Annotated in this window: 55 protein-coding genes, 1 tRNA gene and 1 pseudogene (1 of these 57 cut by a window edge); 20 read left to right on the forward strand and 37 right to left on the reverse strand. The window is 71.2% G+C overall.

What is annotated here, in order from left to right:
- Positions 1–192, forward strand: a 192-nt coding sequence (locus tag OVA21_RS00650) for a helix-turn-helix domain-containing protein (protein ID WP_268091559.1), incomplete at its 5' end; no start/stop codon positions are given.
- A gap of 48 nt (positions 193–240) precedes the next feature.
- Here OVA21_RS00650 and OVA21_RS00655 read toward each other — a convergent pair.
- From OVA21_RS00655 to OVA21_RS00665, 3 genes are read right to left on the reverse strand one after another with little or no spacing between them, the layout of a single operon-like run.
- Positions 241–957, reverse strand: coding sequence for a transglutaminase-like domain-containing protein (locus OVA21_RS00655; RefSeq protein WP_096906173.1), 717 nt, complete (start codon positions 955–957; stop codon positions 241–243).
- Complete coding sequence (locus tag OVA21_RS00660) at positions 954–1163, reverse strand: hypothetical protein (protein WP_143337713.1); 210 nt, start codon at positions 1161–1163, stop codon at positions 954–956. The genes OVA21_RS00655 and OVA21_RS00660 overlap by 4 nt, the downstream gene beginning before the upstream one ends.
- A gap of 17 nt (positions 1164–1180) precedes the next feature.
- Positions 1181–1852 carry a TetR/AcrR family transcriptional regulator gene (locus OVA21_RS00665; protein WP_216824127.1) on the reverse strand — a complete coding sequence of 224 codons (672 nt, stop codon included), beginning with the start codon at positions 1850–1852 and terminating at the stop codon, positions 1181–1183.
- 96 nt (positions 1853–1948) lie between these two features.
- On the opposite strand from OVA21_RS00665, the gene OVA21_RS00670 reads away from it, so the two are divergent.
- A complete protein-coding gene (locus OVA21_RS00670; protein ID WP_063972188.1) occupies positions 1949–3115 on the forward strand; it encodes an acyl-CoA dehydrogenase family protein in 1167 nt (388 codons plus the stop codon).
- On the opposite strand, the gene OVA21_RS00675 is transcribed toward OVA21_RS00670, so the two are convergent.
- From OVA21_RS00675 to bioB, 6 genes and pseudogenes are all read right to left on the reverse strand, one after another.
- The gene (locus tag OVA21_RS00675) at positions 3102–3542 is read right to left on the reverse strand and encodes a hypothetical protein (protein ID WP_143337712.1); all 441 of its coding nucleotides are present in this window, start codon (positions 3540–3542) and stop codon (positions 3102–3104) included. The two genes, OVA21_RS00670 and OVA21_RS00675, sit on opposite strands and share 14 nt — an antisense overlap.
- A gap of 106 nt (positions 3543–3648) precedes the next feature.
- The gene (gene bioD / locus OVA21_RS19290) at positions 3649–4074 is read right to left on the reverse strand and encodes an ATP-dependent dethiobiotin synthetase BioD (RefSeq protein ID WP_442778912.1); all 426 of its coding nucleotides are present in this window, start codon (positions 4072–4074) and stop codon (positions 3649–3651) included.
- 110 nt (positions 4075–4184) lie between these two features.
- Positions 4185–4385, reverse strand: a pseudogene (gene bioD, locus OVA21_RS19295) (ATP-dependent dethiobiotin synthetase BioD); the annotation flags it as partial.
- On the reverse strand, positions 4382–5566 hold the full coding sequence (locus OVA21_RS00685) for an 8-amino-7-oxononanoate synthase (RefSeq protein WP_096906171.1): 1185 nt from the start codon (positions 5564–5566) through the stop codon (positions 4382–4384). The pseudogene bioD (OVA21_RS19295) and the gene OVA21_RS00685, both read right to left, overlap by 4 nt.
- Entirely contained in the window at positions 5563–6957 is a 1395-nt protein-coding gene (locus OVA21_RS00690; RefSeq protein ID WP_096906170.1) for an adenosylmethionine--8-amino-7-oxononanoate transaminase, read from the reverse strand. The genes OVA21_RS00685 and OVA21_RS00690 overlap by 4 nt, the downstream gene beginning before the upstream one ends.
- A gap of 1 nt (position 6958) precedes the next feature.
- A complete protein-coding gene (gene bioB, locus OVA21_RS00695; RefSeq protein ID WP_096906169.1) occupies positions 6959–8110 on the reverse strand; it encodes a biotin synthase BioB in 1152 nt (383 codons plus the stop codon).
- 106 nt (positions 8111–8216) lie between these two features.
- Here bioB and OVA21_RS00700 point away from each other — a divergent pair, with 106 nt between their 5' ends.
- Positions 8217–8753 (forward strand): TetR family transcriptional regulator, encoded by a 537-nt coding sequence (locus OVA21_RS00700; protein WP_063972193.1) that lies wholly within the window; start codon positions 8217–8219, stop codon positions 8751–8753.
- A 43-nt stretch (positions 8754–8796) separates the two neighbouring features.
- Here OVA21_RS00700 and OVA21_RS00705 read toward each other — a convergent pair whose 3' ends face one another.
- The 3 genes from OVA21_RS00705 to OVA21_RS00715 all read right to left on the reverse strand — a co-directional run bounded on the left by OVA21_RS00705 (position 8797) and on the right by OVA21_RS00715 (position 10984).
- A complete protein-coding gene (locus OVA21_RS00705) occupies positions 8797–9366 on the reverse strand; it encodes a CAP domain-containing protein (protein ID WP_007628333.1) in 570 nt (189 codons plus the stop codon).
- Between the two features lie 162 nt (positions 9367–9528).
- Positions 9529–10179, reverse strand: a complete 651-nt coding sequence (locus tag OVA21_RS00710) for a CAP domain-containing protein (protein ID WP_007628335.1) — start codon at positions 10177–10179, stop codon at positions 9529–9531.
- 253 nt (positions 10180–10432) lie between these two features.
- On the reverse strand, positions 10433–10984 hold the full coding sequence (locus tag OVA21_RS00715; RefSeq protein ID WP_007628337.1) for a CAP domain-containing protein: 552 nt from the start codon (positions 10982–10984) through the stop codon (positions 10433–10435).
- 331 nt (positions 10985–11315) lie between these two features.
- Here OVA21_RS00715 and OVA21_RS00720 point away from each other — a divergent pair, with 331 nt between their 5' ends.
- The gene (locus OVA21_RS00720) at positions 11316–13385 is read left to right on the forward strand and encodes an NADPH-dependent 2,4-dienoyl-CoA reductase (protein ID WP_268091560.1); all 2070 of its coding nucleotides are present in this window, start codon (positions 11316–11318) and stop codon (positions 13383–13385) included.
- Between the two features lie 74 nt (positions 13386–13459).
- Positions 13460–13792 carry a cupin domain-containing protein gene (locus OVA21_RS00725; RefSeq protein ID WP_067716210.1) on the forward strand — a complete coding sequence of 111 codons (333 nt, stop codon included), beginning with the start codon at positions 13460–13462 and terminating at the stop codon, positions 13790–13792.
- 50 nt (positions 13793–13842) lie between these two features.
- Here OVA21_RS00725 and OVA21_RS00730 read toward each other — a convergent pair whose 3' ends face one another.
- A complete protein-coding gene (locus OVA21_RS00730) occupies positions 13843–15492 on the reverse strand; it encodes an MFS transporter (RefSeq protein ID WP_268091561.1) in 1650 nt (549 codons plus the stop codon).
- Positions 15493–15598: 106 nt separating this feature from the next.
- Between OVA21_RS00730 and OVA21_RS00735 the strand changes: the two genes are divergently transcribed.
- Positions 15599–16738: a baeRF3 domain-containing protein gene (locus OVA21_RS00735; protein ID WP_268091562.1), complete on the forward strand. Its 1140-nt coding sequence runs from the start codon at positions 15599–15601 to the stop codon at positions 16736–16738.
- A 149-nt stretch (positions 16739–16887) separates the two neighbouring features.
- Positions 16888–17679, forward strand: a complete 792-nt coding sequence (locus OVA21_RS00740; protein WP_254050525.1) for a SurA N-terminal domain-containing protein — start codon at positions 16888–16890, stop codon at positions 17677–17679.
- A 57-nt stretch (positions 17680–17736) separates the two neighbouring features.
- On the opposite strand, the gene OVA21_RS00745 is transcribed toward OVA21_RS00740, so the two are convergent.
- Complete coding sequence (locus OVA21_RS00745; RefSeq protein WP_007628348.1) at positions 17737–17889, reverse strand: hypothetical protein; 153 nt, start codon at positions 17887–17889, stop codon at positions 17737–17739.
- A 4-nt stretch (positions 17890–17893) separates the two neighbouring features.
- Positions 17894–18880, reverse strand: a complete 987-nt coding sequence (locus OVA21_RS00750) for a class E sortase (protein WP_442778913.1) — start codon at positions 18878–18880, stop codon at positions 17894–17896.
- Positions 18881–18963: 83 nt separating this feature from the next.
- On the opposite strand from OVA21_RS00750, the gene OVA21_RS00755 reads away from it, so the two are divergent.
- Entirely contained in the window at positions 18964–20637 is a 1674-nt protein-coding gene (locus OVA21_RS00755; protein ID WP_227022415.1) for a hypothetical protein, read from the forward strand.
- Between the two features lie 312 nt (positions 20638–20949).
- On the opposite strand, the gene OVA21_RS00760 is transcribed toward OVA21_RS00755, so the two are convergent.
- Positions 20950–21804: a universal stress protein gene (locus OVA21_RS00760; RefSeq protein ID WP_067716215.1), complete on the reverse strand. Its 855-nt coding sequence runs from the start codon at positions 21802–21804 to the stop codon at positions 20950–20952.
- Between the two features lie 211 nt (positions 21805–22015).
- Here OVA21_RS00760 and OVA21_RS00765 point away from each other — a divergent pair, with 211 nt between their 5' ends.
- On the forward strand, positions 22016–22456 hold the full coding sequence (locus tag OVA21_RS00765; RefSeq protein WP_268091563.1) for a Fur family transcriptional regulator: 441 nt from the start codon (positions 22016–22018) through the stop codon (positions 22454–22456).
- A gap of 69 nt (positions 22457–22525) precedes the next feature.
- Positions 22526–24052, forward strand: a complete 1527-nt coding sequence (locus tag OVA21_RS00770; protein WP_082923904.1) for a catalase — start codon at positions 22526–22528, stop codon at positions 24050–24052.
- A gap of 118 nt (positions 24053–24170) precedes the next feature.
- Here OVA21_RS00770 and OVA21_RS00775 read toward each other — a convergent pair whose 3' ends face one another.
- From OVA21_RS00775 to OVA21_RS00820, 10 genes are all read right to left on the reverse strand, one after another.
- Positions 24171–25232: a phosphotransferase family protein gene (locus OVA21_RS00775; RefSeq protein WP_268091564.1), complete on the reverse strand. Its 1062-nt coding sequence runs from the start codon at positions 25230–25232 to the stop codon at positions 24171–24173.
- Entirely contained in the window at positions 25225–26352 is a 1128-nt protein-coding gene (locus tag OVA21_RS00780) for a TIGR03857 family LLM class F420-dependent oxidoreductase (RefSeq protein WP_268091565.1), read from the reverse strand. The genes OVA21_RS00775 and OVA21_RS00780 overlap by 8 nt, the downstream gene beginning before the upstream one ends.
- A 170-nt stretch (positions 26353–26522) precedes the next feature.
- Positions 26523–27908: a magnesium transporter gene (gene mgtE, locus OVA21_RS00785; protein WP_119193381.1), complete on the reverse strand. Its 1386-nt coding sequence runs from the start codon at positions 27906–27908 to the stop codon at positions 26523–26525.
- Positions 27905–28261, reverse strand: a complete 357-nt coding sequence (locus OVA21_RS00790) for a cation:proton antiporter (RefSeq protein ID WP_067716225.1) — start codon at positions 28259–28261, stop codon at positions 27905–27907. The genes mgtE and OVA21_RS00790 overlap by 4 nt, the downstream gene beginning before the upstream one ends.
- A gap of 5 nt (positions 28262–28266) precedes the next feature.
- Complete coding sequence (locus OVA21_RS00795) at positions 28267–28539, reverse strand: monovalent cation/H+ antiporter complex subunit F (protein ID WP_067716228.1); 273 nt, start codon at positions 28537–28539, stop codon at positions 28267–28269.
- Entirely contained in the window at positions 28536–28868 is a 333-nt protein-coding gene (locus OVA21_RS00800) for a Na+/H+ antiporter subunit E (RefSeq protein WP_069390351.1), read from the reverse strand. Before OVA21_RS00800 ends, OVA21_RS00795 begins: the two co-directional genes overlap by 4 nt.
- Positions 28865–30457 carry a proton-conducting transporter transmembrane domain-containing protein gene (locus OVA21_RS00805; RefSeq protein WP_268091566.1) on the reverse strand — a complete coding sequence of 531 codons (1593 nt, stop codon included), beginning with the start codon at positions 30455–30457 and terminating at the stop codon, positions 28865–28867. Before OVA21_RS00805 ends, OVA21_RS00800 begins: the two co-directional genes overlap by 4 nt.
- Positions 30454–30786, reverse strand: coding sequence for a sodium:proton antiporter (locus OVA21_RS00810; protein WP_067716236.1), 333 nt, complete (start codon positions 30784–30786; stop codon positions 30454–30456). Before OVA21_RS00810 ends, OVA21_RS00805 begins: the two co-directional genes overlap by 4 nt.
- A complete protein-coding gene (gene mbhE / locus OVA21_RS00815; RefSeq protein WP_268091567.1) occupies positions 30783–31907 on the reverse strand; it encodes a hydrogen gas-evolving membrane-bound hydrogenase subunit E in 1125 nt (374 codons plus the stop codon). Before mbhE ends, OVA21_RS00810 begins: the two co-directional genes overlap by 4 nt.
- Positions 31908–31999: 92 nt before the next feature.
- Positions 32000–33856 (reverse strand): proton-conducting transporter transmembrane domain-containing protein, encoded by a 1857-nt coding sequence (locus OVA21_RS00820; protein ID WP_268091568.1) that lies wholly within the window; start codon positions 33854–33856, stop codon positions 32000–32002.
- A gap of 137 nt (positions 33857–33993) precedes the next feature.
- Here OVA21_RS00820 and OVA21_RS00825 point away from each other — a divergent pair, with 137 nt between their 5' ends.
- A complete protein-coding gene (locus OVA21_RS00825; protein ID WP_268091569.1) occupies positions 33994–35451 on the forward strand; it encodes a hypothetical protein in 1458 nt (485 codons plus the stop codon).
- Positions 35452–35562: 111 nt separating this feature from the next.
- On the opposite strand, the gene OVA21_RS00830 is transcribed toward OVA21_RS00825, so the two are convergent.
- From OVA21_RS00830 to OVA21_RS00845, 4 genes are all read right to left on the reverse strand, one after another.
- Positions 35563–37656 carry an acyl-CoA dehydrogenase family protein gene (locus tag OVA21_RS00830; RefSeq protein WP_067716244.1) on the reverse strand — a complete coding sequence of 698 codons (2094 nt, stop codon included), beginning with the start codon at positions 37654–37656 and terminating at the stop codon, positions 35563–35565.
- A 160-nt stretch (positions 37657–37816) separates the two neighbouring features.
- Positions 37817–37890 (reverse strand) — tRNA-Pro (locus OVA21_RS00835).
- Positions 37891–37942: 52 nt separating this feature from the next.
- On the reverse strand, positions 37943–38926 hold the full coding sequence (locus OVA21_RS00840) for a metallophosphoesterase (RefSeq protein WP_069389392.1): 984 nt from the start codon (positions 38924–38926) through the stop codon (positions 37943–37945).
- Positions 38927–38954: 28 nt separating this feature from the next.
- On the reverse strand, positions 38955–41333 hold the full coding sequence (locus tag OVA21_RS00845; RefSeq protein ID WP_268093091.1) for a transglycosylase domain-containing protein: 2379 nt from the start codon (positions 41331–41333) through the stop codon (positions 38955–38957).
- 263 nt (positions 41334–41596) lie between these two features.
- Here OVA21_RS00845 and OVA21_RS00850 point away from each other — a divergent pair, with 263 nt between their 5' ends.
- Positions 41597–41974, forward strand: coding sequence for a WhiB family transcriptional regulator (locus tag OVA21_RS00850; RefSeq protein ID WP_082923905.1), 378 nt, complete (start codon positions 41597–41599; stop codon positions 41972–41974).
- A 123-nt stretch (positions 41975–42097) separates the two neighbouring features.
- Here OVA21_RS00850 and OVA21_RS00855 read toward each other — a convergent pair whose 3' ends face one another.
- Both OVA21_RS00855 and OVA21_RS00860 read right to left on the reverse strand, forming a co-directional pair.
- Positions 42098–43207, reverse strand: coding sequence for an ArsA family ATPase (locus OVA21_RS00855; RefSeq protein ID WP_067716252.1), 1110 nt, complete (start codon positions 43205–43207; stop codon positions 42098–42100).
- Between the two features lies 1 nt (position 43208).
- Positions 43209–44264 carry an ArsA-related P-loop ATPase gene (locus OVA21_RS00860; RefSeq protein ID WP_154829133.1) on the reverse strand — a complete coding sequence of 352 codons (1056 nt, stop codon included), beginning with the start codon at positions 44262–44264 and terminating at the stop codon, positions 43209–43211.
- Between the two features lie 66 nt (positions 44265–44330).
- Here OVA21_RS00860 and OVA21_RS00865 point away from each other — a divergent pair, with 66 nt between their 5' ends.
- The 4 genes from OVA21_RS00865 (at position 44331) to OVA21_RS00880 (ending at position 47116) form a co-directional block, all read left to right on the forward strand.
- On the forward strand, positions 44331–44501 hold the full coding sequence (locus OVA21_RS00865; protein ID WP_096906156.1) for a DUF4177 domain-containing protein: 171 nt from the start codon (positions 44331–44333) through the stop codon (positions 44499–44501).
- Positions 44501–44980: a RidA family protein gene (locus OVA21_RS00870; RefSeq protein ID WP_268091570.1), complete on the forward strand. Its 480-nt coding sequence runs from the start codon at positions 44501–44503 to the stop codon at positions 44978–44980. The genes OVA21_RS00865 and OVA21_RS00870 overlap by 1 nt, the downstream gene beginning before the upstream one ends.
- Before the next feature lie 5 nt (positions 44981–44985).
- The gene (locus OVA21_RS00875; protein WP_268091571.1) at positions 44986–45867 is read left to right on the forward strand and encodes an MBL fold metallo-hydrolase; all 882 of its coding nucleotides are present in this window, start codon (positions 44986–44988) and stop codon (positions 45865–45867) included.
- Positions 45868–46114: 247 nt separating this feature from the next.
- A complete protein-coding gene (locus OVA21_RS00880) occupies positions 46115–47116 on the forward strand; it encodes a hypothetical protein (protein ID WP_268091572.1) in 1002 nt (333 codons plus the stop codon).
- 151 nt (positions 47117–47267) lie between these two features.
- Here the strand turns inward: OVA21_RS00880 and OVA21_RS00885 are convergent, their stop codons facing one another.
- Complete coding sequence (locus OVA21_RS00885) at positions 47268–47972, reverse strand: Crp/Fnr family transcriptional regulator (RefSeq protein WP_096906152.1); 705 nt, start codon at positions 47970–47972, stop codon at positions 47268–47270.
- Between the two features lie 324 nt (positions 47973–48296).
- Between OVA21_RS00885 and nth the strand changes: the two genes are divergently transcribed.
- From nth to OVA21_RS00905, 4 genes are read left to right on the forward strand one after another with little or no spacing between them, the layout of a single operon-like run.
- Positions 48297–49088, forward strand: coding sequence for an endonuclease III (gene nth / locus OVA21_RS00890; RefSeq protein WP_256821078.1), 792 nt, complete (start codon positions 48297–48299; stop codon positions 49086–49088).
- A complete protein-coding gene (locus OVA21_RS00895; protein ID WP_268091573.1) occupies positions 49085–49753 on the forward strand; it encodes a TlpA family protein disulfide reductase in 669 nt (222 codons plus the stop codon). Before nth ends, OVA21_RS00895 begins: the two co-directional genes overlap by 4 nt.
- On the forward strand, positions 49750–50721 hold the full coding sequence (locus OVA21_RS00900; RefSeq protein WP_227022182.1) for an NUDIX hydrolase: 972 nt from the start codon (positions 49750–49752) through the stop codon (positions 50719–50721). The genes OVA21_RS00895 and OVA21_RS00900 overlap by 4 nt, the downstream gene beginning before the upstream one ends.
- On the forward strand, positions 50718–51917 hold the full coding sequence (locus OVA21_RS00905) for a MarP family serine protease (protein ID WP_268091574.1): 1200 nt from the start codon (positions 50718–50720) through the stop codon (positions 51915–51917). The genes OVA21_RS00900 and OVA21_RS00905 overlap by 4 nt, the downstream gene beginning before the upstream one ends.
- A gap of 88 nt (positions 51918–52005) precedes the next feature.
- Here the strand turns inward: OVA21_RS00905 and OVA21_RS00910 are convergent, their stop codons facing one another.
- The 4 genes from OVA21_RS00910 to OVA21_RS00925 form a co-directional block, all read right to left on the reverse strand.
- Positions 52006–52977, reverse strand: a complete 972-nt coding sequence (locus tag OVA21_RS00910; RefSeq protein ID WP_326493476.1) for an alpha/beta fold hydrolase — start codon at positions 52975–52977, stop codon at positions 52006–52008.
- Positions 52971–53486 (reverse strand): phage holin family protein, encoded by a 516-nt coding sequence (locus tag OVA21_RS00915; protein WP_067711418.1) that lies wholly within the window; start codon positions 53484–53486, stop codon positions 52971–52973. Before OVA21_RS00915 ends, OVA21_RS00910 begins: the two co-directional genes overlap by 7 nt.
- 80 nt (positions 53487–53566) lie before the next feature.
- Positions 53567–55534, reverse strand: coding sequence for an acetate--CoA ligase (gene acs / locus OVA21_RS00920; RefSeq protein ID WP_067711421.1), 1968 nt, complete (start codon positions 55532–55534; stop codon positions 53567–53569).
- A 155-nt stretch (positions 55535–55689) separates the two neighbouring features.
- Positions 55690–56266, reverse strand: partial view of a PRC-barrel domain-containing protein gene (locus OVA21_RS00925; protein ID WP_268091575.1) — the 3' portion only. 251 nt of this gene lie beyond the right edge of the window; only the last 577 of its 828 coding nucleotides appear in the window; its start codon lies beyond the right edge, outside the window; it ends in the stop codon at positions 55690–55692.

A 56266-nucleotide genomic window follows, 5' to 3' on the forward strand; every position in this document is an offset into this window, starting at 1 on the left:
ACCAGCTTCCGCGAACTCCTCCAGGAGTCACTGCTCGACCGCGCCCGGATACGGCTGCTCGACCGCTCCACGTCTGTCAGTGAGGTCGCCGCCGAACTGGGCTACAGCGACCTCACGAACTTCTCGCACGCCTTCAAAGGGTGGACCGGCAGCTCACCGAGCCACTTCCGACGCGCCCACCAGCACCCTTGAGTACCACTTCCGCAGTTCCTTAGAAGGACCGCGCCCGGTGGGAGTGGCTCATCCGGTGCTCCCGGATGAGTCCACGGATCCTTCCGGAGTGGTCTTACCGGTGGTAGCTGGAGGAGTGAAGGCATGGTCAGGCCCCGCAGCGGCGGTGACCATAGGTCCGTAGGCCTGGTGGAGAGCGGACAGAATGCGGCCCAGGGGGAGGTCGTCGAAGTTGCCGTGGTCTCGTACGTACTCCATGTGCCGAGTCCCGTCGGAGGTGAAGGCGTGCATGAGCGCGTCGCTCTGTCCGTCGAAGTCGACCGGGGGCACGCCGAATCGTTCGCATAACTCGACGTTGAAGGCAGGTGTGGCCTTCAGCCATCGTCGGTCGATGTAGGCGCTGCAATAGCCGTGATAGACGAACAGGTCCGTTCCACCCATGACGGCTCGTAAGGTGTCGGTCTGCAGATGGTTCCGTACATCGGCGAAGCCGAGTCGGGTAGGGATGCCCGCGGCCCGCAGAACCGCGGCCAGTAGCACCGCCTTGGGCACGCAGTAGGCGCGGCCGGCCTGGAGGACGTGGCTCGCCCGGTAATGCTCAGGATCCTCGGAGACCGAGTAGGGGTCGTACCAGATTTGGTCACGCACTGCAGCAAAGAGTAGGGACGCTCTCTCTCGGGGGCTCGACGCGCCGGCGATCACGTGCTGGGTGAAGTCGCGTACCGAAGCGTGGTCGTGATCGAGGAAGAAGGTCGCCTCAAGGTGCGATCCCGGCGCCGGCGTCATCGCCGCACCGCGGTGTTGACCAGACCGTCAGTCTTGAGCGCTACGGCCGTGCGCAGCCAGCCGGCCGGCTGCTCGCCGGGCACTGCCGAGATGCAGACGTCGGGCATCCGCCGCACCAGGTCACCGACCTCTTCCAGCCACCGGTCGCACACGGGGCGTCGCCGTTCCAACGCGGGACCGCTTCGACGGGCTCGGGGTGCGCCCATTCCGGGCGAGAGGTCCCTCATCGCGCGCTCAACAGAAGGTCGTTGTCCACAGCAACCCCTACGCTCTGGGCGAGATCACGCATGATCAGCCAAACTTGATGGGCGATCCGGGTGGTCACCTCTTCCTTCGACTCATCGTGGTGGTCCAGCCACCAGATGATCCCCGCGTCGACCATGCCCATCAACCCCGCCATCACGCCGTCCGGGGGATCGACTTGTACCTCGGATGTGCGCATGTATGCCGAGGCTGCGGCCACCACCTCGCCGAGGAACCGTGTGCGCCCCAACCTGGCCCGGTGTGTTTCCTTGTTCTGCTGGCGCGCCGCCATGAAGCGATACAGGTTGGGATGACCGGCAGCCCATCCGATGGCAGCGCCTATCACGCCTTCGATGATGGCGGGAGCTGTACCGCTCACACGCAAGGCGGGACGAACGGTGTCGATGAGCTGATCAGCCGCGAATCGGAGCACTTCTCGTTCGAGGTCTTCCTTGCTGTCGAAGTGCCGGTAGACGTGAGGCCGCGCAACGCCTGCCCGTTCCGCGATCTGGGCAGTACCGACGCCGGGACCGTACTCCTCGATCGCACGAGCCGCAGCCACCACTATCTGCTCTCGTCGTGCCGACCGGTGCGATTCGTGCGCCGTCGATCGGCGCACCACGGCCGTGTCCACCCACCTCGCAAGATCCACGACCACATTCTAACCCGAAAGGGACTGGCGCGGTACAGGGTGTACCCGTAGCCTTCGGGCACACCCTGTACCCGGCGAATACTCCCTGGAGGACCCATGCCCAGCCGCCGTTCACCCTGGATGAACCAGGACCTCGACGACTTCCGTCAACTCGCCCGGACGTTCTGCGAGAGGGAGATCAAGCCCAACATCGAGCGGTTCATCGAACAGAAGCGCGTCGACCGCGAACTCTGGACCCGCGCCGGCGAGCTCGGCCTGTTGTGCGCCTCCATTCCCGAGGAGTACGGCGGGGGCGGCGGCAACTTCTTCCACGAGGCAATCCTTATCGAGGAGCAGGCCCGCATCGGTGACAGCAGCTGGGGGGCCGCACTCCACAGCGGCATCGTGGCGCACTACCTGCTGCACTACGGCACCGAGGAGCAGAAGCGCGAGTGGCTGCCCAAAATGGCCTCCGGCGAGGTCGTGACCGCCATTGCGATGACCGAGCCGGGGACCGGTTCCGACCTCCAGGGAATCAAGACGAAGGCAGTCAGAGAAGGCGACGACTACGTCATCAACGGAGCCAAGACCTTCATCACCAACGGCTACCACGCAGACATGGTGCTCGTCGCCTGCAAGACCAGCCCCGATCAGGCTGCTGCAGGCGTCTCACTGGTCATCGTGCCGACCAGCTCCGAAGGATTTCGACGCGGCCGTCTCCTCGGCAAGATCGGCCTCAAGGGGCAAGACACCTGCGAGCTCTTCTTCGATGACGTACGTGTGCCTTCCAGCAATCTGCTCGGCACCGAGGAGGGGCAGGGCTTCGTCCAGCTCATGATGCAGCTCCCGCAGGAGCGGCTCATCGTCGCCGTCAGTTGCGCCGCGTCGATGGACTTGATGCTGGACCTGACACACGAGTACACACTCACGCGCGAGGCGTTCGGCAAACCGATCTTCGGATTCCAGAACACCAAGTTCAAGCTCGCCGAGGTCGCCACCGAAGCCCGCGTCACCCGCGCCTTCATCGACGAGTGTCTCGACCTGCATGTCAAGAGCGAACTGGACATCCCCACCGCCGCGATGGCGAAGTACTGGAGCTCCGAACGCGCTCAGCAAGTCGCCGACACCTGCCTGCAACTCCACGGCGGCTACGGCTACATGGAGGAGTATCCGATCGCGCGCGCATGGACCGACCTGCGGATCAGTCAGATCTACGCCGGCACCACCGAGATCATGAAGGAGATCATCGCCCGGTCACTCCCGGCACCTGTCATGGGACAGTAGCGACGGCCCGCTGGCCACATTGACCTCGCCAAATTCCGTGGTGGTGACGGGCGCCGGGGCGTGTGTCGCGTGCCGGGGAACGGCTTGGACCGTCCATCAGAGGCGTGCCTGGGCTCAGACGCAATCCCTGGCCCCGGTTCATTCCCGGCACCCTGGCGTCGGTGGCGGCGAAGAAGTGCCGCAGCCGGGCCGTCGGCGTCTGTCCGCGGGCCGCTGTCGCCGGGGTCGGGCGCGAAAGCCAGTGGTAGAACCCAGAGGTCGACACGGTCAGCCGAGCGCTCATCGTGTCCACCGGGTTGGTCTCGGCGGCGTCGATTCTGCAGGTGTCGAGGTACTCGTACTCCAGCTCCTTGAGCCGTGCCCGCTCATCGAGCGTCACCTCGGTCTCGGTGCCACCGCCACCGTGGGTCTCGCGGTACTTGTTCAACCCACAGCTCGTCGTGGAATTCCTGGCTGAACGGTCTGCGAGATGCACTCACTGCTGGGTGTCATCTCGGTGGGCCCCTCACTCTGGAAGGGCCCCCTGTCCGAGCTCACCGCAGCAGGCCACACCTTTGAAGAAGTCTTGACGCTTGAAACCACCCCGGCGCGCGACTGGTGAACTCGACCGGGGCGAGCTGACCGGCACCCGCGGGGACCCGACCGAGCACCGGGACTCCGGTCAGGCGGGGCAGATCCTCGAGGTTGCAGCGCTCGGCGAGACTCGGGACGGACGGCCAGGAGCCGATGACGATCCCCGCGCAGCGTAGACCCGCGGCCCCGATGGCGCGGATGGTGAGCTCGGTGTCCGACAGCGTGCCCAGTCCCGCGCGGGCGACCACGACCACCGGGGCGTCGAGCGACCGGGCGAGGTCGAGGACGGTGAGGTCCGGGCCGAGTCGCACGAGCACACCGCCGGCGCCCTCGACGAGGTCGAGTCGCGACCCGGCGGACGCCACACCGGGGGCTCGCCGAGCCACTCGCGGATCGGGTCGAGCAATCCGGGCAGCGTGGACTGCGGCAGGCCGGCGACGCGGGCGGCGGTCTCGGGTGCCAGCGGATCGGGCAGCCGACGGACCTCCAGCACCCGCCGCACCCCGGACAGGCGCGCGGCCTCGTGGGCGTCGCCCGGCTCGCCCGGGCCCAGTCCCGTCTGGATCGGCTTGCAGATCCCCACGTCCAGGCCCAGCGACAGGCCGTGGGCGGCCAGCGCCGCGGTGGCGACGGTCTTGCCCACGTCCGTGCCGGTGCCGGTGATGACGATCGGCGCCGGGCCGGGCGAGGTGGTCATGCGCGGGCCCCCTCGAGCCGCGCGGCCGCGCCAACTGGGTGACCGTGCTCGCCCAACACCTGCGCCAGCACGTCGCTCGCCCGCGCGAGATCGGCGCCGGAGAGGTCCGCCCGGGCGGTGAGGCGCAGCCGTGCGGTGCCCTCGGGAACCGACGGCGGGCGGAAGCACCCCACCCGGACGCCCAGCTCGAGGCACCTGCCGGCGGCGGAGACCGCGCGGGCGGGGTCGCCGAGGATCACCGACACCACCGCTGACCGCGGCTGCTCGGCGCCGGTGACCGCGGCCAGGTGCTCGGCCACCTCCACCACGCGCGAGGCGAGCGCGGGGTCGCGGCACAGGACGCCGAGGGCTGCGCGGGCCGCGCCCACCGCGGCGGGGGCGAGGCCGGTGTCGAAGATGAAGGTGCGCGCGCTGCTGATGAGGTGCTCGCGCACCCGCTCGGACGCCAGGACCACCCCGCCCTGCGACCCGAGGGCCTTGGACAGCGTCGCCGTGACCACCACGTCCTCGTGCCTGCTCAAGCCGTGTTCGTCCACGAGCCCCCGCCCGCCGCTGCCGCGCACGCCGAGGCCGTGGGCCTCGTCGACCAGCAGGACCGCGCCGTGCGCGCGGCTCGCCCCGTGCAGCGCGAGCAGGGGGGCCAGCTCACCGTCCGCGCTGTACACCGAGTCGGTGACGACCAGCGTGCGCTTCTCGGTGCGCTCGGCCAGGGCCCGGGCCACCGCGCCGACGTCACCCCGGTCGACGACGACGACGCGGGCCCTCGCGAGCCGGCACGCGTCCACGAGCGAGGCGTGCGAGCCGCCATCGGAGACGATGAGCGATCCCCGCCCGGACAGCGCCACCACGGCTCCGAGGTTGGCGGTGTACCCGGAGGAGAAGACCAGCGCCGCGGGCTTGCCGCAGAACTCGGCGAGCTCGTCCTCGAGCGCCAGATGCTCCTGCGTCGTTCCGGTGACCAGGCGTGATCCCGTCGCCCCCGCACCCCAGCGGCGCGTCGCTGCCACGGCGGCGTCCACGACCTCGGGGTGCCGACCCAGTCCGAGGTAGTCGTTGGAGGCGAGGTCGATCACGCCGTCCTCGGCCGCGCGTGGGGACAGCACCCGCCGCACATGCCGGGAGGCCCGGTCGGCGGCGGCGTCGTCGAGCCAGTCCAGGGCTGGGGATGTCTGCATGGTCATCGGCCCGCCCCTGGCGCTGCAGCCCCTGCAACCGCCGCCGCACAGATCCGGTCGATCTCCTCGTCTGTAGAGGTGTACGGCGGCATCGTGTAGATGAGATCCCGGAAGGGGCGTAGCCACACGCCGTGCGAGGTGATCGCTGTTGTCGTCGTCGTCATCTCCACCGGCTCGGCCAGCTGGATCACGCCGATCGCCCCGAGCACCCGCACGTCGACCACACCGGGCACGTCGAGCGCGGGCGCCAGCCCGTGGCGCAGGCGCGCCTCGATGCGCGGCACATCGCGCCGCCACCCGCCGCCGGCCACCAGATCCAGCGACGCGCACGCCACCGCGCACGCCAGCGGATTGCCCATGAACGTCGGCCCGTGCGCCAGGCCCCCCGCCTCGCCGGCGCTGATGACATCGGCCACCCGGTCGGTGGTGAGCGTCGCGGCGAGGGTGAGGTACCCGCCGGTCAGGGCCTTGCCCACGCACATCACGTCCGGTGCGACGCCCGCGTGGTCGGCAGCCCACAGCTCGCCGGTGCGGCCGAAGCCGGTGGCGATCTCGTCGAAGATGAGCAGCGTGCCCGTCTCGTCGGCCAACCGGCGCAGGTCACGCAGGTACCCGGGGTGGTGGAAGCGCATCCCGCCCGCGCCCTGGACCACCGGCTCGACGATGATCCCCGCCAGTTCGTCGGCGCTCCCACGGATCACCCGCTCGAGCTCGGCGACGTAGTCAGCGCAGTAGTCGGCGGGCGGGGCGGACGCGAAGACCTGCTCGGCCACCACCCCGCGCCACATCGAGTGCATGCCGCCGTCGGGGTCGCACACACTCATCGGGGAGAGGGTGTCGCCGTGGTACCCGCCGCGCCACGTCGCCAGCCGGGTGCGTTCGGGGCGGCCGAGCGAGCGCTGGTACTGGATCGCCATTTTCGCGGCCACCTCTACGGATACAGAGCCCGAATCCGCGAGGAACACCTTGTTCAGCTCGCCCGGCGCCATGCGGGCGAGTCGGGTCGCCAGTTCGACGGCCGGTGCGTGCGTGAGCCCGCCGAACATCACGTGGCTCATCGTGTCGACCTGCCGGTGCGCGGCCGCGTCGAGGTGCTGGTGCCGGTAGCCGTGGATGGCCGCCCACCACGAGCTCATGCCGTCGATGAGCTCGCGCCCGTCCGCCAGCCGTAGCCGGACCCCCGAGGCGGAGACGACCGGCAGCGGCGGCGTGCTCGCCGGGAACCCACCGTAGGGGTGCCAGACGTGCTCGGCGTCGGCGGCGAGCAGCGCGGTGGTGGCGGCCTGTTCGGCGTCGGTGGCCAGCATCGCCGCGGCGTCGTCCGGGGTGGAGGGGGAGGAGGGAGTGTCGACGACGACGAGGTCCCGGGCACCGGGAGAGTGGACCGAGGCGGACATGTCAGGCGTTCGCGGGCTCGCTGGTGCCGGCCCCGCGGGTGCGGATGGCCACCTTCTGGTCCCGCCCGGTGGCGACGGCGGGCGTGGCCGGCCCGGCGGCATTCGCGGGCGCGTCCGCGGTGGCGGCCTCCACCGTCCCGTCCCCGGTGTCCCCGGCCGGGTGGTCCATCTGGAGGACCTCGAGGCCGGCGTCGGCGATCATCTGCAGGTCCTCGCCGCCGGGCTGGCCCTCGCTGGTGAGGTAGTCGCCCAGGAACAGGGAGTTGGCGACGTAGAGGCCCATGCCCTGGAGGTAGCCGAGGTGGCGTTCGCGGCCGGCGGCCATCCGGATCTCGGTGTCGGGGGCGACGAAGCGGACCATCGCGAGGATGCGCAGGCAGTCGCGCGGGTTGAGGGTGTCCACGCCCTCGAGCGGGGTGCCGTCGAAGGGCAGCAGGAAGTTGACCGGGATCGAGTCGACGTCCTTGGCGCGCAGGTCGAAGGCGAGCTCGACGAGCTGGTCGTGCGTCTCACCCATGCCCGCGATGAAGCCCGAGCACGCCGAGAGTCCGGCTCCGTGGGCCTGGGCGACCGTGTGCTCCCGGTCGGCGTAGGTGTGGGTGGTGCAGATGTCCTCGTAATGGCTCTCGGCCGTGTTGAGGTTGTGGTTGTAGGCGTCGGCGCCGCTGGAGCACAGCTTCTCCGCCTGGCCATCCTTCAGTGCACCCAGGCAGGCGCACACCTCGACGCCCGGGGTGTCGGACTTGATGGCCTCGATGATGTCGGAGACCTTGCCGACCTCGCGATTGCTGGGGCCGGTGCCGCTGGCGACCAGGCACACTCGGGAGGCGCCGGCCGCGATGCCCGCCTTGGCCGCGGTGACGGCCTCCTCGGTGTTGAGCCAGGTGTAGCGCAGGATGCCGGCGGTGGAGTTGAGCCGCTGCGAGCAGTAGAAGCAGTCCTCCGGGCACAGGCCGCTCTTGAGGTTGACCAGGTAGTTGACCTTGACCTTGTTGCCGAAGTGCTGGAACCGCAGCCGGGACGCGGCCGCGACCACCTCCATGAGCTCGGAGTCCGGGGACCGGAGCACGGCGAGGGCGTCCGCCGCGGTGACGACTCCGCCGTCGAGTACGTGATCCGCGAGCTCGTGCCAGCGGGGGGTCGTGATGGCCATTGTTCCTCCTGAACGCCGTTCATTGAACGCCGTTCAAGCTAGCGCACGGTCGTCGACTTGTACAGCGTTCAGGAGAGGGTTGTGGCGGCCGGTAGGATCGGCGCCCGTGGCCCTGACAAAGACGGCGGTCGTCGACACCGCCCTGGAACTGCTCCGCGAGTCGGGGCTACCCGGCATGTCGATGCGCACGTTGGCGACCCGGCTGGGGGTCCAACCGAGCGCGCTGTACTGGCACGTTCCGTCCAAGCAGGCGCTGCTCACGGTCGTCGCGGAGCGCATCCTGGCGACGATGGGTCCCGTCGGGGAGGGGAACTCGGCCGCCGACGAACTACGGGCGGTGGGGCAGGCGCTGCGCGCGGCCGTCACGGGCGTTCCGGACGGCGCCGAGGTCGTGGCGCTGGGTCTGGCGGCGGGTGCGGTGAATCCGGTCGCCGAGGTGGTCGAGGCGGCGTGCTCCCGCCACGGACTCGAGGGCCGCGCGCCGGGGTTGACCACGGCCCTGACGGGCTACGTGGTGGGCCTGAGCCTGGAGGAGCAGACCCACCACAACCTCACGGTCGCCGACCCCGCGACGCCGACGGTCGAGTTCGATCCGCGCTTCCGGGAGGGTCTCGACGCGATGCTCGCGGGTGTCCAGGCCTGACGACTCCCATCGAGAAGAGCGTCCGGGGCGGGGGGTGGGCGCTTCAGTAGCGGGCGAAGACCTGGGTGGCGTAGAGCTTGCCGTCCGCGGCCACCGCGGCGCCGACGCCCATCGAGGTGTGGCCCGGGTTGAGCAGGTTCACGCGGTGGCCGGGGGAGGCCATCCACTGGTCCACCAGCTGCTGCGGGGTGGCGTGCGCGTAGTTCTGCAGCACGTTCTCGCCGTAGTGGCCCCACCCGGCGGGGATCTGCGCGCCCACATCCGGGTTGTGGAACATGCGGTTCTGCGCGGCCTGCGTGCCGCTCCAGTTGGTGGCCACCGCGGTGAGGCCGCCGTTGACGGCGAGAGGGGCGAGGCCGTGTGCGGTGCGGGCGGCGTTGGTGGCGCCCTCGAGCTGGGCCCGGTACTCGGCGGAGGCGGGGTCGATCGTCGGCGCGGTGCCGGCGGGGGCGGGGTTGGCGAAACCGATCGTCAGGCCCGGGAGGTGGATCTGGGGCAGCTGGATCTGCGGCGCCTGGGCCGAGGCCTGCGGGGCCGCGTTCAGGGCGAGGGTGGCGGAAGCCGCGGCGGCCAGGATCAGGCCACGACGCAGGTGCTGGAGGGCTCGGGTCACGAGTGTCGGTACCTTTCGGGTGCTGGGGGCCCGACTGTCGGGTCGCCGAGCGCAACGGTAGGAACCGGCTCCAGCCCTAAGCCAGCCGTCATCACCCCGTAACCACCGTGAGCAGGGGAGGGGCGTTATCCACCCCACCCCCGCTGGACGATCGTCCGGCAGTCAGTCGCGGGCGAAGTCCTGCACCACGTGCACGGTGCCGTCCTCGGCGGTGGCCACGCCCACGCCCACCCGGACGAACCGGCCGTCGAGCATCCGATCGCGCATGCCGGTGTCGGAGAGCAGGGCCGAGAGCGCCTTCTGCGGGGTCGCGCCGGCGGGCAGCGCGAGAACGGTGCGGTCGCCGGCCGGGTCCACGTCCGAGTCCGCGCCGGGGGCAGCGGCGTCAGGGGTGTCGGTGTCAGCGTCGACCCGTGCATCGGCGGGGACGGTCACCTCGCCGGTCGTGGGGTCGCCCGCGGCGAGCTGGGCGGCCCGCTCGCGGGCTGACGCTTCGAGTCGGGGGTCGGTGATGAGCCGGTCGGCGCCCACCACGAGGCGGGCCTCGTTGACGGCGGCCACCACGCTGCCCTCGAACGCCATCAGCCTGATCTCCTCGGGCAGCAGATCGTCCGCGGCCGCGGCGGCCGGGTCGGCCACCGGGGCGGAGGGTGCCCCGGGAGCGTCCGGGGCGAGGGAGGCCAAGCCGGGGATGGTGGCGAAGAACGGCAACGCGAGCTCCAGTGAGCCCTGCGCGGCGGCCGTGCCCGTGCCGGAGGCGAGCAGGAGGGCGGCCGCGCCGGTGGCGACGGCGGAACGAAGGGGATGACGCACGCGATGGTCCTTTCCTCGGGCTGCGGCTCGCGCCGCGGCCTGCGTGTGGAGCGTGTGCCGGATCGGACGGTGTCGCCCGAGCCAGTTCACTCCTGCCTCTGTCGTCACTCTAGTCACATGCGTTACACCGACGCGATTCCCATTCGTATGCCCGCGCGCGAGTGGGCGCCGAGACGACGGCGCCCCCGCCGCCGGTGTGGACCGGGGGTGGGGGCGCCGTAGGAGGGGGCGACGACCGAGGGGGCCGCGGGGGTCAGGTCAGTCGGGCGAAGTTCTGGGTGGAGTACAGCTTCCGGCTGTCGGCGACCTCCACGCCCACACCGAGGTGGGTGTGCACCGGGTTGAGTAGGTTGAGGCGGTGCGGAAGCGAGTTCATCCACTGCTGGACGAGCGCCTCGCCCGAGGCGCCGCACCAGTTCTGCAGCACGTTCTCGCCGTAACTGGTCCACTTGCCGTCGCTGAGCGGCGTTCCGTCGTAGGTTGCCGCCATCAGGGCCTTGATCTGCGGATTGTGCGTCATGGCGTCCACGCTGGCCATCTGTTCGCTCCAGTCCTGGGCGATCCGGTCCAGGCTGGCGAGGCGCGTGACGGGGTTGAGGCCGCGGGAGACGCGCTCGCGGTTGGTGTACTCGTGGATGTCCGCGATCACCTGCTCGGTCTCCGCCGGGGTCGCCTGCTCACAGGGGGCGGGCGCGCCCACGGTGAACTGGAGCGACTGGGCGGCGGTGACGGGGGCGGCCAGGGCGAGGAAGGTGGCGGCAGCGGCGGCGACGGCGCCGATGCGCCGCCTGACGATGGTTCGCATTGAGGGGATTCCTGAGGGGTTGGGGGAACGTCGGGGGAGGACATGTGACCGAGGGAAGCCACGAATCTGAGGATAAGGTCAGTTCTTCGAGATCGCCGCATTATCGACCCCCGCGACACAATTTTGTGCACCCTCAAAACTGCAGGTCAGGCGCCCAGGTTGCTGACTCGTCACACAGACATTCGTCCAGTAAGGCGTGCGACGCCTCCGGATCGATGTTCGGGCGTGCCCCTGATCGGCCCGCATCGCCACGCCGGTCCGGACGCCCCGGTGAGCGAAAATTCCTCTACCGCGGGGTCGGGCGACCGGATACCGGGCAGAATCAGCCCCCATGGGCCACAGTCACTCTCACCTCCTCAGTCCCCTCGCCGTCGGGCATCTCACCCTGCGCAACCGCGTGGTCATGGGGTCCATGCACACCGGGTTGGAGGACCGCTCGAAGCACCTGCCCGAGCTCACCGCCTACTTCGCCGAGAGGGCGCGCGGCGGGGCCGCCCTCATGGTCACCGGCGGGTACTCGCCCAACGTGGAGGGGTGGCTGCTGCCGGCCGGGTCGATGATGGCCTCGCGCCGGATGGCCGACAAGCACCGCGGCCTCACTGACGCCGTCCATGCCGAGGGCGCCCACATCCTCCTGCAGGTCCTCCACGCCGGCCGCTACGGATACCAGCCGTTCGTCCGCTCGGCCGCGTCGACCAAGTCGCCGATCAGCATGTTCAGAGCGCGCGCCCTGGGCGCCCGGGGTGTCGAGCGGACGATCGACGACTGGGTCCGGGCCGCCCGCCTGGCCCGGCGCGCGGGGTATGACGGCATCGAGATCATGGGCTCGGAGGGCTACCTCATCAACCAGTTCCTCGCCGCCCGGACCAACGACCGCACCGACTCGTGGGGCGGCACCGCGAGCAGGCGGATGCGGCTGCCAGAGGAGATCGTGCGCCGCATCCGCGCCGAGGTGGGCCGCGACTTCCTGCTGCAGTACCGGATCAGCCTGCTCGACCTGGTCGACGGCGGCCAGTCGTGGGAGGAGACCGCCGAACTCGCGCAGCGCCTCGAGGCCGTTGGTGTCGACGTGTTCAACACCGGCATCGGCTGGCACGAGTCCCGCATCCCCACCATCGTCACCTCCGTGCCGCGGGCCGCGTTCGTCGACCTCACGGCCCGGCTCAAGCAGACCGTCGGTGTCCCGGTGATCGCGTCCAACCGCATCAACACCCCGGACATCGCGGAGCAGATCATCGCCCGCGGTCAGGCGGACCTGGTGTCCATGGCGCGGCCGCTGCTGGCGGACCCGGCGTTCGCCGCCAAGGTCGCCGAGGGGCGGGCCGACGAGATCAACATCTGCATCGCCTGCAACCAGGCCTGCCTCGACCACACCTTCGCCAACAAACGTGCCTCCTGCCTGGTCAATCCGCGCGCCGGCCGCGAAACCGAGCTCCTGCTCACCGTGGCCCCCACCCGGCGTCGGGTGGCGGTGGTCGGCGCGGGACCCGCGGGGCTGGCGTGCGCCGAGGCCGCCGCGTCCCGCGGGCTCGCGGTGGAGGTCTTCGAGGCGGAGGACGAGCTCGGCGGGCAGTTCCGCTACGCGATGCGCGTGCCGGGCAAGGAGGAGTTCGCGGCGTCGATCGCCTACTTCAGCCGGCGCCTGGACGTCCTCGGCGTGCCGGTGCACCTCGGCCGCCGCGCCCACCCGGACGATCTCGCGGGCTTCGACCACGTGGTGATCGCCACCGGGGTGCGGCCGCGCGAGATCACGATCCCCGGCGCCGATCACCCCATGGTCATGACCTATCCCGAGCTGCTCACCGGCGCGCGTACCCCCGGCCGCCGGGTCGCGGTGATCGGCGCCGGCGGCATCGGCGTGGACGTCTCGCAGTTCCTGCTGGCGGGCGGGCCCGGGATCGCCGTCGACGGCCGCGAACCGAGCGGCCACTCCACGGATGTGGAGGCGTGGCGGCGCCACTGGGGCGTGACCGATCCGGCGCTCGAGCGCGCGGGACTGGGCACTGCCGTGCACGCCGAGCCGGCCCACGAGGTGCACCTGCTCCAGCGCAAGACCTCCCGCATCGGCCGGGGCCTGGGCAAGACCACCGGCTGGGTGCACCGCGCCGAGCTCGAGGCCGGCGGCGTGCGGAAGCACACAGGGGTGACCTACGTGAAGGTCGACGACGACGGGCTGCACATCCGCGATGCGCAGGGACTCTCGAGGGTCGTGCAGGTCGACTCGGTCGTCGTGTGTGCAGGGCAGGAGTCGGTCCGCGATCTCGTCGCCGGGCTGGAGGCGCAGCGTGGCCCGCACGGGCGGAGCTCGCGTGTCCACGTGATCGGTGGGGCGGACGTGGCCGCCGAACTCGACGCGAAGCGCGCCATCAAGCAGGGCGTGGAGCTGGCAGCAACCTTGTGATCCGAGTGGGCCATTCCGTCAACGGACCCTGCGCCCTCTTGGCACAGTGGGTCGTAGGAGACAGGAGAACCCACATGAAGAAGAACTCCCTGACCGCGCTCGGGCGGAATCTGTTGGCAACCGCGCAACAGTCGACGAGTGGCCGCAGTGCGGACACGGTGTTCGGCGGCCATGAGCACGTCATGCGCCAGACGCTCATCGCGCTGACCGCCGGAACGGCCCTGACCGAGCACAACAACCCCGGGGAGGCCACCGTCTACGTCCTCCAGGGCAGGGTGTCGCTCACTGTCGAGAATGACGCGTGGAACGGCTCACCGGGGGACCTGCTCCGGATCCCCGACAGTCGGCACGGACTCGAGGCTGAAGAGGACTCGGTCGTCCTCCTGACAGTGGCAAAAATCGGGTAGCACCCATACCGGCCGGGCACACGGCGGTCAGCGGTGAGGGCCGAGGCCGGTCAGCCGCAGCGCACTTCGCGGCGGCGGTCGACGATGCTGAACGCCAACGCGCCCGCGGCCAACACCGCGATCACGCCGAGCGCCACCCGGAACGCGAGCAGCCAGTCGTCCCGTTCTTCGACGATCCAGAACAGCACGCCCGGCACCATCGCCGTGCCCACCGCGGTACCCATGCGCTGGCCCAGCGAGATGATGCTGCCGGCGACCCCACCGTATTCGGGATCCACCGCGCGCAGGGTGAGCGTCTGGTTGGGGGAGATGGTCATGCCCTGCGCGGTGCCCATCATCGCGGCGGGAACCATGAAAATCAGATAGCTCACCGCCCCGGAGTCCACCACGCCCGCGAGCAGGATGAACGTGAGCAGGGCGGTGATCGTCAGGCAGAAGCCGCCGATGACCATCCGCCGCCCGAGCTGGAGCACGAACCGCCCCGCCACCTGTGCCGAGATGGCCGCGAGCACAGAAGCGGGCAGGCTGACGAACGCGGAATCGATGGGCGCGTAACCCAGGTGGAACTGCAGGTACATCGGCATGACGATCCACAGGCTCGTGCCGCCCACGAAGTAGATCGACACGATGACCATGCCGTTGCGGAACGCGGGATCCCGGAAGATGTCCGGGTTGACCAGCGGAGGCCGCCCGATCCGCTCGTACCGCCGCTCCCACCAGACGAACGCGGCCATGAGGCCCAGCCCCACCGGCACCAGGGCCCAGTAGGCGAGGTTCCCGCCACGGGTCAGGAACGGCAGCATCAGCGACAGCACGGCCACGCCGAGCAGAACGATGCCGACCGGGTCGAGGTCCAGGCGATCCCGCCGGCCCCGGTGCCGAGGCCTCGGCAGGCCTGCGTTCACGGCGGCCGCGATCCTGGATGCGCGGCTGGCCTCGTCGTCGTATCCACTCTCACCCCCACGTGCCGCTTCACCCCTACGTGCGGCCTCATCACCCCGCGCTCCACCGTCACCCTGCGCGGCGAGCCGCGCCATGTCGCCGGCACGCGCGGCGGACCCACCCACGTCGGGCCCCGCCTCGCCCGGCGGGAGGCGGCGGTCGTCGGGCAACCAGCGCCAGCCCAGCACCAGCGCCAACGCGCCGAGCGGCACGTTGACCAGGAACATCGCGCGCCACCCGAGGTCATCGCCGAGGACCTCGATGAGCAACCCGCCGACCAGCGGCCCCGACGCGGTGGCGATGGAGACCGTCGTGGCCAGTGTGGCGAACGCGCGCGCCCGCGCCCCACCCCGGAAGTACTTCTGGATGAGGCCGAACGTCTGCGGGTTGAGCATCCCCGACCCCACGCCCTGGATGAGGCGCGCCAGGTTGAGCATCTCGATCGACTGGGCGAACCCGGCGACCACCGCACCGCCCACGAACACCGCCACGCCCGCCAGGAACAGGCGCTTGCGTCCGGTGGCGTCGCCCAGCCGCCCCGACGGCACGAGCAGCAGCCCGAACGCCAGCGCGTACCCGGACACCACCCACTGCAGTCCCCGCGAGTCCGAGTCCAGGGCGGTGCCGATCACCGGCAGCGCCACGTTGATCACCGACAGCGCGAGCAGCGCCATGAACATGGGGACCATCAGGGTGGTGAGGACCCGGGCGGTGCTGACCGGCCGGGTCGTCGCGGGGGTCACGGGCGCATCGGTCACTTCCGCGATGGTATCCACGGCGGACGCCCCGGGCCCGAAGGTCACGGGCGAGCAACAACCCTGTCACGACCTACCCGTGCGCCGCTGCGGTCAGTAGCGTCGGGTCATGGCTGATGTCACCCGCACCGCAGAAGTCGATCCGATCCCCTTGACCGACCTCGCCGAGCTGGGCACCGCCAGCGGCCGGGCCGTGTCGATCTTCCTGCCCACGGCCCGGGCCGGGGCAGAGGTCCGCGAGAACCCCATCCGCGCCAAGTCGCTCATCAAGGACGCCGAGACCCAACTCAAGGCGCACGGCGTGGCCCAGGAGGAGTCCGACGAGATCCTCGGCCCGCTGGTCGCCCTGTTGGAGGACGACGCGTACTGGCAGCGCCTGTCCGACGGTCTCGCGCTGTTCGCGTCGAAGGGGTTCTGGCGCGCGTACCGCCTGTCCACGGACGTCGCCGAGGCGGTCCACGTGAGCGACCGGTTCGCCGTCCGGCCGATCGTGCCGGCCGCGGTCGGTGACGGCGAGTTCCTGGTCCTCGCCGGCAGTCAGAACAAGGTCCGCCTGCTCGAGGGCACCGCCTCGACTATCCGCGAGCTCGACCTGGGCTCGATCCCGTCCTCGATCGACGACATGGCCGGCGATATCCAGCCGCCCTCGCACCAGCAGCAGCGGTTCAGCGGGGCCGCCGGCGCCGGCCCCGGGGCGAACAGGGCCGGCGGGGGGATGGTGCACAGTCACGGCACGGGCGCCGAGGTCGGGGACGTGCAGCGGGAGAAGTTCCTGCGGCAGATCGCGAAGGGACTGCAGGAGGCGCTGCGCCCCAACGATCGGCGGCCCGTCGTCCTGGCGGCGGTGACCGAGCATCTCCCGCAGTTCCGCGGGTACCTGAACTACGAACACCTGGTGGACGAGGTGGCCGCCGGCAACCCGGACGCCCTGTCGCCCGCCGAATTGCACGAGCGCGCGTGGGCGGTGGTCCGGCCGGCGATGCAACGGCAGTCCGACGCGGTCGCGGAACGCTTCGGTGACGCGATCGGCGCCGGTCGCGCACTGGCAGGCGGCGGGTCGGACATCCTGCACGCCGCCCGCGAGGGACGCGTCGAGACGCTGCTGCTCACCCGTCGTCGCTGCACCGCCGAGCACGGCCCCGACGATCTGGACACCGCGGTCGGTCAGGTCCTGGCCACGTCCGGATCGGTGGTCGTGGTGGACTCCCTGCCGAAGGACGTGGCGGAGGGCGCGATCCTCCGATTCTGACCCCCGACGCCGGCCCCCGACGCCGACGTGGGTGCGGGCGGCGCGTGACGGCGCGCTGCCCGCACCCGCTGGCGTCTCGTGCACAGCTCCCGCTCAACTCGGATGTGTAGCGTCGCGGCTTCACGCACACGTCAACGTCAGGAGATCGAGTGCGCACACGAACGTGGAGGTCGGCGGTCGCCGCCGCAGGACTCGTACTGGTGGTCGCGGGGTGCGGCGCCGGGGGCGACGACGACGAGGGCGGCGCCGCCCAGACGCAGGCAGCAGCCGAGCAGTCCGAACAGGCAGCTGAGCCCGGGCAGGAGGGCGAGCAGTCCGCGGACGGGCCCGACACCTCCGACATCCCCGACCCGGTGGCCGAGGTGAACGGCACCGAGATCTCACGCGACGAGTTCCTGTCGGTGTTCGAGAACCAGTACCAGCAGATGAGCATGCAGGCCCAGATGTCCGGCCAGCCCGTCGACGAGGCCCAGCTCAAGGAGCTGACCACCGACGGGTTGATCGGCACCGAACTGCTCACGCAGGAGGCCGGCACTCGGGGGATCGAGGTTTCCGATGAGGAGATCCAGGCCGAGTTGGCCGTGTTCGCCGAGCGCAACCAGGTCAGCACCGACGAGTTCGTCGAGGCGATGGGCGGGCAGGGCCTGGACCGCGCGGCCGTGCTGGACCAGATCGACAAGCAGTTGCGCGTCCAGAAGCTGATCACCGACGAGTACGGGGAGTTCGAGGTGACCGAGGCCGAGGTGCAGGCCGCCTACGAGCAGGTCGCGCAGCAGCAGGCGATGTCCGGCGGCGGTGAGGCCGGCGGTGGCGGGCTGCCGCCGCTGGAGCAGGTCCGCGGTCAGGTCGAGGAGCAGGTGCGGGCCGAGCAGGAGGCCGGCGCGATGGAGGAGCTGTCGCAGAAGCTCCGCGCGGATGCGGACGTGACCGTCCACATCTAGGGGGCCCGCCGCGGTGACGTCGCCGCCACGGTCACGGCGACTGCGCGGCGGTTCTGTCTATACGGTGACGTCGGTGTGCGGCAGCTGCTGCGCCACCCACGGGAATACGACCTCCATGAGCAGCAGGAACACGGCCGCCAGCAGGATGAGGACGAGCGCGACCCTGACCGGCCGCGGGCCGGGCAGGGATCGCCACAGGTAGGCGTACATCGGCTCACTCCTCCAGGGCGGCCGGGCGGCCGTCGGTCTTCGCGGTGGTCTCCACGAGGGCGGCGTGCACGATGAGCCGCTCGGCGTTGGAGTACATCGGGTGGCAGGTGGTCAGGGTGAGCAGGCGCTCGGGGGCCTCGGTCGCGTCGTCCGCGCCCGCCGCGCCCGCTGCGCCCGCTGCGCCCGCTGCGCCCGCTGCGCCCGCTGCGCCCGCCTCGCCCTCTGCGCCTGCCGCACCGGGCACCGGGGCGATCACCTCGACCGCGTCGGGGGTCGTGATGTGCCGGCCCGCGACGTGGGCGTAGTCGCCGACGGCGACGCGGTCGGTCTGCCGCGGGGTGAGGCACTCGCGGGCGGCCGCGAGCCGATCCGCGCCCCCGGGCTGCACCGGCAGGAGCCGGTAGGTCTGCCACTGCGTCTCGGTCTCGATGACGATCGCGTCGCACGAGTCCAGCCGGTCGAGGTGCTCGAAGACGGCGCCGGAGCCGTTGCGGTGGCCCGCGAGCGCGGCGTTGCCCGGTTCGCCGGGCAGCTGGGTCCCGGGGTAGTGGCCCGGCCCGGTGCGCAGGTCCTCGGCGCGCGTCCCCTCCACCACCGCGTAGACCGCGTCTGGGCCGAGCGTCGGCAGGTGGATCCGGGCGAAGGGGTCGCCGAGCGTCGGCACGGGCGGCGGGACCGGATCGCGGGCGGGCCGACCGGCGGCGTCGGGGCCACTCGCGTCGGGGACGGGGCCGTCGCTCCACTTCTCCTCGAGCCCGGCGGCGGCCTCCGCCTGCAGTCGCCCGGAGGCGAGGTTCGTCCAGAACGCCTCGTAGAACACGTACAGCAGCAGTACCACGCCCACGGTGAGCAGCAGTTCGCCGAGGATCTGGCCGACGCCCGGCGCGCGGCGGGGCTTGCCGGGCTCGCGGCGGGAGTCGCCGGCTGCGCTGCGGGCCGGTGTGCGCGACGGGGCGGGGGTCGGCTCATCCGCTCGACCACCCCGGTGCAAGCCCGTGCCTCGGCGCCACGATGGAATGGTCTCACGACGGGATCCGGGGACACCGCAGCGCCGGCGGTGATGGAATCAACCCCATGCGCTCGATGAGACGGAAGCACCCGGCGGCCGCGGTCCGGGTTGCCCGGAGGGTCTCGGCCGCCCGGGCGGTCACGGCTGCGGCGTTGGTCGTCGGCCTCGGCACCGGCGCGGCCCTGCTGCCCGCCCCTGCCACCGCGCAAGCACCGTCGACGCTTGCCGTCGCCGCGCCGCAGGCGGCCTCCCCGCCCGGGCTCGGCCCCGCGGGCACGGCCACCGTCCACGGTGACGCGGCCTCGACCGACACCCTGCCCGGCCGCGGTCCCGGCACGAACCCGGCAGTCGCGTCAGCACTCACCGGAGCCACCTGCTCGACCGTCTTCGTCGGCACCGACGGCTTCCCGGTCGCCCTGTGCACCTCGTACGTCGGACTCGCCCCGCCCACCCCGCTCGCGCCGACGGTCAAGTTGTTCCATCCCGACACCGCGGCAGTGCTGGCGGAGGTGCAGTTGGCCAAGGGGGCGCTGCTCGGCGGGGTCTACGGATACCTCGACGAGCAGGACCGGGTGGTGGTCGCGGACGGCAACCGCAGGCTGTTGGCCGTCGGGCACGAACGCACCGACGCCGGCCCGTGGCGCATGACGGTCGACGTCCTGGCCGATCTCTCCCGGGCCGTCCCGGCCGGTGACGCGGTCACCGGCCTCATGCCCGCCTTCGACGGGCGGGTGTGGTTCGCCACCTCCGGCGGGGTGGTGGGGACCGTGCGGCCCGGGGGCGACGACGACGAGCTCCGCAGTCTCGCCCTGCCGGCAGGGGAGAAGATCACCAACGGGCTGACGGTCCGGCCCGGCGGCGCGTCGGTGATCACCACCCGCGCCCTCTACGAGATCGACAGCTCCGAGGACGGGACCCCCAGCGTGCGCTGGCGGCGCGGCTACGCGGTGGGGCAGGCGCGGAAACCGGGCCTGCTCGCGCACGGGTCGGGGACCACGCCCACCTACTTCGGGCCCGGTGACTCGCTCGTGGCGATCACCGACGACGCCGAGCACCCCGAGCTGATCGTCCTGCGTCGCGACGACGGGTCGCAGGTGTGCCGGATGCCCGCGTTCGCCACGACCCTGCGGCCCGACTCGGCCGCCGCCGACGGGGTCCTCATCGACGGGCCCGCGGGCACCGAGAACTCGATCATCGCGACCGGAAACGCGCTGGTGCTGGTCAACACGTACGGGTTCGAATACCCGCCGTTCGCCGTCGACGGTCCCGCGGTGCCCTCGTCGGCTCCGTACACGGGTGGGATGACCCGAATCGACGTGCGGGCCGACGGGGCCGGGGGACCGGACGGCGTCAGCGTCGGCGTCGGCGCCGGAGACGACGCGTGCTCGCGTGCGTGGACCTCGCTGGCCCGGACGGCGTCCCTGCCCAAGCTCACCACCGGCGACGGGCAGATCCACGCGCTGGCCTACGGCCCGCCCCGCGTGCTGTCCGCGCCCGGCTCCGCGACCGACCCGGGGCTCGCCTCGGCGCTCGATCAGGGGCTCGCGCAGAAGTTCGGGCCCGTCGACGTGACCTCGACCGACGTGGAGACCGGCCGCGAGGTGGCCCGCAGCTTCCTCGGCCACGCCCCGCTGGACGAACCGATGGAGCTCACCGGCACCATCGCCTCCCGCGGCGACGCGCCCGGCGTGAAGTGGCAACCCACCCTCACGCGCATGCTCCGCATCGGCCCCGCCTGACGCCGATCGCGCGACCGCTGCAACGCACGCCCGCCCACCCGCGCCGAACTGTCTTCCCGCCCACCCGCGCACCCGCGCACCCGCCGACAAGCCGACCCTGCCGCCGACAAGCCGACCCTGCCGCCGACAAGAGGAAAACGCGCGGCCGCTCTCGGGCGATACACGCGAAATCCTCTTGTCGGCGGGTGGGGGCAGGCGGTGCGCGGGTCAGGCGCGCGGGTCAGGCGGTGCGTGGGTCAGGTGGTGGGTGGGGTCAGCCGGTGCGTGGGTCAGGCGCGCGAATCAGGCGGTGGGTGGGTCAGGCGGCGGGGGTCAGTCGGCGGGGCGGACGACCGCGACCGCGCACGGCGCTGTCTGGAGCAGGCGGCGGCTGACCGACCCGAGCAGCAATCCGGCGAATCCGCCGTGGCCACGCGAGCCGGTGACCAGCAGTGACGCCCCCGTGGCCTCGTCAGCGACCGTGACGGCGGGCTCGCCGACGACGAGGATGAGCTCGACGCTGACCTCCGGGTGGCGGGCCTCGTGCGGGGCGAGGGAGTCGAGGATGTCCTTCTCGTCCTCGGCGAGCACGCTCTCGGCCAGCTGATCGAGGTCGAACAGTGACGTGCCCGGCAATCTGGGCACCTCCACCGAGTGCACGGCGCGCAGGGTGACACCCCGGCGCTCGGCCTCGGCGAACGCGAACGCCACGGCGGGGTCACTCGCCGCCGAACCGTCGGCGGCCAGGACGACCGGGCCCCCGGTGGGGCTCTCGGGCGTCCGCGGGGTGATGACGAGGACCGGGCAGGTCGCGTGCTCGACGACGCCGGCGGAGGTCGACCCCATCGCGAAGTCCTCGCGCGCGGTGAGGCCGCGGCTGCCCACGACGATCGCCGAGGCGTCGCGGCCGACCCCGACCAGCGCGCTGACGGGACTGTCCGCGATCACCCGGTGGGTGGTCGGCACGTCGGCGGTGAGGTCGGCGAGCTGGTCGCGCATCGCGCCCTCGACGTTCGCGCGGGCGGTCTCGTCGAACGCCACGACGCGGCCCACCGCCCGGTCGGCGGAGATCACCTCGAGTGACGTGCCGTGGTCGCGGGCCCAGGCGGCCGCCCAGGCCACGGCTCTGCGGGCGTCACGCGAACCGTCGTACCCGCACACGACCGGTCCGGTGGTGGTCTCCGACATGGGTTCCTCCTGCAGGTTCGGGGGCACGCGGTCAGGGCCGCCGCGGTGCGGTGACGGCGATCCGGGGTCCGGGTCCAGCCTAGTCGCAGCCCGTTGGCGGTCGCCCGTGCCCCGCGGACCCCGGACGCGTGCCGGGTCGGCCGATGGGATTCCTAGAACAGAGCCCCTCGTTTTCTGGACCTATTCCAGAAAGTGGGCTAGGGTGATGCCCATGACGACAGCAACCGAGGACCAGGGGGCAGTGCTCCGCGATGCCGGGCTGAGGGTCACTTCGCCGCGGCTGGCGGTCCTCGCCGTCGTCGCCGGTCGTCCCCACATCGCGGCGGAGGACGTCGCGACTCTCGTCAGGGAACGGCTGGGCGCGGTGTCCACGCAGACCGTCTACGACGCGCTGCGCGTGTGCACCGACGTCGGCCTCATGCGCCGCATCGAACCCGCCGGCTCCCCGGCGCTGTACGAGCGACGGACGGGGGACAACCACCACCACCTCGTGTGCCGGACGTGCGGGCGCATCGAGGACGTCGAATGCGCGGTCGGACACGCCCGCTGCCTCACCGCCGACCGGGACCACGGCTTCGAGATCGACGAAGCAGAGGTCAACTACTGGGGAACTTGCCCCGAATGCCAGGCAGGGCAGGCCTCGCTTGTCTGATACTGAGGTCTGGACCACACCACTACTCCGCACCTTCTACTCCACACCCCATCTCGAGGAGCAACTGACGTGACCATTCATCCCGCAGACCGCGGCGTGCGCGACTTCCAGCCGAACTCCCACACCACCACCGACAGTGGCCAGCCCGTCCCGCACGACGAGTTCAGCGCCCAGGTCGGCCCGCAGGGTCCGCAGCCGATCCACGACTTCCACCTCATCGAGAAGCTCGCCCACTTCAACCGCGAGAACGTCCCGGAGCGCCTGCCCCACGCCAAGGGCTCGGGCGCGTTCGGCGAGTTCGAGACCACCGAGGACATCTCGGACATCACCTGCGCCGGCCTGTTCCAGAAGGGCGTCAAGACCCCGATGCTCGCCCGCTTCTCCACCGTCGCCGGTGAGAAGGGCAGCCCGGACACCTGGCGCGACCCGCGTGGCTTCGCCCTGAAGTTCTACACCGAAGAGGGCAACTACGACATGGTCGGCAACAACACGCCGATCTTCTTCATCCGCGATGCGATGAAGTTCCCGGACTTCATCCACTCGCAGCGCCGCAAGAACGCCTCCGGCCTGCGCAACCACGCCATGCAGTGGGACTTCTGGACCCTGAGCCCCGAGTCCACCCACCAGGTGACCTGGCTCATGGGCGACCGCGGCATCCCCAAGACCTGGCGCCACATGGACGGGTTCGGCTCGCACACCTACCAGTTCATCAACGCCGCCGGCGTCCGCCACTGGGTCAAGTTCCACTTCAAGACCAACCAGGGCATCGACTTCCTCACGCAGGCCGAGGCCGACAAGTTGGCCGGCGAGAACGCCGACTACCACCGTCAGGACCTGTTCGAGTCCATCAAGAACGGTGACTTCCCGTCCTGGGACCTTCACGTCCAGGTCATGCCGGTCGACGAGGCGGACGGGTACAAGTACAACCCCTTCGACCTCACCAAGACGTGGTCGCAGAAGGACTACCCGCTGCGCAAGGTCGGCACCATGACGCTGAACCGCAACCCGCAGAACCACCACGCGCAGATCGAGCAGGCCGCGTTCGCGCCGACCAACATCGTCAAGGGCATCGGCTTCTCGCCCGACAAGATGCTGCTCGGCCGCGTCTTCGCCTACCCGGACATCCAGCGCTACCGCATCGGCGCCAACTACCAGCAGGTGCCGGTCAACCGTCCGCTGTCTCCGGTGAACTCCTACTCCAAGGAGGGCGCCATGCAGTACGAGTACCCGCACCCCGCGCAGGCCGAGTACCACCCCAACTCACTGGGTGGTCCGACCGCCGACGCGTCCAAGGCGTTCGACATCGGCGCCTGGGACACCAAGGGCTCGGACATCCACCGCGGCGACGTGAGCCCGCACGCCGAGGACACCGACTCGGTCCAGGCCTCCATCCTGTACCGCGAGGTCCTCGACGACGCCGCCCGCGAGCGGCTGGCGGCCAACATCGCCGGTCACGTCTCGGCGATCGACCCGTCGGAGACCGAGCTGCTCGACCGCGTCTACGCCTACTGGGCCGCCGTCGACCAGGGCCTCTGCGAGGCCGTCAAGGCCGGCGTCGAGGCGAGCCCCCGCGGCAACCACACGCTGCAGGAGTGACACCCCGGTAGCCGGCCAGTAGCCGGCCGACATCCGCTACTCCCCCTACGGATTCGCTACTCCGATTGGACTAGCGAATCCGGGGGCGGGGTAGCGGATTTCGTTGTGTCGTCGTCGGTCAACCGGCCCGGGCCACCGCCAGCGCGTCGTGATCCGCGATGGCGCGGCACGCCCGCCGCATCAGCAGGGCGAACATCTCGTCACCCCGATCCGTCCGGGTGCCGTACATCCAGCCGAAGATCCCCAGCACCGGCGTCTGCAGCAGGCCGTAGGCGTAGTCGTCCCAACAGGCGTCGGCGGAATAGTCGGTGACACCGTGACCCAGCAGGGCCCGGTGGTAGTCCGCCACGATGTCGCGCTCGGCGGCCCGCCGGTCGTCCACGGTGAGGCTCGAACCGAGGAATCCGCCCAGGTCACGCCCGGGCAGGCCCACCGCGAGCGTCTGCCAGTCGCAGGCCAGCGAGGGACGGTTCCCGGCCGGGTCCACCAGCATGTTGTCGGCCCGGTAGTCGGCGTGCAGGAGCGCGAACCGCTCGGCCCGCCCGTTGGCCCACCGGGCGATCAGCGGGGCGATCTCCGCCATGATGCGGCGCTCGTCGTCGTCGAGTCTTCCCCCGAGTTCGGAGAGGAACGCCTCCAGCGCCGGCCCGCCGAGCTCCTGGAGAGTGACGTTGTCCTCGACCGTCGGCGCCGCGAGGCCCTTGATGCTCCGGAGCGTGGGGTCGCACCAGCGCGGGCCGTGGAGTCCCGCGAGGTTGACGGCGCAGTCGCGGGCCTGGTCGATCGTCAGCCCGGCGAGCTGGTCGCCCTGGACGAGCGGGGTGACGTCGTCGAGGATGAGCGTGAACTCGCCCTCCCGCTCGCCGAGTGCGGCGAACCGGACCCGCGGGACCCGCACGGCCACGGTCGGCGCGAGGTCACGATAGAACAGCACCTCGGTCCGGTACACGCCGTGCAACAGCGGCCGCATGCCCTCGTCGGGGTTCGGCAGTTTCACGAACAGCGTCGGCGGGAGCCCGTCGCCGTCGACGTGGGCGAGCAGGCCGCATCCGATCTGACCGGTGCCGACCAGCTCCGTCCGCACCGACCGGACCTCGGTGCCCAGGGCCTGCGACAGCCACGGCGCGGTGACCTCCTCCGGCGTACAGACCACCTGCGGGTTCGACGCGACACTAGTCATGACGGGAGATCCTTCCGGGATTGGGCTCGAGGTGGGCGAAGCGGTCGGGGTCCCGGCGCCCGCGCCACTCGGTGAGCACCGGGGCGAGCTCGTCGGGAGTGGCACCGTGCAGGACCACCGAGTCGGCGCCGAGCGCGAGCTGGCCCTCGATCCGGTCGGCGCACTGCGCGGCGCTGCCGACGGCGGCCGTGGCGAGCCACGCGTCGGGCAGGACCTCGCGGGCGTGGCGCAGGAGGTCGAGATCGTCGGTGGCGTCGAGCGCGCCGGAATGGGAGGACAGTCGCTCGTCCGCGCGGAACGCCTCGAGCTCCGCCCGGTCCCACCCGTTCACCCGCACCAGGACATCGCCGTAGCCGGTGAGGTAGGTGGCCAATCGCCCGACGAGCTTGCGCAACCGGGCCGTCTCGTCGAGCGAGTCCTCGATGGTCGCCATCACCGACCAGATCCGCACGCCCGCGGGGTCGCGGCCGGCCTGCTCCGCGGACTCCCGGACCAGGCGGACGCAGCGCTGCACCGCCGCATCCGACATGAAGGTGTGGAGCACGACGCCGTCGGCGATCCGCCCGGCCAACCGCAGCTGGTTGTCGCCCATCGCCATCATCAGCACCGGGATGTCCTCGTCGAACGACGCGTCCTGCATCAGGTACGGGTAGCTGCCGGCCGGGCCGTCGTGACCGACCACCGCCCCGCCGCCCCACAGCGTGCGATAGATGCCGATCGCGTCCTCGAGCTGCGCCGACGTCACGTGTGGCAGGCCCATGATGTCGAAGAGCAGGGGGATGCCCCGGCCCAGTCCGAAGGCGTAGCGCCCGCCGGACATCCGGTGCAGGGTCGTCGCCATGGTCGCGGTCACCAGCGGGTGGCGGGTGTTGTGGTTGGTCGCGGCGGTGCCCACTCCGATCCGGGAGGTCGCCGCCACCGCCGCGCCCGCCATCACCGCGGCGTCCTTGAGCGCGAACCTCTCGGACAGCAGGATGGACCCCAGGCCCAGCTCCTCGGCCCGCGCGGCTTCGGCGATGAGATCCGCCGGGGAGGCGCTGTGTCCGGCCAGCCCGTAGCAGGCGAGCTCGGGCATGAGGGCGGGGGGAGCGGCAGGCGGTCGGGCGGCGTCGTCGGCCATGGGCACCTTCGGGGCGAGGGACTCCGGACGAACCGGATGTGACATGTGTCACCGTAACGCCACGTGGTGTCCGGCAGCGGCGGTTCCCGCGCTCCGTCGGCACGGTCGCCCTACGGTGTCGCGGGTCGGCGTCGCACCGCAGCGCACCGCAGCACACCGGGGAGTTCGGCCTACAGGCCCAGGACCGCCCGCGCGATGAGGAAGTAGACGATCAACCCGGTGGCGTCGACGAACGTCGTGATGAACGGGTTGGAGAAGACGGCCGGGTCGGCGCGGACGGCCTGCGCGAGGAGCGGCATCAGACCGCCCACGGTCGCCGCGACGGTGCACAACACCAGCAGCGTCAACCCGATCACGAGTCCCAGATCGGTGCCGTAGATCAGTCCCGCGGCCAGCGCCCCGACCCCGCCGAGGACCAGACCCAGCGTGAACCCCGTCCGCACCTCCTGGGCCAGTACGCGCAGCCCATCCCGGGGACGCACGTCCCCCAGCGCGAGCGCGCGGGTCACCGTGGTGGCCGCCTGGTTTCCGGTGTTGCCGCCGGTGCCGATGATGAGCGGCACGAACAGTGACAGTGCCACCACCTGCTCGATCGTCCCCTCGAACACCTCGAGCACCTGGACGGTGAGCGCGGCGCCGAGGGCGAGGACCAGCAGCCACACCACGCGCGACCGCACCAGCGATCGCACCGGGGTCGCGAGGTAGGGCGCGCGCAGCGGTTCCGCACCACCGGCGCGCGCGGTGTCCTCGGTCTCGGCGTCCTCGAGGACCCGCAGGGCGTCGTCGAACGTGAGGATCCCGACCAGCCGGCCCTCGTCGTCGACGACCGGCATCACGATGAGGCGCTCCTCCGCTGACCTTCGCGCGGCGGTCTCGGCGGATTCGCGTGCCCGCGCGGTGATCGCGTCGTTCATCAGGTCGCGGACCGGTGTCCCCGGCTCGGCGCGCATGATCGCGCGCAGGCCCACGATCCCCACCAGGCGACGCTGGTCGTCGGTCACCGGGATGCCGTAGATCGTCTCGGCCTCGTCGATCCGCTGGCGCACACGGTCGAGGGTCTCGCCGGCGGTGACGTCGGGGTGGGTGGAGATGAACTCCGGGCTCATCCGCCGACCGACCGAGCCGACCGGGTAGTCGAGCACCGCTGCGGTGAGGGCCTGCTCGTCGTGGTCGAGTTCCCGCATGAGCCGGGTGGCCACGCGCGCCGGGAGTTCGTCGATCAGCCCGGCCCGGTCGTCGGGGTCGAGGTCGGTGAAGATCTGGCTGACGCGGTCCGTGTGCAGCGCGCGGATCAGCTCGGACTGCAGCGGCGGGTCGAGGGCCTCGAAGACCACCAGCGCGGTGCCCTTGGACAGCAACCGGAACAGCACGGCCCGGTCCTTGGCGCCGCTGCGCTCGAGGACGTCGACGATCAGCCAGGGCGGCATCTCCTCGACCATGTCGGAGGCCGTGCGCAGGTCACCGCTGTCGATCAGGGAATCGATCCGTCGGGCGGCGTCGGCCGGATCACGCAGGGTCTGGTCCCGGCCGTCGCGCGCGTCACCCGGCCCGGTCATGTCCCGGTCTCCTCGGCGATGTCGTCATACGCGGTCAACGGGTCGAGTCTGCCGTCTGCCCGGTAGGCGGCGCGGGCGAGCGTCATGGAGGCGACCGTCGTCACCACCACCGTCGCTCCCAGGGCCACCAACGCCATGAGCAGCTGCGCCCAGGAGAACCCGGATCTCAGCTCGTGCCCGTAGGCCGAGAAGATGAACAGCATCATCCCCAGGCCGGTCGCCACGGACAGGATGTTGATCCGGGTCAGCGCGTCGCCGGCCCGGGACATGGTCACAGCGGCCACCAGGAAGCACAGCGACCCGAGCAGCGCCAGTACACCGATCACCAGGTCCGCGATCATCGAGCCCTCCATCCCCGTCACCGCTGTCCTCGGGAGAGCAACCGCGCGAGGGCGACGGTCGAGAGCACACCGATGAGCGATCCGAGCATCACCACGTCCAGTGCCACCGCAGATCCCTGACGGATCACGAACAGCACGAACAGTGCCACCGCGCAGAAGTAACTCAGATCGGCCATGACGGCACGGTTGGCATCGCCCGGTCCGCGTACCGCGCGGACCGCCGCCACCACCATGCTCGCGACGACGATCACGGTCGACACGGCCAGCAGCACCGTCAGCAGCGGGCTCATTCGTCTTCACCTCGCAGAACGGACAGCACCCGGTCCTCGGTCCGACCGAGCAACTCGATCATCTCCTGACGGGGCCCGCCGAGCACGACGTGGACCCACATCTCGTCATCACCGATGACCGTCACCAGTGTCCCCGGCGTGACGGTGATCGCCCAGGCCAGGGCCGTGATCTCCACGTCGGTGCGGCAGCGCATGGGATAGCGCACCAGCACCGGGGTGCCGATCGGACCGGGTGTGACGGCCTCCTTGGCCAGGGCCACCGACGACAGCACGACGTTCCACAGCAACCATCCCAGGACGACCGGGGCGCGGAGTACCCGGCGGATCACGAGCGTCCCCCGATCGTCGAGTCGGTCATCGCATCGGGGCCGTCGAGCACGGCCGAGACGTACGCGTCGGTGTCGACGAGGCCGGCCACCGCCCGGTCCACCTCCGGGGCGATCGCCCCGAACCCCAGGAAGATGGCCACCGACAGGGCCGCGAGTACGCCCCCGGGCACGAGCAGGCGCGCCGGCACGCGCGGAGACGGGCGAACGTCGTTGTCGTCGTCGTCATCGTCGTCGCCGTGCTCGTCAACCCACTGCTGGCGCTCGTCGCTGTCACCGTCGTCATCGCCGGGACGGGGCGCGGGTCCGCCCCACATGATGCCGCGCCACAACCGGAGCATGGCCACGAGCCCGATGAGGGAGGAGACCAGGACGACGACGACGGTGGCGACTCCCCATGCGCCACCCGTCCCCAGGGCGGCGGTCACGACCTCGAGTTTGCCGGTCAGCCCCGAGGTGGGCGGCAGTCCGACGAGGGCCGCGATGGCGAGCACCAGCAGCACCCCTAGCGGACGTTCGCGGTACCAGAGGCCCGACAGCCCAGCCAGCTGTCCGCTGCGGTAGACGTGCTCGGCGGCACCGATCAGCATCACGAGCGCCCCGATGGTGACCATGTGGTGGATCATGTAGACGATCGCACCGCCGGGGGCCTGCGCGACCGCCAGCGCGGCGAGGATGACGCCGACCCCGGAGACCATCTGCCAGGCGAGGATCTCGCGGGCGCCGACGGGGGACGCCGAGGCGACGGCACCCCACAGCGCGGTCACCAGCGCCACGACCAACAGGACGCGGCCCCATGCCGGATCGAGGTCGAAGGCGGTGGCCCAGATCCGGATGACCGCGTAGAGAGCCACCTTGGTGTGCAGCGCGGAGAACAGCGCCATGACCCCGGCGGAGGTGCCGGGGTAGGCGCGGGGCAGCCACCCGTGGACGGGTACGGCGCCGGCCTTGATGCACAGGGCCATGAGCACCACACCCAGGGCGGCGGCGACCCGGCCGTCCTCCTGTGCCGCTCCCGCGAGCACGGCGAGGTTGACGCTTCCGGCGGTGCCGTACACGAAGCCGACGCCCGCGAGCAGCAGCGTGGAGGTGAGGAGGTTGATCACGACGAACAACCGGCCCACGCCGAGGCGGCGCCACGTGCCCGTCATGGCGATGAGCGCGTACGAGGGCAGCAGCATGACCTCGACGAAGACGAAGAGGTTGAACAGGTCGCCGGTGAGCAGGGCGCCGTTGGCGCCGGCGAGCAGCAGCAGGGCCAGCGGGGCGAAGTAGCGGCTCCGGCCGAACTCGCCGGTCTGGTCACAGAACACCAGGGACATCAACGCCACCACACCGGTGGTGACCAGCATGAGCGCGGCGAACGAGTCGGAGACGAAGGGGATCGCGACGCCCGGCACGAAGCCGCCCACCGAGGCGGCGATCACCGGTTCGGACCGGTGCAGTACGAGGAGCACGAGCCCGGCGACCGCCGTGGCCGCCGGGACCGCCAGCGCCACGAGACGGCCGGCCTGCCGGGACGGCAGGATCGCCGTGACGGCGGCGGCCATCACGGGAATGGCTGCCAGCAGGGGCAGGAGCAGGGCGGTCACGACGCGTACTCCTCACCGGTGGGCGGGACGTTGTGGGTGTCGTCGTCGCGGCTCACCACGGCGAGCGAGAGCATGAACACGGTCACCGCGAGCGTGATGACGATCGCGGTGAGGACGAACGCCTGGGGGAGCGGGTCGGCGGACACGTCGACTGCGTTGACGTCGGCGAGTGGCTCGGCCCGCCAGGCCGCCACGCCGGCGCTGAGCAACGTGAGGTTGACCGCGTGGCTGATGAGCGCGAGACCGAACACGACACGGACCATGCCGCGCTGCATCATCAGGTAGACGCCGCCCGCGGTGAGGACGCCGATCATGATCGCGATGGTCACCGGGCGACCTCCTCGTCGGTTCCGCGACGAGTCCCCGGGGTGCCCCCGGTTACGCCGGTGTCGGCCCCACCACCGGTCTTCCGCGGGCCCGACCTGCGGCGGCCGGTGTCCGGCGCGTCGGGGCCGGAGACGACCTCTGCGGGGGCGCGGCCCGCGCCGAGCGTGTTGAACGCGGTCATGACCAGTCCGAGGACGCCGGCGTAGACCCCGAGGTCGAAGATGAGGGCACTGGAGAGGCGCTGGCCCAGGAAGTACCCTTGGGCGGGCTGGAGGAACTGCCCGAGCGCGTAGCCGCCGATCCCGGTGAGTCCGGCGACAACCAGCCCCCCGCCGATGAGCGCGACCGGGGTGGAGGGTCGGCTCACGGGGCGATCCGACTCGCGGGCCAGGTAGACCAGCGCGAATGCGCACGCCGCGACCAGGGCGGCGATGAAACCGCCGCCGGGCTCGTTGTGGCCACGCCACAGCAGCATCACGGAGACCACGGCGAGGACCGGCGTCACGCCCCGTGCGAGCAGCTTCAACGGCACGGTGTTGCGGGCGGCGTCCTCCAACGCCTCCGCGGCCGTGCCGGTGCTCTTCGCGGAACCGGGCAGGGTCTCGCGGACGGACTCGGGATCCATGGTCTGGGCGGTGGCCCGGACCGAGCCGAGGACGCCGAGGATCGCGATGCCGGCCACGCCGAGCACGGCCACCTCGCCGAAGGTGTCGAGAGCGCGGAACTCCACGAGGATCGTGTTGACGATGTTGCTCCCGCCGGTGATCTCGGGGCCGTTCTCCAGCAGGTACACGCCGATCGGGGAGCGTTCCCGGCGCCCGGTGAAGACCAGCACACCGATGGTGGTTGTGATGCCGGTGAGGACGGCTAGCACGATGGCGGCGGTGTTCCTCGGGCGGGAGGCGGTGATGAAGTCGCGGGGCAACCGCCTCAGGACGAGCACGAACATGATGATCGTGAGCGCCTCGACCAGCAGCTGGGTCAGTCCGACGTCGGGCGCGCCGAGGCCGAAGATCTGGATGGTCACGGCGATCCCGACGGCCGACAGCAGCACCGCGGCCGACAGGCGCGAGCGCGTGACGCACAGCCCCAGCACGCCCACCACGACCACGAGGAGCAACACGACGTCGATCGCGTTCTCGAGCCCGCCGACGCGCGGGGGGATCTCACTGCCCGTCGCCAGTGCCCAGCCGCCGATCCCGACCGCGTAGACGCTCAGGACCGCCAGCAGGGCGCCGGCGTGCCGGGCGGGGAGTCCGACGCGGTGGGACGGACCAGCGCGCGGCCGGCGCGCGTGGCCGCCGACGTCAGGCCCTCGAGGACGGAGGCGCCCGTGAAGGGCAGCAGCTCCCGGTCGAGTGCGCGGTCGATCGGCGTGCGCTTCCAGGCCAGCAGGGCACCGACGACGAGGATCAGGGCGGTGAGCCCGACCTCGAGGGTCAGCCCGTGCCACAGGACGAAGTGGGCCTCGTAGGTCAGGTCGTCGATCGTCCCGGCGGGAGCGGTGCCGTAGACGACGGCGGTGCCCGGTTCGTTCGGGGGCCAGCCGAACGAACCGGCCGCGGCCTCGGCGACCGCGGACATCGGCACGTCGAAGACCCAGACCACGAGCGCCAGCGGCAACCCGATCGCGGCGGGCAGGGCCGCGGGCAGCCAGAGCCGGACCGGTGCCTCGTGGACCTCGTCCGGGTCGGCCGCCGTCCGGGCCGGGTCGCGGTAGACGCCGAGGAAGCCGCCCAGCACGATCCGGGCGCAGTAGAGGAAGGTGAGGATCGCCCCGATCACGGCGGCGGTCAGCAGGGCGGTCACCGCCACCGTGTTCCCGCCGGCGACGTCGCCGAACGCGATGAGCATGGACTCCTTGGACACGAAGCCCAGGGTGGGCGGCACGGCGGCCATGGCGCCCGCGCCGAGCACGGTGGCGCCGAACGTCCACGGCATGCGGCGCCACAGCGGGCCGAGGTCGCGGATGTCGCGGGCCCCCGCCTCGTGGTCGACCACGCCGACCAGCATGAACAGCCCAGACTTGAACAGGGCGTGGGCGACGGTGTGCAGTGCGGCGGCGGCGAGCGCCTCCTGCGTCCCCACGCCGATCGCCGCGGTGATCCACCCCAGCTGGCTCACGGTGGAATAGGCCATGAGCTGCTTGAGGTCGGTCTTCTGCAGGGCGAACACGGCCGCCATCACGGCGGTTCCCATGCCCACGGACACGAGCAGTGCGTTCCACACCGGCACGTCGTGGAAGGCCGGGGAGAACCGCATGAACAGGAAGATCCCGGCCTTGACCACGGCCGCGGCGTGCAGGTACGCGCTCACCGGGGTCGCCGCCGCCATCGCGTCCGGCAGCCAGAAGTGGAACGGGAACTGGGCGGACTTGGTGAACGCGGCCACCGCCACGGCGACCGCGATCGCTGCGGTGAAGCCGGGGTCGGTGGACCACACGTCGTGCGCGAGGGCCTCCGAGATGGAGGTGGTGTCGGTGCGCAACCACATGGCCACGAGCGCGCCCAGCAGCACGAGGCCACCGACGACGGTCACCGTGAGGGTGCGCAGCGCGGCGGCGTAGGCGGGGCGGCCCGAGTTGGCGATCAACGCGAACGACGCCAGGGACGTGAGCTCCCAGCACACGTAGAGCAGCACCATCGAGTCCGTGAGGACGAGCCCCAGCATGGAGACCGTGAACAGGGTCATGAGCTGGTAGAAGCCGTAGTGCTGTGGGCGCCGCCCGCGGGCGTGCCGACGCCCGTGCCCGTGGTCACCGCCGCCGGAGAGATACGACGACGAATAGATCAACACGATCGCGCCGATCACCAACGCGAGCATCGCGAAGAGCAGGCCCGTGGGGTCCGCGAACAGGTCCAGGGTCCAGTCGCGGGCGGGCACCCAGGGGATGCGTACGACCTCGGTGGGCCTCCCCGACAGGGCCAGCGAGAGCGGCCACAGGAGCGCGGACGCCCCCAGTAGGTAGAGCGCCGCGAGCGGCCATCCCGCGCCCCGGCCCAACCACCGTGTGAGCGGCCATGCGAGCAGGGTGGCCAGACCTGCAGCAGCGATCGCGAGGACGGGGCTCATGGCTCCTTCCTGCGCGGCAGCGGGTGGCGAGGGGTGCGAAGGTTTCCACGGAAGTTTATCAACAGCCACGGACACCGATGCGGGGGCATGCCGAGTGACCTGCGGGAACACCGGTTCCAGGGGGCTACGATCCGGCCATGACCTCCTCGGACGCCCCCTCTGAGACCTCGCCGCACACCGACATCCTGCCCGTCACCGACCCCGGCACCTCCCCTCGATCAGACCCCCCGGACGCGCCGGACGCCCCGGGCCACGAGGTCGGCGCCGCCCGCGGGGGACCCGCGCGGCGGCTGCTGGGCCTGGCGCTGATCGTCCTGCCCCTCGTCCTGGCCGCACTGTGGGCGGTGGTCGGGCCGACCCCCCAGCAGGAGGACGCCGCCCCCGGCGCCGGCGGGCCCCTGCGTTCGGCGCTGGCGGAGGCGTCGGCCAACTCGTCGTTCACGGTCGCCGGAGCGGAGCAGTTGCGCTCCGGGACAACCGAACTCGCCGACGGCGCCGGGCAGCTGCGCGACGGCTCCGTGGAGCTGGCCACGGGCATGGAGCAGTTGCAGGCGGGGATGGGGCAGGCCGGATCCGGGGCCGAGGAGGTCGCGGGCGGCGTCCGTCAGGTCGTGGGTGCGGTCCGCGGGGTCGCCGTGATCCAGGGGCAGGTCTCCACCGCGATCGAGGACGCCCTGTCGCGGCTGCAGGGCGACGCCCCGGAGGTCGTCCAGGCGCGCAACGCCCTGACCGGGCTCCGCGACCAGCTGGCCACCCAGGGCCTCGACCAGAACACGCTGAGCAACCTCGACCAGCTCGACTCCGGCGCGGCGGAACTCGCCCGCCAACTCTCCGCCCCGGGCGCCGAGCTGCGCGACGGCGTCTACTCCGCCACCCGTGGCGCCCGCGAACTCGCCGGCGGCGCGGGCGAGCTCGCCACGGGAGCCGACACGCTCCGCGACGGTGCGGCCAGCGTCGCCGACTCCGCCGGCCGCACCCAGGAGTCCATCGGCAAGACCGGGCGGGCCCTGGCCGTCGAGCAGGGCGACGCCGGGCTGGAGGCCGCCGCGGCCGCCGACGACTCCGAGCGCCGCACCTCCGCCGGGATCCTCGGCGTCGCCGCCGCAGCGATGCTCGGAGCACTGCTCGTCCAGCTCGTCCGCCGGCCCGGCTCGTCGATCGCGGAGTCGGTTCTCGCGCTGACCCTGCTCACCGCGGGCCTGTCCGCGTGGGCGCTGGCCACCGCCGACGGCCCCACCGCGGGCGGGGCTACTGCCGCCGTGGCTCTCGTCGCCCTCGTCGTCGTCGCCTCCTCCGCCCTGTGGCGCGCACTCGTCGCGGTGCTCGGCCCGTGGCCCGGTCGGATCACGGCGGTGATCCTCGCCGCCGCGTCGGCCGGCGCGGCGTGGTGGGTGTGGGTCGCCGGCGGTGCGCCCTCGGCGATCGTCACCGTCACCTCGGCGACCACGACCAGGCAGGCCACCGCGGCGCTCGACGCCGTGCTCCTGTCCGGGCCCGCCTCCGTCGCCTGGACCGGCGCGGCGGTCCTGCTGGCGGTCGCGGTGTTCTCGCTTCTGGCGGTGATCGTCGCCGGGCGGCCCCGCGCCCGCCGGTAGACGTCGCGCCGAGGCGGACCCGCTCCCGCGCCGACGAGAAGAGCGTTCCGCACGCCTCCCTCTCGGGAAACGTGTGCGGAACGCTCTTCGGGATGAAGGGGTCGCGCGAGGTCAGTCGGCCAGGCCGACGACCTCGTGTTCGTCGGAGGGCTCGTCGGTGATCGCGTCCACGCCGCCGTCGGTGAGCATGGGGACGCTGAAGACGAACTCGGGGATCGCGAAGGCGTCGACCAGCGTGCGCGCCCGGCCGGCCAACTTGGTGCAGAGACGGTTGCGGGCCGCGGTGGCCGCCTTCGTCCGCTCGGTCGTCAGACGGTTGTGCTCGAGGAACCAGCCCTTGTCGCCGTCCACGATGTCGAGCACGTACAGGTCGCACAACATCCCGAGGACCTCCCTGGCCTCCGGGTCCTCGCAGGCCTCCACGGCCTCGGCGAAGCGGGCGAACACCCAGCTGTCCATGTGGGCGCGACCGGCCTGCAGGAGATGATCCTGCGCCGAGTTGAAGACCTTGAACGCCGCCGAACCGTCCTGGCCCTGCGCCTTGCGCAGCCGTCGCGCGACCGTCTCCAGCAGGTGCTCCTCGCGGTCGACGAGGAGCTGGAGCTGGTTGCCGCGATCGAGCAGGTCGGTGTGCTCGCGGTCCGTCACGGCGTCGACGAGCTTCTGCCACAGGGTGGAGGCGCGGGCCTTCTCCTGCACCACGTCGACGGCCGTGCTCAGCGCGAACGCGACGGTCTCGCGCTGGTCCATGTCGCCGAAGTCCGCGGCGTAGGAGCTCAGGAGCTCCTTGCCCACCAACTGGGTGAGCACCACGTTGTCGCCCTCGAAGGTCGAGAAGACGTCGCAGTCCTTGCGCATCTCCGTGAGCAGGTTCTCCGCCATGTAGCCGGCGCCGCCGCAGGCCAGGCGGGCCTCGATGATCGTGTCGTTGGCGAACGCCGTGACCGAGGCCTTGATGCCCGCGGCGTGGGTCTCCATCTCGCGGCGACGGACCTCGTCGAAGGCCTCCGGGTTCTTCTCGAACTCGTCCAGTTCGAGGATGATGGCGTTCTGGGCGCACGCGAACGCGTACGCGCGGGCGACCCGTGGCATGAGCCGACGCTGGTGCTCGCGGTACTCCAGCAGCGGGATGCCCTTGCCGGTCTCCGGGTGGTCGAACTGCCGGCGGACCAGCGAGTACCGCACGGCCAGCGCCAGCGCGGTGCGCGCGGACGCGCCCGCCGCCGCTCCCACCGACACCCGACCGCGGATGAGCGTGCCGAGCATGGTGAAGAATCGGGCGCCCACCGAATCGATGGGGGAGGAGTACTCCCCGTCGGCGTCGACGGCGCCGAAGCGGTCGAGCAGCGCCTCCCGCGGGACCCGCACGTCGTCGAACCAGATCTTGCCGTTGTCCACGCCCGCGAGGCCGCCCTTGGGGCCGTGGTCGGAGGTGCGCACCCCCGGCAGGTCGTTACCGGCCTCGTCGCGGATCGGCACGAGCAGGCAGTGGACACCGTGGCGGAGTTCCCCGCCGTCGTCCGCGGTCGTGATCAGCTGGGCGAACACGGCGGCCATCCGGCCGTCGCGGGCGGCGTTGCCGATGTAGGCCTTCTCCGCACTGGGCGTGGGGGTGTTGACGACGAACTCGCCGGTCTCACGATCGAACGTCGCCGTCGTCTCCAGGTTCTGCACGTCCGAGCCGCCGCCGACCTCGGTCATGGCGAAGCAGCCGAGCAGGTCCAGGGACATGACGTCCGGCAGGTACTTCTTACGGGTCTCGGAGTCGCCGAGGTTGGCGATCGCGCCGCCGAACAGGCCCCACTGGACGCCGGCCTTGACCATGAGGGACAGGTCGAGGTGGCCGAGCATCTCGAAGGACGTCAACGCCCCGCCGGTGTCACCGGTCCCACCGTCCTCCTCGCGGAACCCCAGCTTGGGCATCCCGGAGTCGGCCAGGCGCTGGAGCTGCGCCAGTACATGGTCGCGATGCTCCTCCATGCCCAGCCCGATCGGGTTGAGCATGTCCGGGGTCATGGCCTCGCGCGTGAACTCGCGGGCATCGGCCCAGGTCCCGTCGAGGACCTTCTGCAGCGAGGCCGCGAGGACCGCGTCCCCCGCCCCGGTGGTGGTGATGCGGCCGTAGTTCGGGTGCACGGCCGGGCCGGTCCCGGGTGCACTGTCCCCTGCGGCGGCGGCGTTCTGGACGTCGGTCTCGGAGGTCATGACACGACTCTACGGAGAGTCCGCGCCGCTGTGCACCGGAAGAGCGGCCCCACGTCGGCGGCACCACGGCAGGGGGAACCCGAGGGCACGGCACGAACTGGCCGAGGGCACGAAAAGACCGAGGGCCCGGATCACCGACGTGATCCGGGCCCTCGCATTGTCGGGGTGGCGGGATTTGAACCCACGGCCTCTTCGTCCCGAACGAAGCGCGCTACCAAGCTGCGCCACACCCCGGTCGACAACGAGGGATACTCTAGCGCCCCGCCGCCGGAATCGCGAAACCGGGTCAGGCCGGCAGGGGCACCTTCACCCGTTGCGGGGTCACCGGGACCTCGGATCCCTCGCCGCCACCACCGGGGGCGGCGACCAGTTCCAGCAGGGTCGCCTCCGGGCGGCAGAACGTCCGAACCGGCACGTACGGGGAGGTGCCCAGGCCGGCGGAGACGTGCAACACCAGGTTCCGGCCCCACGCGGACAGACCCTGGGCCCGCGAGCGGTCGATGCCGCAGTTGGTGACGATCGCGCCGGTGGGGAGGCAGAGTTGACCACCGTGGGTGTGCCCCGCGAGCGCGAGATCGTACCCGTCGGCGTCGAACCGGTCCAGCACGCGTGGCTCCGGCGAGTGCAGCAACCCGATCCGCAGGTCGAAGGCGGGCCCGGCGGGTCCGGCGATCTCGTTGTAGTGGTCCCGTCCGATGTGGGGGTCGTCGACACCGGCGACGAGCACGCTACGGCCGTCGACCGCGATCTCCGCGCGCTGGTGGGTGGCGTCGACCCAGCCCCGCTCGGTGAAGGCGGCCCTGAGATCCCGCCACGGCAACGGGACGGCCGAGTGCTTCTGGCGGCCTATCCCGATGTACGGCAGCGGGCTCTTGGGGACCGGGGCGTAGTAGTCGTTGGAGCCGAACACGAACGCCCCGGGCCGGTCGAGCAGTGGCCCGAGGGCCTGGACCACGGAGGGCACCGCCCGGGCGTCGGAGAGGTTGTCACCGGTGTTGACGACCAGGTCGGGCTCCAACTCCGCCAGCGAGTTGACGAACTGCTGCTTGCGCTTCTGACCGGGCATCATGTGCAGGTCCGAGACGTGGAGGATCGTCAGGGGCCGCGAGCCGGGCGCGAGCAGCGGCAGGGAGTGGCGGCGCAGCGTGAAGGCGTTGCGCTCCCAGCCCGTGGCGTACACGGTTCCCGCCACGACCGCCCCGGCGAGGACGGCCGCCGCGCGGGCGGGGGAGGTCGTCGAAACCCGGGTCTTGCGTGAAGGGCGTGACATCAGTCCAGACTACCGACGCCGGGCGGGGTCACCGCGGCGGCGAGATGGTGATGGGGGCCAGGCCCGGCACGTTGAGCACGATGGGTTCGTCCCCGACCGGCGCCCCCGGGCCGGAGGCGCCCTGCCCCTGCGCGCCGGTGCCCCCGCCGCCGCCGCCCGATCCGTCGGAGACGCGGAGGGTGAGCTGGGACCCGGGGATGCCGGTGCTGCCGTCGACGCCGATGACGGTGCCGTACGGGCGGCCCGTGCCGGAGACGAACTGCGTGTTGACGACGAACCCGGCGTTGGTGAGCAGCGACGTCGCGGCGGACTGGCTCATGCCGGCGACGTCCGGGGCGGCGGCCCCGCTGGTCCCGGCCTGGTAGGCGGGATCGGGTGCGGGCAGTCGGAGCGGGCCGTAGATGTCGGCGATCGGGGAGAAGGCCGAGAACCAGGTCTGTGCCGGCTCGAGGCCACCGAAGAGGTTGCCGTACGAGCACTGGCGCAGGGGGCTGGTACACAGCTCGGTGGTGGTGGTGCCGTCGTTGAACGCGTAGACGGCCGCCGCGTAGTTGTTGGTGAAGCCCAGGAAGGCGGAGGACCGGTTGGCCTCGGATGTGCCCGTCTTGCCGGACATCGGCAGGCTCCACCCGGCGCCCGATGCGGCGCCGGCCGCCGTGCCGGCGCCCACGTGGTCCTTGGACATGGCGACGGCGAGGGTGTCGGCGAGCCCTTCCTCGACGACCTGCTCGCACTCCGGCTCGTTCAGCTCGACGGGTGCGCCGGTGCGGTCGGTGATCGACTCGATGGGACTGGGGGGACACCAGACGCCGCCGGAGGCGATGGTGGCGCCGACGTTGGACAGTTCCAGCGCGTTGACGGCGGTGGGCCCGAGGGTGAACGAGCCGAGGTTGTTCTTCTTGACGAACTCGCTGATCGAGTCGCCTCCGGGCGCGGTGCCCTTGCGGTCGTAGGAACGCATGCCGAGGCGGACCGCCATGTCGACGGTGGGCGAGACGCCCACGTCCTTGATGAGATTCACGAACGTCGTGTTGGGCGACTGCGCGAGGGCGTCGGTCACGGACAAGGAAGAGGGGTACGAGCCGGCGTTCTCCACGCAGTACTGAGCGGGCGGGCACCCGGCGGCGCCACCGGCGCCGAGTCCGGAGACCTGGACGCGACGCGGCACCGGGAGGCTCGTGTTGGTGCCCATGCCCTTCTCCATGGCGGCGGCGACGGTGAAGACCTTGAAGACCGAGCCACCGCCGTCACCGACCAGCGAGAACGGCTGCGGTTGCACGGTCTGGCTGTCGCCCAGTTCGAGTCCGTACTGGCGGCTGGAGGCCATCGCGACGACCTTGTGGGCGTCCTTGCCGGGCCGGACGACGCTCATCACCTCGGCCACGCCCTGGGCGGTCGGGTTGCCGTACGTGTCGACCGAGCGCTGGACGTTCGACTGCACGGTCTCGTCAAGGGTGGTGCGGATCGTGTACCCGCCCTGCTCCACCATGTCCCGACTCAGGCCGTTCTCCTCGAGGTACTGGAGGACGTAGTCGCAGAAGAATCCGCTGTCACCGGCGGTGATGCATCCCCGGGGCAGCGGGTTCGGTCGCTCGAGCACGCCCAGCGGTTCGGCCGCGTAGGCCTCGCCCTCGGCCGGGGTGATGGCGCCGGTCTGCACCATCGTGTCGATGACGGTGTTGCGGCGCTGCGTGGTGCCCTCGGGGTTGGTGTACGGGTCGAACCGACTGGTGGACTGCACCATGCCCGCCAGCATCGCCGCCTGGGAGACGCTGAGGTCGCGGGCGTCGACGCCGAAGTAGGTCTGTGCCGCGGTCTGGACGCCGAACGTACCGTTGCCGAACGAGATCAGGTTGAGGTACTTGGTGAGGATCTCGTCCTTGCTCAACTCCCCGTCGAGGGTGAGCGCCATCCGGATCTCTTTGATCTTGCGCGCGGGCGTGGTCTCGACCGCGGCGCGACGCTCCGCGTCGTTCTCGGCGGAGACGAGGAACTGGTAGTTCTTGACCAGCTGCTGGTCGATCGTCGACGCGCCCTGCTCGACCTCGCCGGAGGTGGCGTTGGTCAGGGCCGCGCGGACGGTGCCTCGCCAGTCGACGCCGTTGTGGTCCGCGAACCGGCGGTCCTCGATGGCGATGATCGCCAGCTTCATCTGCTGCGAGATCTCCTCGCTGGGCACCGGCACGCGCTGCTGGTCGTACAGCCACGCGATGGGGGCGCCGGCCGAGTCGGTCACCGTGGAGATCGACGGCAGGTCACCCTTGATGAGGTCCGCGGACGTCCCGGCCAACGTGTCGGCCATCTTGTTGGAGGCCAGCCCCGCTGCCCCCGCGATCGGGAACAGGGACCCCGCCGTGACCACCCCGGCGGCGACGCACGTCGCGACCAGCTTTCCCAGCGAACTCATAGCCGACACACGCACAGGGTACGTGACCACCCCTCCGGGACCACCCGTCGCGCGGCGATCATGTGTCGACTCTTTACTTCTGTTGTGTGACTGCGGTAACAATATGGGGGAACGCGGGACGGATCGGAATAGGATCGCGATACACGAATCCCAGGTGCGACCGCCCACGGACACAGTGAGTCCGCCGCGCCGGGCGGGCTCAGAAGGCCGGAGACGTGCGCGGTCAACCCGTCCACGACTCCACTCACGCAAGGGGTATTTCGATGACGGCCACCCTCCCCGGGACCACCCGCACCTCCGACCACGGGGTCCGCCCCGGTGCCGGCAACCCCCTCGGCTCCGAGGAGATCATCATCGGGGAGGGCCGCCAGGAATGGGTGGCCCAGGCCCGGTGCAAGGACATCGATCCGGACGAGCTGTTCGTCCGCGGCGCGGCGCAGCGCAAGGCCGCGTCCATCTGCCGGCACTGCCCGGTCCTCCTGCAGTGCCGGGCCGACGCACTCGACAACCGCGTCGAGTTCGGTGTCTGGGGCGGTATGACCGAGCGTCAGCGCCGCGCCCTGCTCAAGCAGCACCCCGAGGTCCGTTCCTGGGCAGACTTCTTCGCGCAGCAGATCGAGCGGCACACCGCGGTCTACTGAGTCCAGAGGTCTACTGAGTCCAGAGGTCTACTGAGTCCTGAGGTCCACCGAGTCCTGGCGAGTCGAGGCCCGGACACCTCGAGCGCGGCCCGCGGCACCCGCCGCGGGCCGCGCTCGTATCCGTCAGCCGCAGAGTTGGTCGCCCACCGACCGCAGTGCCTCCAGGTTGGAGATCTCGAACGGCAGTGAGGGCACGCCGACGATCCGCACGTCCGGGTGGGTGTCGGTGAACGACTCGAGCAGTCGGACCTCCTGCTTGGCGGTGCCCGCCCGGTCGGCGTGGATGCGCAGCACCGCCTCGGCCTCCGGGTTCTCCCCGGCCAGGCGGTCGGCGGCCGCGCAGGCCTGTTCGGCGCTCAGGTCGGTCAGTCGCGGATGGGTGCGGTTGACCACGACCCCCGCCAGCGGCATCTTCTCCTCGGACAGGCGCTCGGCGAAGAACGCGGCCTCGCGCAGGGCGGGCCGCTCCGCGGAGGAGACCACGAGGAACTCGGTGCCCTTGCGTCGCAGGATCGCCTGGGTCCGGGACGCGCGGGTGGAGAACCCGCCGAACGTGGAGTCCAGCGCCACCACCATCTCGGAGGCGTCCTTGAGCATCGAGGACCCCACCACCGTGGACACCCCGCGCATCGCGGTGCTCATCGCGCCGGTCACCAGGCGTCCGACCCCGCGGCCGGGCGTGGAGAGCAACCGCATGAGCCGACTGTCGAGGAACGCGCCGAGGCGGCGCGGTGCGTCGAGGAAGTCCAGTGCGTTGCGCGATGGGGGAGTGTCGACGACGACGAGGTCCCACGCGGAGTCGTCGAGGAGTTGCCCCAACTTCTCCATGGCCATGTACTCCTGGGTCCCCGCGAAGGAGGTGACCATCGTCTTGTAGAAGCGGTTGTCCAGGATGTCCCGGGCCTTGGCCTCCGTGGTGTTGGCCACCACCAGTTCGTCGAACGTGCGGCGCATGTCCAGCATCATCGCGTGCAGTGACCCGCCGGCGGCGGATTTCTCCTGCCCGAGGTCCACGGGGGAGGGTTCGTTGGACAACTCGTCGATGCCGAGGGCCTGCGCGAGGCGACGGGCCGGGTCGATGGTCAACACGACCGTGTCGCGGCCGAGTTCGGCGGCCCGCAGGGCGACCGCCGCGGCGGTGGTCGTCTTGCCCACGCCGCCGGCGCCGGTGCACACCACCACCCGGGTGGCGGGGTCGGTGAGCATGGCGGTGATGTCGAGGCGGCGTGTCATGTCAGTGGACTCCCTGGTCGACGAGGGCGGAGGCGAGGTCGTAGAGGTCCGCGACCTCCACCCCGTTGGGCAGCGCCGGCAGCACGAGGGTGGGGCAGGCGGCGGAGGTGAGCGTCTCGCCGGCGCGGAGTTGGCCGCGGGCCACGCGGGCGTGCTCGATCGCCTGCACCAGCAGGCCCTGCAGTCCCTCGTCGTCGACCTCCACGCCGGTCGCGTCGAGGCCGTCCGCGACCGCCTCGGCGTCGATGTCCTCCTCGGCGATCCGCCGCAGCGCATCGTCGTCGAGGTGACGGGTCTCGGCGCGGTTGATGATCACCTGGCCGACCCGCAGTCCGTGGCTCTTGAGTTCGGCGATCGCCTCGATGGTCTCCTGCACCGGCAGTGACTCCAACAGCGTCACCAGGTGCACGACCGTGCGGGTGGAGTGGACCAGCTCGGCCACGGCCTCCGCCTGGCGACGGATGGGCCCGCCCCCGCCGGCGAGGTCGGCCATCGCGGTGGTGACGTCGAGGAACTTGCCGATCCGGCCCGTGGGCGGGGCGTCGACCACCACGGCGTCGTAGACGACCTCACGCTTGGCGTGCTCGCGCGCGACGACCTCATAGATCTTGCCGGTGAGCAGGACGTCCTTGAGCCCGGGCGCGATCGTGGTCGCGAATTCGATCGCACCGACCGACTTCATCACCTTGCCCACCACCCCGAGGCGGTAGAAGGTGTCGAGGTAGTCGAGCATCGCGGCCTCGATGTCGATCGCCAGCGCGAACACCTTGCCGCCGCCGTCGACCCTGGCCACGAGTTCCTCGCGGTAGGGCAGGGGGGCGCGGTCGAAGATCCGGGCGATGCCCTGACGTTCCTCCACCTCCACCAGCAGGACCCGCTTGCCGGTGGAGGCCAGCGCCAGTGCGAGGGAGGTGGCGACGGTCGTCTTGCCGGTGCCGCCCTTCCCCGAGACGTAGTGCAACTCCGCCCGTTCGGAGCTGTCGGACCACCCGGTGGACAGCTCGTCGGCGATGGTCGATCGTGTCGACCGCGTACCTGGACTCATCGTGGACGGCATGCGTTCCACACTAAGCGCTCACACCACCGCGCGCGGGGCGCTCGTGACTTACCTAGAGTGGGGCACATGAGCGAATCCACTGGAGCAGCCCGGTTCGAGTACGTGACGGTCCCGCTGCTGACGCACGCCACCAAGCAGATCCTCGACCAGTGGGGAGGCGACGGCTGGGAGCTGGTCTCCGTTCTGCCCGGTCCCACGGGTGAGCAGCACGTCGCCTACATGAAGCGACAGCTCTGATGCCCGAGACCGAGACCGCCGGCTACTGGACCCGCAAGCTCGACCAGCTGGGTCTGGAGCTGCCGACGGTCGTCCCGCCGGTCGCCAACTACGTCCCGGCAGTACGTACCGGCGCGTTCGTGTACACCTCCGGGCAGTTGCCCATGGTCGACGGCGCCCTGGCGGCCACGGGCAAGGTGGGGGCCGAGGTCACCGCCGAGCAGGCCGCCGAGCTGGCCCGCACCTGCGCCCTCAACGCGCTGGCGGCCGTCGACGGGCTCGTTGGGATCGATTCGGTGGTGAAGGTCGTCAAGGTGGTCGGGTTCGTCGCCTCCGCGCCCGGCTTCAGCGGACAGCCGGGCGTGCTCAACGGCGCCTCGGACGTCCTCGGGGAGATCTTCGGCGACGCCGGCGTCCACGCCCGATCGGCGGTCGGCGTGTCCGAGTTGCCGCTGAACTCGCCCGTCGAGGTCGAGCTCGTGGTCGAGGTCGAGGGATAGACGCGATGTCCGCAGGCCTGGCCCCGATCAGTTTCCCGGCGTACGAAACCCTCCGGCCGGTCACGGAGCTGTCCGGGGTCATCCTCTGCGACAACCCCTCCGAGATGACCTTCGAGGGGACCAACACCGTCATCCTGCGGGCCCCGGGGTCGCCTACCTGCGTGGTGGTGGACCCCGGGCCCGATGACCGCGCGCACGCCGAGCGCATCGCGGCGATCGTGGGGGAGATCGAGCTCGTCTTCGTCACCCATCGTCACGGCGACCACACCGACGGCATCGATCACCTGCGCGGATTCACCTCCGCCCCCGTCAGGGCCGTGGAGGAACGGTTCTGCCGGGACGCCGCGCCGTTGGTGACGGGCGGTGACGACGACGAGGTGATCCACGCCGCCGGCCTGGACATCATCGTACTGGGCACCCCGGGGCACACGGCCGACTCGATCAGTCTCGAGGTGCGGGCCGCGGGCACCGGGTTCACTGCTCCGCCGGACTGCGTGGTCCTCGGGGACACGATCCTCGGCCGGGATTCGACGGTGCTGGACTCGACCGACGGTGATCTCGGTGACTACCTGGGCAGCATGGATCTCCTCGCGGCGCGGGCCGACGGGGTGATCGGCATCCCGGGGCACGGGCCCGACGTGGAGAACACCGGCCGCGCGGCCCAGGTACTCGGTCGGCACCGGCGCGATCGACTCGACCAGATCATCGCCGCCCGGGCCGAGTTGGGGCGCGACGCCTCGGCCGAGGCGATCACGCAGCACATCTACCGCGACGTGACGCCGTTCCTGCTCAAGGTGGCCGAGCAGTCCACCAAGGTCGCGCTGCGCTACCTCGACCGCCTGGATACAGGGGGCACGGAGGGCACGGGTAGCGCGGCCAACGCCTGACCCGCCCGCGACCTGACCCGCCCGCCCCGCCCCGCCCGCGACGCCTGACCCGCCCGCAACGCCCGCCGGGTCCGACCATTCGCGAAAATCGGCTAGTCCGAATAGGGATCGGCTAGTCCAATTGGAGTCGCCGATCCGGATTCCGGCTAGCGGATTTGGGTGGGGCGCGGGGACGCGGGGGAGATTGTCCACAGGGAGGATTTCTCCACAGGCGGCCTGCATATCGCGGGTTACAGCGGGAGTGCGCGTGTCGGCGTGGGCGAGACTGCCGAACATGGGTGCATCAAAGACAGACGACCACGACAGTCCCTTTCTCTCGACGTTCGCGCAGCTCGCCCGCAGCGGCCTGCACCACGATGAGATCAACAGGCGGATCGGCGCCGGAACGCTACGGCGGGTGCGGTCCGGCGTCTACGCCCACGAGCCGGAGGAGGCGCCCGCCGGGAGCGGGCCCGATTACGTCCGCAGGGAGCGGGAGTTCCTCGAACGAACTCGGGCGGCCGCGCTCGCGGTGGAACCCGGGACGGTGATGTCGCACGGTTCCGCCCTCGCGCTCTACGGGCTGCCGCTCCACGGGATCTCCTTGGACCGGCCCACCGCCACCCGGCCACGCGAGGGCGGCGGAACGCGGCGCAGTTCGGCGCTCGTGTGCTTCACCCTGCCCGTGGAGGGGGCGACCAGACTCGTCGACGGCATCCAGTTGACCTCTCCCGCCAGGACGATCATCGACGTCGCACGGACGGTGAGCCTGGAGAGCGGCGTGGCTGCTGCCGATCAGGCCATCCGCCGAGGCATGCTGTCGCGCCCAGAACTCCAGGACGAGGCGGGTCTGGCGAAGGGGCGCACGGGTGTCGGGCGCGCGCGGGCGCTGCCGGAGCTGACATGCGGGTTGGCGGAATCGGTTCTGGAATCGTTGATACGGCTGATCCTGGTGTTCGCGGGTCTCCCGCAGCCCGAGATGCAGGTGTGGCTGTCGGGCCGGAGCGGCAAGCGGTTCCGCGTGGACTTCTACTGGCGAGAATGGAGGCTCATCGGCGAGGCGGACGGCTTCGGCAAATACGGGAACAGCCCGCAGGAGATACGGGAAGCACTGAGCCGCGAACGCCACAGGCAGCGCGATCTGGAAGATGCCGGCTACGTGGTGATTCGCTGGGTATGGGATGACCTGCGGCGTCCGGACGTGATCGTCCGGCGGGTGAAGGACGCGATGCGTCGGCAGGAGCAACTCGGACTTGGCCGCGCGGCGTAAGAGCGTCGCCCGCCGGCAACCAAGAATCCGCTACTCGGAATAGGGATCGGCTGGTCGGATTGGACTAGCGGATCCCTATTACGGGTAGCGGATTTCGGGGCGGGGGCTGGGGCTGGGTCTGCAGCCGGGGCCGGGGGCGGGGGCTGGGGCGTCAGCGGGCGCGGCGGGCCAGCCGCTCGGTGTCGGAGATGATGACGCTCTTGCCCTCGAGCCGCAGCCAGCCGCGGTGCGCGAACTCGGCCAGCGCCTTGTTCACCGTCTCGCGGGAGGCGCCGACGAGCTGGGCGATCTCCTCCTGCGTGAGGTCGTGCGTCACGCGGATGTTGCCGCCCTCCTGCGTGCCGAAGCGCTGCGCGAGCTGCAGCAGGGCCTTGGCCACGCGGCCGGGCACGTCGGTGAAGATGAGGTCGGCGAGGTTGTTGTTGGTGCGGCGCAGGCGGCGGGCCAGCACGCGCAGCAGCTGGTCGGAGATCTCCGGACGCTCGGCGATCCAGCGCTTGAGGGCCGAGCGGTCCATGGCCTGCACGGACACGTCGGTGACACACACGGCCGACGAGGTACGCGGGCCGGGGTCGAAGATGGAGAGCTCGCCGAACATGTCGGACGGCCCGAGGATGGAGAGCAGGTTCTCGCGACCGTCGGGGGCCTTCCGGGAGAGCTTCACCTTGCCGGAGGTGACGATGTACAGGCTGTCGCCCTGCTCGCCCTCGCGGATGATCACGTCACCCTTCGAGTACTCCTCGCTGGTCAGGTCGGAACGCAGGGCGGAGACCGCTGCCGGCTCCACACCCTGGAAGATTCCGGCTCTGGTGAGGACGTCGTCGGCAGACTGGTCCGTGCGGCGATCAATCGTCACAGTCTGTGACCCTCCGTTCGGGCGCGGACATGCGTGTCCGTGCCATGGCGTGCGTGTGGCGAAAACCACTGTAGTCGTAAGCGCGTCGGAGGTGGTGGCGACGCGCGATCAGCGGGATGGTTCAGACGTCGATCTGTTCGGGTTCGTCGAGGATCGCGTTCTCGAAACGGTCCATGAGTAGTGCGAACCCGGCGAGGAGGACCGGCACCAGGACGACGAGGATTCCCTGCATCTGTCCGATTATCCACCCCCGGACCGCGGGACGCACACGCACCCGGGGCGGCGGTTCCGCGCCGCGGGGGCGCCGAGCCGTAATGTGGACTCATGCCCGACCCAGCTCCTGCCGTGAAGCGCCGCAGCCGAGGGGTGGCCGCGAGGGGGGTGGAGACCGACCTCGGGCGCACCCGGCGCGCGAGACGCATGCTCCGTCGCCTCGAGGAGGCGTTCCCGAACGTCTACTGCGAGCTCGACTTCACCGATCCGCTCGAGCTGAGCGTGGCGACGATCCTGTCCGCACAGTGCACGGACAAGCGGGTCAACGAGGTCACGCCGGCACTGTTCGCGCGCTACCGGACCGCCGCCGACTACGCGGGGGCGGACCGTGAGGAGCTGGAGGAGTTCATCCGGCCGACGGGTTTCTACCGCAACAAGGCGCGGAGCATCCAGGGCCTGGGCGCGGCGCTCGTGGAGAGGTACGACGGCGAGGTGCCGCAGCGGCTCGAGGACCTGGTCACCCTCCCGGGATTCGGACGGAAGACGGCCAACGTGGTGTTGGGCAACGCATTCGGGATCCCGGGCCTGCCGGTCGACACCCACTTCATCCGGTTGGTGAACCGCTGGAAGTGGACTGAGGCCACGGACGCCGTCCGCATCGAGCGCGAGGTGTCGCGCATGCTGCCGCGGGCCTCCTGGACCGACGCGAGCCACCGGATCATCTTCCACGGTCGCCGGGTGTGCCACGCCCGGACCGCGGCCTGTGGGGCGTGTGTGCTGGCCGACGACTGCCCGTCCGCGGGAGAGGCCGGCCCGCTCGACCCGGTCGCCGCCGCCCGCCTCGTGGCGGGACCCGAGCGCGACCACCTGCTGGAACTGGTCGGACTGGGGGACCACGCGTGAGCGCCTCAGCCCGGTGGTCGCTGGTCGCTCTCGTGGCGATGATCGGCGTCGTCGTCGCACTTCTCTCCACGTTCGGTGATACCGCCGACGGGTCCGGCGACCCGACCGCCGCCCCCGGCGCGCCCCCCGTGGGCGGCCCGGCCGCCGACGAGCCGCACACGGTCGTGGACGCCGACACCCGCGCCGGCGCCGACCTGCCCGCCTGCCGCGACAGCGCCGCACCCGCCACCACCTCCGGGCCCGTCGCCGGCCTCATGGTGCGGTGCATGGACGACGGCTCCACCACCACGCTCGGCAAGATCCAGGCCGGCAAGCCCATGGTCGTCAACATGTGGGCCTACTGGTGCGAACCGTGCCGCCGTGAGCTGCCCGCCATCCGTGACGCCCAGGCCACCCTCGGTGACGAGGTGCGGGTGGTGCTCTCGCACACGGACCCGTCCGAGACCAAGGGTTTCGACACCCTCGCCGCGCTGGGCATCGAGGAACTGATCTCGGTCTCCGACCAGGAGGAGGAGCTGCCGGCCGTGCTCGGCGCGCCACCCGTCCTGCCGCTGACGCTCTTCGTCCGCGCCGACGGGACGATCGCGCACGTGCTGGTCGAGCCCATGGACAGCGAGCAGGACGTGCTGGACGCCGTCGCCGAACACCTGGGAGTGACCGCGTGAGCAACCCCGCGAACGGGCCCGCGCCCCGGCCCGGCGACGTCACCGGCGTCCCGCACCCCGCTTGGATGGACCCCCTCATGACGGCGTGCACCGACGGCAGCTTCGACGGGTTGCTGCCGAGACGGCGCCCGCCCGAGGACCGCGGTCCCAACGAGGTCGGCCGGCCGCACCGCGACGCCGCCGTCCTGGTGCTGTTCTCCGGCTCGGAGGACGCGCCCGGCCCCCAGCCACCCAGCGATGCCCGCGTCCTGCTCACCCACCGGGCCACCACGCTGCGCAACCACTCGGGTCAGATCTCGTTCCCCGGCGGCGGCGTCGACGACACGGACAGCGGCCCGGTGGAGGCCGCGCTGCGTGAGGCGTGGGAGGAGACCGGCCTCGACCCCCACGGGGTGGACGTGCTCGCGGTGCTCCCCGAGCTGTACATCCCGGTCTCGAACTACTCCGTCGCACCGGTGCTCGGATACTGGCGGGAGCCGATGGAGGTCGACGTCGTGGACCCGGGGGAGACCGCGCGCGTGATGACCGTGCCGGTCGACGAGCTGCTCGATCCCGCCAACCGATTCCTGCTCCGGCACACCACCGGGTGGACCGGCCCGGCGTTCCAGCACGACGACCTCGTCGTGTGGGGCTTCACCGCCGGCATCCTCGCCGCGATGTTCCACTCCGCCGGATGGGACCTGGACTGGGACACGTCCGACATCCGGGACCTCGAGAAGACCCTGGCCGCGTCCGCGAACGGGGAGCAGCACCGCATGTCGGCGGAGGAGGCCCGCCGCGAATCCGCGGACCCACTGGCCGATCGCACCGTCGCCGGCGTCCCCGGGCTGAGCGCGCGCGCCGCCGACGGCACCGTCGCCGGTGGCACGGCCCCCGACGGCGGGCTGGCCGGGGACGGCGAGCAGCCCGCCGACGGCGAGGAGTCGCTCGACCTGCCCGCGGACAATCCTCGGAGGGGGTACCGGTGACGGGCTCGCAATGGCTCGACCTGGCACTGTTCGCACTCGCCGCGGCCGCGGCGATCTCGGGCTGGATCAACGGGGCCGCCGCGTCGGGCTTCGCGTTGCTCGGAGTGGGCATCGGCGCGACCTCCGGACTGCTGGTGGCCCCGCACCTCGTACGGGAGATCGACTCGCCGTTCGGCAGGCTGTCCGCGGGGCTGGCGATCATCGCGGTGATGGTGATCATCGGGCAGGTCGCCGGCGTCACGATCGGCCGCGCCGCCAGGCGCTACATCGCCGGATCCGGTGCACGACTCCTCGACAGCACGGTGGGCGCCGTCCTCCAGTCCGCTGCCATGCTGCTCGTGGCCTGGCTGGTCGCGGTGCCCATCGCCGCGCAGGAGGGACCCGGGCTGGGCAAGGCGGTGCGAGGGTCGTCCGTGCTGGCCAAGATCGACGACGTCGCCCCCGAACAGCTGCAACGGATCCCCGCGACGTTCACCTCGGTCCTCGGCACCACCGGTTTCCCGGACATCCTCGGCCCCTTCGGGACCACCCCGATGCAGGAGGTCCCACCGCCCGATCCGGTCCTCGCCGGCACCGAGGTGGTGACCCGCGTACAGCCGTCCGTGCTGAAGATCCGCGGCCGGGCCGAGTCCTGCAGCCGCGCGCTGGAGGGGTCGGGGTTCGTGGCCGCACCGGGGCTCGTGATGACCAACGCGCACGTCGTGGCGGGCACCGGGTCGGTGACCGTGGTGTCCGGTGATGACGAGCTGGACGCCGAGGTGATGGTCTACGACCCCCGCGTGGATATCGCGGTCCTGCGCGTGGACGGGCTGGACGCGCCGGTACTGCCCTTCGCCGAGAACCGCGCCCGCACCGGCGATGACGCGATCGTCGTGGGCTACCCGGGCAACGGGCCCTACCGTCCGGACGCGGCGCGGATCCGTGAGCGTGTGACCCTGCGCGGCCCGGACATCTACCGCGAGCAGACCGTCGAGCGCGAGGTGTACATCCTGCGGGGCTCCGTGCGCGAGGGCAATTCCGGCGGACCGCTGGTCACCCCGGAGGGGCAGGTCGCCGGCGTGGTGTTCGGCGCCGCGATGGACGCCGCGGACACCGGGTACGCGCTGACCGTGGAGCAGGTGCTGCCGCAGCTCCAGCTCGCGGTCGCTGCGCAGGAGTCGGTCTCGACGGGGCGGTGCGTGGGGCTGCCCGGTTGATCACCGCGGGGCCCGGCCGGCGGGAGCGCGGTGGGCCGACCCGGCCGAGCCGGCGGGAGCCCGGTCGGAGGGGCGGAGTGCAGCCGGCTCAGAGCGGGGTGACGCGCCGCGCGAAGTCCACGATCAGCCGGGATGTGGCGTCCGGGGCTTCCATCGCGGGATAGTGCCCGGCCTCGGGGACCAGTTCGGTGGTGAAGTCACGCGCCCAGGCCGAGGACGCACGGACGGTCGCCGGCAGGATGAACCGGTCCTCGGCGCCGCTGATCCCCAGCACGGGCTGCGGCAGGACACCGGAGACCGCGCGGCGGAAGTCGCGGCCGTCCGGACGGAACTGGCTCCGAACCATCCAGCGGCGGCTCTCCAATGTCAGGTGGGCGACCTTGGGGATGAGCATGGACCGCCTGAGCAGGTCGGCGGATTCACGGAAATCCTCGGTGCCGGGCCACGTGGGCCCGGATCGACTGCGGAGCATCTCCTCGACCGCTACGGCGCCGTCGCGGGTGAGGTGGCGTTCGGGCAATCGCGGCGCCTGGTCCGCGAGCAGGCGAGGCACCAAAGCGTGACGTTGGGAGCGGTCGAGCAGTGCCGCGCGCCGGGTGGCGACCGGGTGGGGAGAGCCGACGACGACGAGGCCCCGCACCGCGCGTGGCCGGCGGTAGGCGGCGGTCCATGCGATGAATCCGCCCTCGCCCTGGCCGACGACCACCGCCGAGGAGTGACCGAGGGCCCGGATGAGGTTGGTCATGTCCGCGGCCAGGGTCCACCCGTCGTAACCGCGCGGCGGCTTGTCCGAGTCGCCGTGGCCCCGGAGATCGACGGCAACGGCATGGAACCCGGCGTCGGCTAGCGCGAGCATGGGCGCCCGCATCGTCCACCAGATTCCACTGAGACCGTGGATCAGGAGGACCAGAGGGGGGAGTCGGCCCGGCGGGGTGTCGGCCGGCAGCGCCTCGGCGATGTGCAGGCGGATGCCGTTGGCCGAGACGTCACGATGCCGCCACGACCCGTCGATCCTGACGATCGACGGGTCGGGCGGCCGGTGAGCGGGAGTTCTCAGGATTTCGACGCGGGCAAGGGCGTCTCGGTGACACGCACCGTGCCGGGCCGGGGCTCGTTGCCCTTGGGCATGGCCAGCTTCAGGTCCGACACCGAGTCGATGGTGCGCTGCGGCTTCCGGATCTTCTTGACCTTGCGGTAGCCGAGTAGCCCGAACACCGCCGCGAGCAGGACCAGGACGACGAACACGATGAGGAAGCCCATCCAGTCCCAGGTCTTGGTGCCGAACCACATCGAGATGAGCTTGGCCCACATGAACACGAACGGGAAGAAGGACATCAGCAGCAGGACGAGGGCCGCGACGAAGAAGCCGGACCCGGTCGCGGCCTTCTTCACCTGCTCGGTGACCTCGGTCTTCGCCAGCTCGATCTCGGCACGGACCAGTGTCGACACCTGCGTCGTGGCGTTCTTGACCAGGGTGCCGATACTGGCGTCGCCACGGCCGATCGAGTCAGCGTCATGCAAGGGGATCGAGGCCTCGGTCGGCTTGTGCGTTCCCTGGGCGTGGCTCACGGTTGTTCCTCCATAGTCCGGCGACGGATGCACCGTCGTCCATCGTGCCACGTCACGTGGCGGTGTTCACCCGCTACCCGTCAGCCGCGCGTGCCCTTCTCGCGGATCTGGTCCATGATCGTCGGATCCGACAGGGTCGAGGTGTCGCCGCCGTCGCGGCCCTCGGCCATGTCCTTGAGCAGGCGACGCATGATCTTGCCGGACCGCGTCTTGGGCAGCTCGGGCACGATCGTGATGTCGCGGGGCTTGGCGATCGGGGAGATCTCCCGCGACACCTCGGCCCGCAGCTCGTCGATGAGCTTCTGACGATCCTCCTCGGCGTCCACGTTGCCCCGCAGGATCACGTACGCGACGATCGCCTGGCCGGTGGTCTCGTCGTTGGCGCCGACGACCGCGGCCTCGGCGACCGCGCGGTGACCGACGAGGGCCGATTCGACCTCGGAGGTCGAGATGCGGTGACCGGAGATGTTCATGACGTCGTCGACGCGACCGAGCACCCACAGTGCGCCGTCGGCGTCCCACTTGGCGCCGTCACCGGCGAAGTAGTAGCCCTCCTCGGCGAACCGGGACCAGTAGGTGTCGCGATAGCGCTCCATGTCGCCCCAGATGCCGCGGAGCATGGCCGGCCACGGCTCGGTGATCACGAGGAAGCCCTGCTCGTCCGTCGCGACCTCCTTGGCGTCGCCGTCCACGATGGCGACCTCGATACCGGGCAGCGGCCGCATGGCGGAACCGGGCTTGGTCTCGGTGACGCCCGGGAGCGGGGAGATCATGATCGCGCCGGTCTCGGTCTGCCACCAGGTGTCGACGATGGGAGCCTTGCCGCCGCCGATGTTCTCGCGGTACCAGCGCCACGCCTCCGGGTTGATCGGCTCGCCGACCGAACCGAGCAGGCGGATCGAGGACAGGTCGTGCGCGGCCGGGATCTCGTTGCCCCACTTCATGAACGTCCGGATCAGGGTCGGCGCGGAGTAGTAGATGGTGACGCCGTACTTCTCGATGATCTGGAAGTGACGGTGCTCGTCGGGCGAGTTCGGGGTTCCCTCGTAGACGATGCACTCGGCGCCGTTGGCCAGCGGGGCGTACACGCCGTAGGTGTGGCCCGTGACCCAGCCGACGTCCGCCGTGCACCAGTAGACGTCCTCGCCGGGCTTGTGGTCGAAGACGTTGTGGTGGGTGTACGCGGACTGGGTGAGGTACCCGCCCGAGGTGTGGACGATGCCCTTGGGCTTGCCGGTCGTGCCGGAGGTGTAGAGCAGGAACAGCGGGTGCTCCGAGTCGAAAGCCTCCGGCGTGTGCTCGGTGGACTGCTCGGACATCGCCTCGTCCCACCAGACGTCACGGCCGTCGGTCCAGTCCACATCGAGACCGGTCCGGCGGACCACGAGCACGTTCTGCACGGACTCGGCGTCGCCGTCGGCATCGACGCCGTTTCCGGAGAGCGCGTCGTCGACCCCGGCCTTCAGCGGTGCGGGCTTACCGCGCCGGAACTGTCCGTCGGCGGTGATGACGAGCTTGGCCTCCGCGTCGTCGATGCGGGAGCGCAGCGCGTTCGGTGAGAATCCGGCGAACACCACGGAGTGGGTCAGGCCCAGGCGGGCACACGCGAGCATCGCGATGTAGACCTCGGGCAGCAGGGGCATGTAGATGGCCACGCGGTCACCGGCGACGAGGCCGAGCGAGCTGAGGTAGTTGGCCGCCCGGCTGACCTCGTCCTTGAGTTCGGCGTAGGTGATGTCGCGGGCGTCGTCGCCGGGCTCGCCGATCCAGTGGATGGCCACACGATCGCCGTTGCCGGCCTCCACGTGGCGGTCGACACAGTTGTAGGCCACGTTGATCTTGCCGCCCACGAACCACTTGGCGACCGGCGCGTCAGACCAGTCCAGGACCTCGGTCCACTCGGTGTCCCAGTCGAGTCGCCGAGCCTGCTCCTCCCAGAAGGCGAGACGGTCGCTCGACGCGCTGTCGTAGAGGTCGGCCTGCGCATTGGCCTGCGCGGCGAAGTCGGGGTCGGGAGCGAAGGACTGGTCGTGCTCGGGAGCGGTCATCAGCGGCTCTCTCTCGGGATCAGATTTCACGGACGGCCGGGATCGTCACGGCGGAAGCGACCGGACCGATGTATGTGAGCGTAGTCACATGCGGCGCACCGTGTTCGGGATCTGGCCCGGCGGGGGGAGGTCGGGGGAGGCCTGTCCGATTCCGTTCACTCGCGAGGGGGGTTCTCGCCCTTCGAGGAGCCGTCGTCGGACGGCGGCCCGGCGGGTGTGGCGGGCCCCGGGCCGGAGGACTTCGCGGGTTCCGGGGTGTCGGTCGACGAGGATGAGGTCGCGGAGCTCGTCGTCGTCGACTCGTTCCCGCTCTCCGACGTCGCGCCCGTCGGTGCCGTGGTCCCGGTCGATGCGGGTGGGGTAGCCGGCCGGCGCGGCGCGCCGGTGCCCGACGACGTGCCCGTTCCCTCTGCGCTGTCTCCGACCGCGGCCCCGCCGCCGCTCGCCGGCGTGCCGCTGGTCGTCCGGGCGCTGTCCGTCTTGCCCGCACCCGCCGGGGTGTCCGTCTTGTCGGCGACGGCTGTCTTGCCGACGCCTGCCGTCTTGCCGGTGCCCTCGGCATTCCCGGCGCCTGCCGTCTTGCCCGCGCTCGTCTCCTTTCCGCCGCTCGGCGCCGACTCCCCGGTCGCCGTCCCGGGCCCGGACGCGGAGGTTCCGCGAAGCCGCGTGGGGGTTTCGATGCCGTAGTACTCCAGCAACCTGGCCTCCTGCTCCGGCGTGAGGGCGTCCTCG

Origin of the sequence: Dietzia sp. SL131 (genome assembly GCF_026672565.1) — a bacterium.
Classification (GTDB): domain Bacteria; phylum Actinomycetota; class Actinomycetes; order Mycobacteriales; family Mycobacteriaceae; genus Dietzia; species Dietzia kunjamensis.

What these genes read in the sequence shown, in the direction of transcription:
- OVA21_RS00720 (WP_268091560.1), top strand. Translation starts at nt 11,316, where the DNA reads ATGGGCCACAGTCACTCTCACCTCCTCAGTCCCCTCGCCGTCGGGCAT.
- OVA21_RS00755 (WP_227022415.1), top strand. Translation starts at nt 18,964, where the DNA reads ATGCGCTCGATGAGACGGAAGCACCCGGCGGCCGCGGTCCGGGTTGCC.
- OVA21_RS00820 (WP_268091568.1), bottom strand. Translation starts at nt 33,856, where the DNA reads ATGAGCCCCGTCCTCGCGATCGCTGCTGCAGGTCTGGCCACCCTGCTC.
- bioB (WP_096906169.1), bottom strand. Translation starts at nt 8,110, where the DNA reads ATGGCCATCACGACCCCCCGCTGGCACGAGCTCGCGGATCACGTACTC.
- OVA21_RS00860 (WP_154829133.1), bottom strand. Translation starts at nt 44,264, where the DNA reads ATGCCGTCCACGATGAGTCCAGGTACGCGGTCGACACGATCGACCATC.
- OVA21_RS00655 (WP_096906173.1), bottom strand. Translation starts at nt 957, where the DNA reads ATGACGCCGGCGCCGGGATCGCACCTTGAGGCGACCTTCTTCCTCGAT.
- OVA21_RS00855 (WP_067716252.1), bottom strand. Translation starts at nt 43,207, where the DNA reads ATGACACGCCGCCTCGACATCACCGCCATGCTCACCGACCCCGCCACC.
- OVA21_RS00745 (WP_007628348.1), bottom strand. Translation starts at nt 17,889, where the DNA reads ATGTACGCCTACCTGTGGCGATCCCTGCCCGGCCCGCGGCCGGTCAGG.
- OVA21_RS00760 (WP_067716215.1), bottom strand. Translation starts at nt 21,804, where the DNA reads ATGTCGGAGACCACCACCGGACCGGTCGTGTGCGGGTACGACGGTTCG.
- OVA21_RS00875 (WP_268091571.1), top strand. Translation starts at nt 44,986, where the DNA reads ATGTCCGCAGGCCTGGCCCCGATCAGTTTCCCGGCGTACGAAACCCTC.
- nth (WP_256821078.1), top strand. Translation starts at nt 48,297, where the DNA reads ATGCCCGACCCAGCTCCTGCCGTGAAGCGCCGCAGCCGAGGGGTGGCC.
- OVA21_RS00735 (WP_268091562.1), top strand. Translation starts at nt 15,599, where the DNA reads ATGGCTGATGTCACCCGCACCGCAGAAGTCGATCCGATCCCCTTGACC.
- OVA21_RS00775 (WP_268091564.1), bottom strand. Translation starts at nt 25,232, where the DNA reads ATGACTAGTGTCGCGTCGAACCCGCAGGTGGTCTGTACGCCGGAGGAG.
- OVA21_RS00795 (WP_067716228.1), bottom strand. Translation starts at nt 28,539, where the DNA reads ATGAGCCCGCTGCTGACGGTGCTGCTGGCCGTGTCGACCGTGATCGTC.
- OVA21_RS00690 (WP_096906170.1), bottom strand. Translation starts at nt 6,957, where the DNA reads ATGTCCGCCTCGGTCCACTCTCCCGGTGCCCGGGACCTCGTCGTCGTC.
- OVA21_RS00790 (WP_067716225.1), bottom strand. Translation starts at nt 28,261, where the DNA reads ATGGAGGGCTCGATGATCGCGGACCTGGTGATCGGTGTACTGGCGCTG.
- OVA21_RS00780 (WP_268091565.1), bottom strand. Translation starts at nt 26,352, where the DNA reads ATGGCCGACGACGCCGCCCGACCGCCTGCCGCTCCCCCCGCCCTCATG.
- OVA21_RS00725 (WP_067716210.1), top strand. Translation starts at nt 13,460, where the DNA reads ATGAAGAAGAACTCCCTGACCGCGCTCGGGCGGAATCTGTTGGCAACC.
- mgtE (WP_119193381.1), bottom strand. Translation starts at nt 27,908, where the DNA reads ATGACCGGGCCGGGTGACGCGCGCGACGGCCGGGACCAGACCCTGCGT.
- OVA21_RS00685 (WP_096906171.1), bottom strand. Translation starts at nt 5,566, where the DNA reads ATGACCATGCAGACATCCCCAGCCCTGGACTGGCTCGACGACGCCGCC.
- OVA21_RS00715 (WP_007628337.1), bottom strand. Translation starts at nt 10,984, where the DNA reads ATGCGAACCATCGTCAGGCGGCGCATCGGCGCCGTCGCCGCCGCTGCC.
- OVA21_RS00825 (WP_268091569.1), top strand. Translation starts at nt 33,994, where the DNA reads ATGACCTCCTCGGACGCCCCCTCTGAGACCTCGCCGCACACCGACATC.
- acs (WP_067711421.1), bottom strand. Translation starts at nt 55,534, where the DNA reads ATGACCGCTCCCGAGCACGACCAGTCCTTCGCTCCCGACCCCGACTTC.
- OVA21_RS00850 (WP_082923905.1), top strand. Translation starts at nt 41,597, where the DNA reads ATGACGGCCACCCTCCCCGGGACCACCCGCACCTCCGACCACGGGGTC.
- OVA21_RS00865 (WP_096906156.1), top strand. Translation starts at nt 44,331, where the DNA reads ATGAGCGAATCCACTGGAGCAGCCCGGTTCGAGTACGTGACGGTCCCG.
- OVA21_RS00840 (WP_069389392.1), bottom strand. Translation starts at nt 38,926, where the DNA reads ATGTCACGCCCTTCACGCAAGACCCGGGTTTCGACGACCTCCCCCGCC.
- OVA21_RS00670 (WP_063972188.1), top strand. Translation starts at nt 1,949, where the DNA reads ATGCCCAGCCGCCGTTCACCCTGGATGAACCAGGACCTCGACGACTTC.
- OVA21_RS00660 (WP_143337713.1), bottom strand. Translation starts at nt 1,163, where the DNA reads ATGGGCGCACCCCGAGCCCGTCGAAGCGGTCCCGCGTTGGAACGGCGA.
- OVA21_RS00845 (WP_268093091.1), bottom strand. Translation starts at nt 41,333, where the DNA reads ATGAGTTCGCTGGGAAAGCTGGTCGCGACGTGCGTCGCCGCCGGGGTG.
- OVA21_RS00870 (WP_268091570.1), top strand. Translation starts at nt 44,501, where the DNA reads ATGCCCGAGACCGAGACCGCCGGCTACTGGACCCGCAAGCTCGACCAG.
- OVA21_RS00830 (WP_067716244.1), bottom strand. Translation starts at nt 37,656, where the DNA reads ATGACCTCCGAGACCGACGTCCAGAACGCCGCCGCCGCAGGGGACAGT.
- OVA21_RS00765 (WP_268091563.1), top strand. Translation starts at nt 22,016, where the DNA reads ATGACGACAGCAACCGAGGACCAGGGGGCAGTGCTCCGCGATGCCGGG.